The sequence below is a fragment of the Cupriavidus alkaliphilus genome (assembly GCF_014191175.1).
GTDB lineage: Bacteria > Pseudomonadota > Gammaproteobacteria > Burkholderiales > Burkholderiaceae > Cupriavidus > Cupriavidus alkaliphilus.
Window position 1 is genome coordinate 1 of sequence record NZ_JACHWE010000012.1, and the last position, 55,897, is coordinate 55,897.

Consider the following 55,897-nt stretch of genomic DNA (forward strand, 5'->3'; position numbering starts at 1 on the left):
CGAGGCTGCCGTCGGCGCCAAGCTTCTCGGCCTGGCGGATCAGGCCGGTGCGGCGTGACTGGCCGCCGCCGGCGAGCGTGGTCAGCAGTGTGATGTGCTGGCCGAGCAGACTGTCCAGCGCAATATCGGCATTGGCGCTGACCGCAACGATGCGCCATTCGAACACCGCAGAGATGGCCTCGCGGCCAATCCAGGCTTCGACGGCCAGTTCATCCACCGCGCCATCACCTTCCAGGGCATACAGGCGATGGGTAGAGGAAAACAGCTGTTGGTGGAAGCGTGCAGGATCCATTTGCCGATGCGTCAAACCGCCTTGTTGTTCAGACGCGCTATGGCGACCTTGCGCATAGCAATCGGCTATTTGTGCCTTGGCATCTAAAGGAAATCAACGGACAAAATCCCGATACGGAGCACGATATTTATCTCGATCAAATACCGCTCAGATCCCCCCTTCAGCGGGACGAAGTTTCACTTCTAAACGTGCTTTAGGATTTCGGCTATTTGCTGACAGGCCCAGCTGTTTCCGGCCAAGCACGACACCCGTTAAAAGAATGCATGTAGCCAGCCATGGCACTCGGCGCCGCGCCGGCGCCGAGTGCCCGTCAAAGAAACCCAATCGAAAACCAAGGCACCAACATCAACAGCACCAGCGCCACAAACAACGCCGCCATATGCGGCCAGACCCGCGGCATCGCCACGTCTGGCGACACCCGCCCGATCGCGCAGGCTGCATAAAACCCCACGCCAAAGGGCGGCGCGAACAAGCCCAGCCCCATCGCAAAAATCACCACCATGGCGTAGTGCACCTCATGCACGCCGACCAGCTTCGCAATGGGAAACAGCAAGGGCCCGAACAACACAATGGCGGGGATACCTTCCAGCAAGCTGCCGAGGATGACGAACGCCAGCGCCGATACCAGCAGAAAACCGGTCTTGCCGCCGGGAACGGACGACAGAATCCGCACCAGGTCCTGCGCAAAGCCGGACTGCGTCAGCGCCCAGGCCATCGCCGTGGCACAGCCGACGATCAGCAGAATCGCGCCGGACAACGCCGCCGTATCCAACAGCATCGGATAGACCCGCCGCCAGTCGAACTGGCGATACACCAGGACCCCTGCCAGCACGGCATAGAAAATGCCGATGGTAGATACCTCGGTCGCCGTAGCCACCCCCTCCACCACCGCCGTGCGAATGATGACGGGCAGCGCCAGTGCCGGCAGCGCAACCAGTAGCGCTTTCACGATCGCCTGGCGCGACGGCCGCGGCACGCGGCTCATGTCTTCCTTGCGGGTCTGGAACCAGACCACCAGCGCCATCATCACCAGCCCGACCGCCGCAGGCATCAGCCCCCCGATGAACAGCGACGTGATCGATACCCCGGTCACCGATCCCACGGTGATCAGCACAATGCTGGGCGGGATGGTTTCCGACATCGCGCCCGAGGCTGACAGCAGGCCGATCAGGTCGCCGTCCCTGGCGCCACGCCGCTTCATTTCCGGGAACAGGCTCGGCGCCACGGCGGCCATGTCGGCGGCCTTGGCGCCGGAGATGCCGGAAACGATATACATCGCGCCCAGCAGCACATACTGCAATCCGCCGCGCAGATGGCCGATCAGGCTGACCAGGAAGTGGATCATCGCGCGCGCGAGGCCGGTCATCTCGATCAGCGCGCCCAGGAAGACAAAGAGCGGCACCGCCAGCAGGATCAGGTGCGACATGCCCTCCTGCATGCGGTTCGGGATGATGGACAGTGGCGTGGCCGTGGACAGCGACAGGTAGCACAGCGTCGCCAGGCCGAAGGCGAAGGCGATCGGCACGCCGATGGCCACGCACGCGACCAGCATCAGCAGGAAGAAGATCACGAGGTTGGCATTGCCCAGCGTCATCAGCGTCGGCGACAGCAGCCAAAGGATGCTGCCACACAATGCCACCATCAGGCCCGTCGCGATCACCGGCTTCCAGTGCGCCGCGAGCAGGCGCAAGATTGCCGCGACCAGCATCAGCACGATACCGGCCAGCACCGCGCCGGCGCGGTAGCCCTCGCTGATCTCCAGCGTCGGCGTCGAGACTTCCAGGTGCTCGGTCAGGTGTTCCCAGCCGGGCCTCAGCAACAGCGACAGGAACCCCACCACCAGCCACATGCCGAGCGCGTCCACCCATGCTCGCCTTGCCGGCGGCAGGTTCTTGATAAAGGTGGTCAGTTGCATATGCGCGCCGCGGTCCAGCGCAATGATGGCGCCGAGCATCGCCAGCCACAGGAACAGGATGCTGGCCAGTTCATCCGTCCAGGGAACCGGCTGGTGCAGCACGTAGCGCGCGAAGGCGCCGCCGCCCAGCAGCAGGATTTCTGCCAGCGCGATCAGGGCGGCCGGAACCTCCACCATGCAGGCCATCAGGCGGCGCCAGCACGCCTTGGCGGCTGACGGCGCTGAGAGCGCTGGCGCGATGGCTTCAGCGGTGTGCTCCATCGATGTCTCCTTTCCTTTTTTATCGTTCGTGCCAGCCGTCATGCGAGACGGCCTGCGTATTTCTCCAGCCGGGACCATGCTTCGTCGCCGTACTTTTTCTTCCATTCGGCATAGAAGCCGGCGCCTTGCAGCAAGGCACGGAATGGCGCGGGATCGGGCTGGTTGAAGACGATGCCGAGGCGACTCAGCTCGGTTTGCGCATCGGTATTCAGGCGCGCGATGTCCTCGCGCTGCTTCAGCGCCGCCGCGGTGAAGTGTGTCGTGATGGCGGCCTGCACCTCCGCTGGCAGCGCCCGAAATTTCTTCGCATTGCCGAAGATAAAGTGACCATCCCAGGTGTGTCCGGTCAGCGCGCAGAACTTCTGCACTTCATACAGCTTGGCGCTGCGGATCAGCGCCAGCGGGTTCTCCTGCCCGTCGACGACCCGTGTTTGCAGCGCCGAATAGAGCTCGCCGAACGGAATGGCCGTGGGCGACGCGCCCAGTGCCTTGAACATCGAGATCCACAACGGGATGCCGGGCACGCGCACCTTGAAGCCCTTCAGGTCCGCCGGCGTGTTGATCGGCCGGCTCGCCGAGGTGATGTTGCGATAGCCGTTGTCCAGGCATTTGTCGAAGACGTGCAGGTTCACCTTGCCCAGGGCAGCACGGACATAGGCGCCGACGTCGCCATCCATCGCGGCCCAGACCGTGGCGTAGTCCTTGAAGGCAAAGGCCACGCCGTTGATGCCGGCGGTCGGTACCAGCGTTTGCAGGTTGGTGCCGGCCGTGGACATGAAATCCATCGCGCCGGTGCGCACCTGCGCGATCATGTCGGGCTCGCTGCCGAGCTGGCTGTTGGGATAGACCTGCAGGTCAACCTTGCCTCCGGTGTCCTGGTGGATGGCCACCGCCGCCTGCTGGATGCGCAGCGTGCCCGGATGGTCGGCGGGAAAGGCGGTGCCGTACTTCAGGCGGATGGTGCCAGCCTGGGCCAGTACGTGGGCTGCCGGCAGCGTCATCGCCAGCGTGCCGGCGGCTAGCGCGCCAAAGCGGCGTCGGGTTAACAGCATGGCCATGGTGCGGTGGTCTCCTAGTTATCGGGTGGGGATGGCTCAGGACGACAGCAACGCGGCGGCGCCGCCGGCGCGCAGCACCGCCAGGTGGCGGGCCAGGCGGTCAGCCAATGGTGCGGGCCACGGTTCGCTGCCAAAAACAGGGGCGTGCGCGAGTGCCTGTCTGACGGCGTCGGCATCGCTGTGCGCGCCACGCAGGCACGCCGCCAGCGCAGGTGCGCCGGGATCGTCGAAGGCAAGTGCCTGGCCGCCATCGCTGCGTCCGCTGCGCAGGCAATGCAGCCAGGCCGCGAGCGCGCGTTCCAGCCACGGCCGCTCGGTCCCTGCACTGGCACGCAGGGCGGGCAGCCAGCGCACCGGCACTTTCTGCGTGCCGTCGGCTGCAATCTGCACGGTGCGATGGTCGAGCGCGGCATTGCGGAAGCGCTGCAGCAGGGCGTCGGTGTATCCGGCCACGTCATACCCGGGCGGCGCTTGCACGGTGGCGCACAGGTCTGCCATCACGCCGCGCGCGAACGCGCCGACCTGCGGATCGTCCATGGCCTCGGCAACGGTCTGCAGCCCGCACAGTTGTCCGGCGTAGGCGATGGCGGAATGCGTGCCGTTGAGCAGCTGCAGCTTCATCGCCTGGAACGGCCGGACATCGCCGGTCATCAGCGCGCCGCCCGCTTCCCACGCCGGCCTGGGTCCGGCAAAGCGGTCCTCGATCACCCACTGCGTGAAGGCTTCGCAGACGATGGCGGCCTCGTCGCGCAAACCCAGGCGGCGCTGCGCGTCACGGCGCGATGCCGGCGTCGCGGCGGGCACGATGCGGTCCACCATGGTGTTGGGAAACGCCACGTCGTCGCGCACGCGGCGGGCCAGTTTTGGGTCCGTCAGCGCGGCGTACTGCGCCAGCAGCTTGCGCAGCGTCTCGCCATTGGCAGGCATGTTGTCGCAGCAGACGATGCTGAGCGGCGCCCTGGCGGGCCGCCGGCGCAGGCCGGCAGCCAGTACGCCGAGCGTGCTTCTGGGGGTGTCGGGATGGGCCAGGTCGTGGCGGATATCGGCGTGGTCCGTGTCCAGGTCGGCGCTGGACGGGTGCTGGCAGTAGCCCTTCTCTGTCACCGTGCAGGTCACCACGGTGATACCGGGATCGGCCAGCGCGCCGAGCACCTCGCCCAACGCATGCGGCGCATACCAGGCCTGTACCACGGCGCCGACGATGCGGGTGGTAGCCGTCGCGCCTTCGCGCTCGGTCACCGAATACAGGAAGTCCTGCGCCGCCAGCGTCCTGGGCATGCGCGGCTCTCGCAGGCTGACGCCGACAATGCCCCAGCGGCTATCCCCGGCGTGGATCGCGGCTTCCGTGTACAGCGCCTGGTGCGCGCGATGGAACGCGCCCAGACCCAGGTGCAGCACGCCGCGCGACAAGCGGCTGCGATCGTAGCCCGGCTGGCGCACTTCAGCATTGGCGCGGCAACGGTTGCGTTGCTTGAGCCTCATCGGCGGTACCTCGGCAGGTCTGTTGGCAGCAGCATCGTGCGTGCATCCGGCGTTGTCTTCGATGCGAAGAAGTTTGCACGCACCCGTGGTGTCCAACGTGCGGTGCCTTCGCGATTCAACTGCGGCAAACGCTGCATTTGATTGCGGAATCTGCCGTACTCCGCCGCAATCGGCCCGCAGTACTCTGGCTGCATCCACACCGATGCGGGCGTTGCGCAACCAGGCGGCGCCGTCGGGCCACGACAACGACGATCCGGCCGGAGACACCCTTTGAAAATCGAACAGATAAAGACCATCGTCACCTGCCCCGGGCGCAACTTCGTGACGGTCAAGGTGGTCACCGATGCCGGTGTGTACGGGCTGGGCGACGCCACGCTCAATGGCCGCGAACTGGCGGTGCGGACCTATCTGGACGAGCATGTGATTCCGTGCCTGACAGGCCGCGATCCGCGCGGGATCGAGGACATCTGGCAATACCTCTACCGCGGCGCCTACTGGCGGCGCGGGCCGGTGACGATGACCGCCATCGCCGCAATCGATATGGCGCTGTGGGACATCCTGGGCAAGCTGGCCGGCATGCCTGTCTACCAGTTGCTTGGCGGGCGCAGCCGCCATGGCCTGATGGTGTACGGCCACGCCACCGGGCGCGACCACGCCGAAGCCATCGACGCGGTGCACAGCCATATCGAGCAAGGCTACAAGGCGATTCGAGTCCAGTCGGGCGTGCCTGGCTTGTCCAAGGTGTATGGCGTCGGCACCCAACCGGGTCACTATGAACCGGCGCAGAAGGGCCTGCCGCCGGAGGAGCCATGGGACACCTCGCTGTACCTGCGCCACACGCCGGAACTGTTTCGCAAGGTGCGCGAGGCGGTCGGCTTCGGCCCGCATCTGCTGCACGATGCGCACCACCGGCTGACACCGATCGAAGCGGCCAGCCTCGGCAAGGCGCTGGAGCCCTTCAGCCTGTTCTGGCTGGAGGATGCAACGCCGGCCGAGAACCAGGAGGCGTTCCGGCTGATTCGCCAGCACACCACCACGCCGCTCGCGGTGGGCGAAATCTTCAATTCCTTGTGGGACTGCAAGGACCTGATCAGCCATCAGCTGATCGACTACATCCGCACCACCATCGTCCACGCCGGCGGCATCACGCATGTGCGCCGCATCGCGGACTTCGCAGCGATCCATCAGGTCCGCACCGGCTTCCACGGCGCCACCGACTTGTCACCGGTATGCATGGCCGCAGCCGTCAACTTCGGGCTGTGGGCGCCAAACTTCGGCATCCAGGAACTGATGCCGCATGGCTCGTTGATTGACGCGGTGTTTCCACACAACTACCGCCTGGAGGACGGTTACCTGGTGATGGACGACGTGCCCGGTCTTGGCGTCGACATCGACGAGCGGCTGGCGGCCCGGTATCCGTACGAACGCGCCTATCTGCCGGTGGCGCGGCTGCGCGACGGCGCGATGTGGAATTGGTAGCCGCCGCGCCAGTAGACGGAAACAAGGAGCCAGCATGTTGAGCGTAGTCGTCGAGCAAGCGCACCGCATGGCCGTATGCGAGCGCCCCAACCCGGTCCCGGCCGAAGGCGAGGTGCGCGTGCGCGTCCGCCTGGCTGGCGTCTGCGGTTCGGATTTGCACATCTTCCATGGCAAGAATCCGTTCGTGACCTATCCGCGCGTCATCGGCCACGAGTTCGTCGGCCATGTCGATGCGGTCGGCGCTGGCGTCAGCGCCTTGCGCATCGGCGAGCGGGTGGTGGTGGATCCGGTGGTCAGCTGCGGTCAATGCCATGCCTGCCGGATCGGCCGGCACAATGTCTGCCAGCGGCTACAGGTGATCGGCGTGCACCGCGATGGCGGCTTCAGCCAATTCGCATGCGTGCCGGCACGTAACGCCTACGCGGTGCCCGATGGCATGCCGACGGCCAGCGCCGCGGTGATCGAGCCATTTGCCGTGGCCGCCAACGCCACCCACCGCACCGGCGTTCTGCCCTCGGACGTGGCGCTGATCTATGGCGCCGGGCCGGTCGGACTCAACCTGCTGCAGGTGCTCAAGCGCGTATATGGCATACGCACCTTCATCACCGACCATGTCGATGAACGGCTGGCATTGGCGCACGCCTGCGGCGCCGCGGACGACGAAATCATCAACACCGCGCGCGAGCCGCTTGCCCGCGCGCTGGAGTGCCGCGGCGCGGCGGGCGGGCCGACGCTAATCTACGATGCCGTCTGCCATCCCGCCATCCTGGAAGAAGCCGTTGGCCTCGCCGCACCGGCTGGCCGCATCGGCGTGCTCGGGTTTTCCGCCACGCCATCGTCGCTGCCGCAGCAAGCGCTGACCAGCAAGGAATTGACCCTGTACGCCTCGCGCCTGAATTGCGCGATGTTTCCCACCGTCATCGACTGGATCATGCGCGGTCTGGTGGATCCGGGCCGGATCGTCACGCATCAGGTCAATGTCCGCGACGTGGCCTACGCGTTCGACCTCGCCGAAAACCAGCCGCGCGTCAGTTGCAAGGTGTTGCTCGACCTGGGCGAGGACGCCTGACATGCGCGCGCGGTTCGACATCGTCGCGCTGGGCGAGGCCATGGTCGAGTTCAACCACGCCGTCCCGCGCGGTTCGCGCACCTATCTGCAGGGCTTCGGCGGCGATACCTCCAATGCCGTCATCGCCGCGGCGCGCCAGGGTGCCCGGTGCGCCTACGTGACCCGGCTGGGCGACGACGAGTTCGGCCGCATGTGCCGGTGCCTGTTGCGCCGCGAGCACGTCGACACCAGCGGCGTCGTCCTCGATGCGTCGGCGCCTACCGGACTCTACTTCGTCCATCATGGCCCGGATGGCCACGTCTTCACCTATCGGCGCTCGGGGTCCGCCGCGAGCCGGATGCAACCCGGCGACCTGCCGGTCGCATTGCTGGAAAGGGCCACCTGGCTCCACGTCTCGGGCATCAGCCAGGCCATCAGCACGTCAGCCACGCGTACCGTGCGCGAGGCCATCCGCATTGCCCGCCAGGCCGGCACCAGAGTGTCCTACGACCCCAACCTGCGCCTTACGCTCTGGCCATTGGAGCGCGCCCGTGAAGTCATTGTCGCCACGCTTCCCCTGTGCGACCTGTTTCTGCCGAGTCTGGACGACGTGCGCCAGCTTGCGGGCATCGACGATCCCACAGGTATCGTCGACTGGTGCCACCAGATGGGCGCGCCGCATGTGGTATTGAAACTGGGCAGCCAGGGTTGCCTGGTATCCGACGGCGAAGAGTTGACCGCCGTGGCGCCGTTCCGCGTCGACGCGGTCGATGCGACCGGCGCGGGCGACTGCTTCGACGGAACCTATCTCGCGCGGCTGGTGGCCGGAGATGACCCTGTGTCCGCTGCGCGATGGGCGGCGGTGGCGGCCGCGCTGGCCACCACGGGCCACGGCGCCGTCGCGCCGCTGCCAGGCGTGCAAGCCGTCTGGAATGCACTGAAAGCGCAATCATGAAGGTGGCGACGGCGCGACACTCACGCTGACTGCGTGCACGCTCGCGAACGAAATCCGTCGATTCAGCCCATGGGCCTGGAACGGCGCCTGGCGGTGGCCTATACCTGTCGCATGCCAACCTTCCTGATGACGAGGTATCCCATGCACCACGCCTTCCCGCCCAACGACCCCAACGCCATGGCCTACTGGCGCGCGCGCCGCATGGTGCGCGCGCTGCGCGGCTGGTATATCCACCTGCTGGTTTATACCGTGGTCAATGCATGGCTGTGGTTCCGCTTCTTCTACTTCCCGTCGCCGCCCTGGTCGCATTACGCCACCACGGGCTGGCCGTGGCCGCTGACCACCACGCTGGCCTGGGGGCTTGGGCTCACCGTGCACGGGTTACTGGTCTGGATGCGGCTGTCGCGCCGCGGCCGTGACTGGGAACAGCGCAAGATCCAGGAATTCATGGATCGACACTAGCCAGATCACTGGCCGGCGGCGCGCGCGCCAGCCGGCCTACATCTGCCGGAACCGATGCATGTAGGCGCGCGATACCGGCAGTTCGGCATCGCTGTCGCGCAGCCTGACAAAGAGCCGCCCCGACTCGTCGCGCCGCGTGCCGGCCACGTATTCCATATTGACGATGGATGAGCGGTGGATCTGCCAGAACACCTCGGGATCGAGACCGGCAATCAGCTCCGCCAGCGGCGTGCGGATCAGGTGCTCGCCATCCGGGGTATGCACCACCACGTACTTGTCGTCGCTCTGGAAATACATCACGTCCTGGATCGGCACGTGGCTGGTGGTATTGCCCCGGCTAGCCCGGACCCACCGCAGCTGGCTGGAACCTTCCGCGCGCGGCTGGGCACGTGTCAGCTGGTTCAGCAACTGCGCCAGCTCGGGCAGTGGCGCCGCCTCCTGCAACGCCTTGCGCAATCGTTCGATGGTGCGGCCCAGGCGCTCCTCGCTGACCGGCTTCACCAGGTAGTCCACTGCGGCGCGCTCGAACGCATCGAGCGCAAACTCGTCATAGGCTGTGACGAACACCACCCGGGTTTCGGTTTCCAACCCCTGCGCCACTTCCAGCCCCGACAGGCCCGGCATCTTGATATCGAGGAAGGCAACGCTCGGCGACAAGCGCGCGATGGCGTCGGCGGCTTCGATGCCGTTGGTCGCCTCGGCAACGATCTGCAACTCCGGCCACAGGCGCTGCAGCTTGCCGCGCAGGTAAGCACGCAGATGCTCTTCATCGTCGGCAATCAGGGCGGTGGTCGTCATGTGCATCTCCGGTTCAGGATGCCGGTGGCAGCGGAAGATCGATCAGTACGGCGGTGCCGGGCGAGCGCTCCTCAATCCTGACGTGGGCGTCACCGTCATACAGCACGGCGAGCCGTTCGCGCAGGTTAGACAGCCCGACACCAGCGCCGGCCGAGGGCCGAAACCCCATGCCATCGTCCTCGATCGTCGCCAGCATGCGCGCGTCGTGCCGCTCCAGCCGGACCAGCAAGCGCCCGCCTTCGATTTTCGGCTCCAGACCATGCTTGATCGCATTCTCGACCACCGGTTGCAACAGCATTGGCGCCAGCGGCATCGCTTCGAGTTGCGGGTCGACGTCGACCGTGTATTGCAGGCGCTCGCCCATGCGGATGCGGATCAGTGCCAGATAATCGCGCAGCAGCTTTGCCTCCTGCGCCACCGTGCCTTGCGTCGCGCGGCTGGCGGCCAGCGAGGCACGCAGATAGGCGATGAAATGCTCCAGCATCATCGTCGCCTTCTGCGGCGCGGGCTCGATCAGGCTGACCACGTTGGCCAGCGTGTTGAACAGGAAGTGCGGTTCGATCTGCGCCTGCAGCAGCTTCATGCGGGCCTCGACCAGCTGCTTCTCCGTCGACAGCGTGCGCACCTGTTCCTGCGCCATGTACTCGGCAATCTTGCGCTCTTCCCACCGCCGCCCGAGCAGGCCTACACGTCCCCAGGTCATGATGCCATGCACCGCCAGGCCGATCCCCCAACCCATCAGCGGGCCACCCGCCCAGGGCCGATGCGACGAGCCCATCAGATGGAAGCCGATCAGCATCGCGTTCACCACCACGTAGACCATGGCGTGCAGATAGAAGAAGCGCAACGCGCGCACGCGGTGGCGGGCTTCTTCATAGGCGCGTTGCTCGGGGGCCGAGCGCCAGAGGCGGGAGTTGGGGAAAGGCACGGGGGGTGGTTGGGGCAGAAATGGGGGCAGGTTACCACCGGGCCAAGGGGGGCTGATATGCGGGTGCCGGGAATCAACAGGATGGCGGCGTGAAACGACGGAAAAGAGGCGTCGATGCCCGGGTGTCGGTCGGCAGCCCCTGTGACAACGCCTCGGACACGCCAAAAACAAACGGGCCACGCAATGCGTGGCCCGTTTTTCAATTCTGGTGCCGGCTGCAGGACTCGAACCCGCCACCTGATGATTACAAATCAACTGCTCTACCTGATGAGCTAAGCCGGCATGTCTGGTGCAGACCGCGATTCTACTGCATTGCGGTCGGCTTTGGGATGGCTTACTTCACCACTTTCAGTGCAGGCTTCTTGCCGCCGATACGGGTCACCGGGGGCGGCGTGTCGTCGTCGCCGGGGCCGGTGTCGCTGGTGGTTGCCGGGGTTTCGGCTTCGACCGGGGCGAGCTTGGGCGGCGGGTTGTTTTCACGCTCGGTGGCGGCCTGGGTTTCCGGCAGGCTGCGTTCGACCGGGAAGGCCATGCCCTGTCCGTTCTCGCGGGCGTAGATCGCCAGCACGTTCTCTACAGGCACGTCGATCTTGCGCGAGACACCGCCGAAGCGGGCGCTGAAGGTGATCCACTCATTGCCCATGTCCAGGCCGCTGGTGGCGTCGAAGCTGACGTTGAGCACGATCTCGTTGTTCTTGACGAACTCGCGCGGCACGTTGGTGTTGGCGTCGACGAAGACGGCGATGTACGGCGTGAAGCCGTTATCCGTGCACCATTCGTAGATGGCGCGGATCAGGTAGGGCTTGGTGGAGGTTTCAGGCATTGTGCTTCCAATGGCGCCGCGATGGCCCGAGGGCGGATGCCGTCGGGCCGGTGCCGGTTAGCGGCGCATCACCTTTTCGGACGGGGTGAGCGCTTCGATGTACGCAGGGCGGCTGAAAATGCGTTCAGCATACTTCAGCAGCGGCGCGGCGTTTTTCGACAGCTCGATGCCGTAGTGGTCCAGGCGCCACAGCAGCGGCGCGATGGCGACGTCGAGCATCGAAAATTCTTCGCCCAGCATGTACTTGTTCTTGACGAAGATCGGCGCCAGTTGCGTCAGGCGATCGCGGATGGCAGCGCGGGCACGTTCGTGGTTCTTTTCCGCGGCCTTGCCCTTTTCGTTCTCCAGCGTGTAGACGTGGGTGAACAGTTCCTTTTCGAAGTTGAACAGGAACAGACGGGCGCGGGCGCGCTGCACCGGATCGGCCGGCATCAGCTGCGGGTGCGGGAAGCGCTCGTCGATGTATTCGTTGATGATGTTCGACTCATACAGGATGAGGTCGCGCTCGACCAGGATGGGTACCTGGCCGTACGGGTTCATCACCGAAATATCTTCGGGCTTGTTAAAAAGGTCGACGTCGCGGATTTCAAAATCCATGCCCTTTTCGAACAGGACAAGGCGGCAACGTTGGGAAAACGGGCAAGTCGTACCCGAATACAACACCATCATGGTTGGATTCCTTGGGCTTAGCCGGAGCTGGGTCGGACAGTAAGGTCTGCCATTCTGCCAAAGTCGGCTACCGAAAAGCAAATAAGTGGCAAATGCGGCACTTTTCGGGGCCGTGACTAGCAAAAAAGGCCAAGGGCGGCGCTACCCTTTTGGCAGCGACCGCCCCTGGCCTTGTTGGATCCGGGCCCGATCAGGCCCGTCACAGTTTTACTTCACGTCTTTCCAGTACGCCGCGTTCAGGCGCCAGGCGAACACGGTGAATACGCCCAGGAACAGCAGCACCCAGACGCCCAGGCGCTTGCGGTGGTTCTGCGCGGGCTCGGCCATCCAGTCCAGGAAGCTGACGAGGTCGGCAGTCATCTGGTCGTACTCGACCTTGCTCAGCTTGCCCGGGCTCAGTTGCTCGAAGCCGGCGAACTTGTGCACCTTCTCGCCGTGTTCTTCCACTTCGGTGAACTTGGCGGCGCGCTGGCCCTGAAGTTCCCACAGCACGTGCGGCATGCCGACGCTCGGGAACACCAGGTTGTTCCAGCCGGTGGCACGGCTGTCGTCGCGGTAGAAGGTGCGCAGGTAGGTGTAGAGCCAGTCGTCGCCACGGGCGCGGGCGATCACCGACAGGTCCGGCGGCTGCGCGCCGAAGAAGGCCTTGGCTTCCTTCGGCTGCATGGCGATGTTCATGGTCTCGCCCACCTTGTCCGCGGTGAACAGCAGGTTCTCGCGGATCTGGTCGTCGGTCAGGCCGATGTCCTTGAGCCGGTTGTAGCGCATCATCGATGCGCCGTGGCAGTTCAGGCAGTAGTTGACGAACACCTTGGCGCCGCGCTGCAGCGACGACAGATCGGCGGTGTTCACCGGCGCCGGCTCGAGGGGGAAGCCCCCCTCGGATGCCATGGCGGGCGCGCCGGCAATGCAGGCGCCGGCCAGCGCGAGGATCGAAAGCAGCTTTTTCATCTTGTGTCCTTGTGCTCTTGTCGGGGTTCGCTTCGCTCAGTGCGGGTGGAACGTGACACGCTCCGGGACCGGCTTGAACTCGCCGACACGGCTCCACAGCGGCATGGTCAGGAAGAAGGCGAAGTACAGCAGCGTACCGAGCTGCGACACCTTCTCACCAACCGGCGACGGCGGTTGCACGCCGAGATAGCCGAGCACCAGGAACACCACCACGAAGACGATCAGGATGGTCTTGTGGAAAGCGGGACGATAGCGGATGGACTTGACCGGCGAGCAGTCGAGCCACGGCAGGAAGAACAGGATCACCACCGAGCCGCCCATCACCAGCACGCCCCAGAACTTGGCGTCGATGAAGTAGAAGCCCACGGCCAGGATCACCGCGATGGCGACGGCACCGATCTTCACCCGGGCATCCTTGCTGCGCAGGAACACCATGCCCAGCAGCAGCGCGAAGAAGACCCACAGGATCGGCAGGAAGTTCGACGTGGTGGCGCGCAGCATCGAGTAGAACGGCGTGAAGTACCAGACCGGCGCGATATGCGGCGGGGTCTTCAGCGGATCGGCCGGGAAGAAGTTGTTGGCTTCCAGGAAATAGCCGCCCACTTCAGGGAAGAAGAAGATCACGGCCGAGAACAGGATCAGGAAGCCGCCCACGCCGAGCAGGTCGTGCACCGAGTAGTACGGGTGGAACGGGATGCCGTCCAGCGGGACACCGTTTTCGTCCTTCTTGGCCTTGATCTCGACGCCGTCCGGGTTGTTCGAACCCACTTCGTGCAGCGCGATGATGTGGGCGATCACCAGACCCAGCAGCACCAGCGGCACGGCGATGACGTGGAACGAGAAGAAGCGGTTCAGGGTCGCGTCGCTGACCACGTAGTCACCGCGGATAAACAGCGACAGGTCCTGGCCGATCACCGGGATGGCCGAGAACAGGTTCACGATCACCTGGGCGCCCCAGTACGACATCTGGCCCCATGGCAGCAGGTAGCCCATGAAGGCTTCGGCCATCAGGCACAGGAAGATCAGGCAGCCGAAGATCCAGACCAGCTCGCGCGGCTTGCGATACGAACCGTACAGCAGGCCGCGGAACATGTGCAGGTAGACCACGACGAAGAAGGCCGAGGCGCCGGTGGAGTGCATGTAGCGCACCAGCCAGCCCCACGGGACTTCGCGCATGATGTATTCCACGCTGGCAAAGGCCACCGGAATGCCGGCGGCGTTCAGCGTGCCGTCCGGCTTGTAGTTCATCACCAGGAAGATGCCGGTGACGATCTGGATCACCAGCACCAGCAGCGCCAGCGAACCGAAGAAATACCAGAAGTTGAAGTTCTTCGGCGCGTAGTAGCGGGACAGGTGGTCTTCCCACAGCTGCGTCGCGGGAAAGCGGGCGTCGATCCAGCCCATCAGGCCGGTCGTCTTGACTTGTTTTTCGGCCGCCATGATCAGGCTTCTCCTTTCTCGTCCTTGCCGATCACGATCTTGCTTTCGGACAGGAACTGGTAGGGGGGAACATCGAGATTCTGCGGAGCCGGCTTGTTCTTGAAGACGCGCCCGGCCAGGTCGAAGGTCGATCCGTGGCAGGGGCAAAGGAAACCGGGATCAGTGCCGAGCTGAGGATTGGCACCGGGGGCGAAGGGGCCCGAGGGGGAACAGCCAAGATGGGAACAGATGCCCACAACCACCAGCACGTCCTTGTGTTCCGGACGCGAACGGGTTTCGTTCTTGCAGTACTCGGGCGTCTGCATGGTGAACGGAATTTCGGAATTGGGATCGGCCACTTCGCCGTCCGTCTTCTTCAGCGACGCCAGTTGCTCCTCCGTGCGCCGCATGATCCAGACCGGTTTGCCACGCCACTCGACGGTCATCATCTCGCCCGGCTTCAGGGCGCCGATATCCGCCTCGACTGGAGCACCCGCGGCTTTGGCCTTCTCCGATGGTGCAAAGGTACTGACGAAAGGAACCGCTACCGCCACGCCTCCGACGCCGCCAGCGACGGATGTCGCGATCAACCAATTGCGGCGACCTTTATCCACGCTCTTCACGTCTTGCTGGTCACTCATTCCAAACCCCAGGGGAAGTCAATTTAGATTTTGCGTCAACCATAAAGTGTACCTTAGAGACCTGCGCACTAGATAGGCAGAAAATGCCACGGCCTCGCGCGATTATCGGACATGCATCCCGGAAATCCGCCTCCACGCTTGATTTCCGGTGAGTGATGCGGCAGGCTTCCAGCTTGAAACCGTTCACCCATCGCCACAAGAAGGAGAACCCCCCATGGGCATGATCTCGGAATTCAGAACCTTCGCCGTACGCGGCAACGTCATCGACCTGGCGGTCGGTGTGATCATTGGCGCGGCCTTCGGCAAGATCGTGGATTCCGTGGTCAATGACCTGATCATGCCGTTGGTGGGCCGGGTTGTGGGCAAGCTGGACTTCTCCAGCATGTTCATTGTTCTGGCGGATCCCCCTCCGGGGACACCGCTGACGCTCGATGCCCTGAAGAAAGCCGGCGTACCGGTGTTTGCCTATGGCAATTTCCTGACCATCGTCGTCAACTTCACCATCCTGGCCTTCATCATCTTCCTGATGGTGCGTGCCTTCAACCGCATGCGCGCCGCAGAACCGCCGCCGCCGCCCGCCGCTCCGCCCGAAGAAGTCGCGCTGCTGCGAGAAATCCGCGACAGCCTGAAAACCCGCTGATTCGAGTCCCGAACGATAAAACGGCCCCGCTGGGGCCGTTTTGTTTTTTGTCAGATCAGACCGGATTCGGAATATCGATAAAGGTATGGCGCAGGCCGAAGCGTGCGGCCACATGCTCGCCCAGCGAGCGGATGCCATAGCGCTCGGTCGCGTGATGGCCCGCCGCCAGATAGGCCACGCCGCTCTCGCGCGCCAGGTGCGTGGTCTGCTCCGAGACTTCGCCGCTCAGATAGGCGTCGACGCCGGCAGCCACCGCGGCATCGAAATACCCCTGCGCCCCGCCCGTGCACCAGCCAACGGTGCGGATCATCTGCTCCGGCGCGCCGATCGCCAGCGGCTCCCGCCCGAGCACGCCGCCGACATGCGCAGCCAGCGCGGCAAGCGGCATCGGCGCGGGCAGCGTGCCGGTCCAGCCCAGCTGGTCGTCGCTGAAGCGGCCGGTGGGCGTGAAACCGAGCTGCAGGCCAAGTTGCGCGTTATTGCCGAATTCCGGGTGATTATCCAGGGGCAGATGATAGGCGAACAGATTGATATCGGCCCCGAGCAGGCGTTTCAGGCGCGCATGCTTCTGCCCCACCACGCGCGCATCCTCGTTTTTCCAGAAATAGCCGTGATGCACGAGGATGGCGTCGGCGCCCGCCTCGACCGCGGCATCGACCAGCGCCAGGCTTGCCGTCACCCCGGTCACCACATGTGTGATCTCCGAGCGACCTTGCACTTGCAGCCCGTTGGGACAATAGTCCTTGTAGCGGGAAACTTCCAACAGGCCGTTCAAGTACAATTCAAGCTCTTTTGTTTTCATTTTCTGCTCAAAACTCCAATATGTTGCGGCGCTTTTGGCTGTTCTTTGCCCAGGCTGTCACCGTCGTGCTGGCGGTCTGGTTCGTCGTGGCAACGCTCAAGCCTGAATGGCTGCAGAGGGGGCGCGTCGCGGTCCAATCCGGCTCGCCCATCGTGGCGCTCAAGGAGGTCGTGCCCAACGTGTCCGGTCCTGCGGCGGAAGGGTCATACAGCGAAGCCGCCCAGCTCGCCATGCCGGCGGTGGTCAATATCTTTACCAGCAAGAACGGCAACAAGCGCTCGCCCAATCCGCAGGCCGAGGATCCGTGGTTCCGCTTCTTCTTCGGCGACCGCCTGCCTGAGCGGCAGGAGCCGGTTTCGAGCTTGGGGTCGGGCGTCATTGTCAGCGCCGAGGGTTACATTCTAACCAACCACCACGTGGTCGATGGGGCCGACGAGATCGAGATCGCGCTGACCGACGGCCGCAAGGCCAATGCCAAGATGGTCGGGTCCGACCCGGAAACCGACCTGGCCGTGCTGAAGGTGACGCTCAAGGATCTGCCCGCGATCACGCTGGGTCGGCTCGAGAACGTGAAGGTCGGCGATGTGGTGCTGGCCATCGGCAACCCGTTCGGCGTGGGCCAGACCGTGACGATGGGCATCGTGTCCGCGCTGGGCCGCAGCCACCTGGGCATCAACACCTTCGAGAACTTCATCCAGACCGATGCCGCGATCAACCCCGGCAACTCGGGCGGTGCGCTGGTCGATGCGCAGGGCAACCTGCTGGGCATCAACACGGCGATCTATTCGCGCTCGGGCGGCTCGCTGGGTATCGGCTTCGCCATCCCGGTATCGACGGCCAAGCAGGTGATGGAGTCGATTATCTCGACCGGCAGCGTGACGCGCGGCTGGATCGGCGTCGAGCCGCAGGACATGACGCCAGAGATTGCTGAATCGTTCGGACTCGATGCCAAGGAAGGCGCACTGATTGCCGCCGTGGTCCAGGGCGGCCCGGCGGACAAGGCTGGCGTGCGGCCCGGCGATGTGCTGACCAAGGTGGATGGCCTGTCGATCACCGATACCACGGCGCTGCTCAATGCCATTGCGCAGCTCAAGCCCGGCGTGGACATCAAGATGACGGTGATCCGCCGCGGCAAGCCGACGGACCTGACGGTTACCATCGGCAAGCGGCCTCCCCCGCCGCGCCGCTCGCTGCCCTTTGAAGAGGAAGAGTAAAGCTGGCGTTGCCAGTGCCGGAGTAAGCAAAACCCGCCAGCGATGGCGGGTTTTTTTATGGCTGCCCCGGCCTGCCGGCTCTGGGGTGGCGGCAAGACCGGAACGTCGGCTTGCGTCCCGATTCGCCAGCGCGACAGTGCCATGCCTGACGGCACCAGGTGCTACTCAGGAAACCAGGACTCGGCCGTCATAGCGCGGCTGGCGTGCCGCTTGTCGCGGCGGCCTCTATCCGGCTGGAAAGCGTGTGCGGAAGTCGGGGCATCGCAGCAGTCAGGACAACCCCGTGCCGGCTCATATGGCTATGACAGAGGGGATTAGTCGCTCGCGCCTTTCCCAGCCGCCTCATCGCACAAAAGAAAACGCCGGCATCCTTGCGGATACCGGCGTTTTTCAAGCCAACTTGATGCGGGCTTGCACCCGCGTCAAATTAGAACTTGTGACGCAGACCAACCACAGCACCGAACTGGTCCTTGCCTGCTTGCACGGTGTTGAAGCCGTTCACGCCCAGCAGCGAACCGTTGTCGTTCAGAGCGTACGACAGCGAGGTGTACACGTCGGTACGCTTCGACAGCGCGTAGTCGGCGGTCACGACGAATTGCCACGGATCCGCATCGCTCTTGCGGAAGTCTTGGTAGTACGCAGCGCCCGACAGCGAGAACGCCGGGGTCAGCTGGTAACCCAGACCCAGCCAGTACAGGTTGGAGGTACCGTTGATGGCACCCGGGTTGGCGGCAGTGCCGACCTGGCCCGGCAGGCTTGCGCCGTCGGCAGCCTTGGCCCAACGGTAGCCAGCGTAGACCTTGGCCGGGCCGAAGGCATAGTTGGCACCCACGGTGGCGCGGCGGATACGCTGACCGCTCTGGTCAACGGTGACACCACCAACGGTACCCGTGGTACCGTGGGCTTCGTCATAGGCAGCACCAACCGAGAACGGGCCGGCTGCGTAGTTCAGCATGGCGCCGTACTCTTGGCCGCGGCGGAAGGCGCCGGCGACTTCTTGGCCGTTGTTGTTGAAGCTGTAGAAGGCCGAGGCGGTCAGGCCACCGAACTTGCCGATGTACTTGACGGTGTTGTCAGCGCGCGAAGCGAAAGCGGCGTCCTGAGCCAGGATACCGTAGCGCGACGAGATGGCCATCGGGTCATAGATCAGACCGAAGTCATAGAAGGCGGTCTGTTGACGGCCCAGCAGCAGCGAACCGAAGTTGCTTTGCAGACCGACGTAGGCTTGACGACCGAACAGACGACCACCTTGGGCCGAACGACCGTCATCCAGGTCGAAACCGCTTTCCAGGACGAACACGCCCTTCAGACCGCCACCCAGGTCTTCCACGCCACGCAGGCCCCAGCGCGAACCGGACTGGTTACCCGACGACATGCGGAACAGATCGTCGCCGGCAGCGTTGGCCTTGCTGACGTATTCGAGGCCGACGTCAGCCACGCCGTACAGGGTCACGCTCGACTGGGCATACGCGCCACCAGCGGCCAGAGCGGCGACGGCAGCAGCAAACAGTTTCATCTTCATATCGACACTTTCCTTGTCAACTGATTGGGAAATCTTGGTTGCCCAAGTGCTTGGGCGACGCATTTACATTCACGTCTGCTGCGTATTATGTGCCAGCCCCCCCGGCCGTCAGAAGGCTTTTTCGGCGTAAACCATGCTTACTGGCGGTTTTTGTTGTCGGGGAGCAACAGGAATGCGGGTAGAAATCCCCATTTTGGTGCAAACGGACATCCCAGCTTGAGAAAAAGCCTGCCTCAGCGCGATTCGTCCGGCTGAGTTTCTGCGGAAGTGGCCTCCTCGGCTGCCGGTCGGCCGACAAAGCGCGCCAGGATCAGGCCAAGTTCGTAGAGGGCCACGAGAGGAACCGCGAGCAGCAGTTGCGACAGCACGTCCGGCGGCGTGACGATGGCGGCGATGATGAAGGCCCCGACGATCACATAGGGGCGGATCTGCTTGAGCTTTTCCAGTTCCACCACGCCGAACCGAACCAGCACGATCACCACCACCGGCACTTCGAAGGTAATGCCGAAGGCCAGGAAGGTGGTCATGGCGAAGCTGAGGTATTTGTCGATGTCGGTGGACATCTCCGCCCCCAGCGGCGCGTTGTAGTGCGCCATGAAATGGAACACCGTGGGGAACACCAGAAAATAGGCAAACGCCACGCCGCACAGGAACAAGAAATAGCTGCTCGATACCAGCGGCAGGATCAGGCGCTTCTCATGCTGGTACAGGCCGGGCGCGACAAACTGCCAGACCTGGTACAGCACCCATGGCAGCGCGATCAGGAACGCTACCAGCAAGGTCACCTTCATCGGCACAAAGAACGAGCCGGTCACGTCCGTGACGATCATCTTGCCGCCCTTGGGCAGTGATTCCATCAGCGGCGCGGAGAACAGGTTGAAGATGACCGGCGCCCAGTAGACCAGCGAGACGAACACCAGGATGATGCCGGCCACCGCCTTGACCAGTCGCTGGCGCAACTCGATCAGGTGGGAGATGAAGGTTTCCTGCTGCGACTCGTCTTGCGGGTCTTGGGGATCGGAGGACCTGGTGTCGCTCATGGCGTGAACCGCTCAGCCGCGAGGGCTGGCAAGTGGATCGATGAAACCGCAACGTGGCGGCGTGAGGAGGCGGACACAACGACAGCGGCCACGGCGGCCGGCAGGAGTTCGCCGCGCGCCATGCTTATTCGAAGAAGGAACGGGAGGGCCGGCTCGCCGGCCGGTGCCGCTTGACGCGCGCCGCGCCCGACTGCACCCAGACGCGGACATTGTGCTGGCGCTTGAACCACAGCGGACGCGCGCCCTGCTTGACGCGCCAGCTCTTGCGCCCGTTGTGCGCCTTGTGCGCCGCGTCCCAGCTGGGCACGAAGCCGCCGCCGGCATCGCTGCTGCCGCCCGCGCCGGTGGCTGCGCCGGTTTCGGCGCCGCCGAGCGCTTCGTTGAGCGCCTGGGTCTGCTCGCTGACTTCCTTGTGGATGGTGCGCTCGACATCGCGCGCGGCGTCCTCGAATTCCGTGCGCATCTTGCGCAGTTCTTCCAGTTCCACCTCGCGGCTGACTTCGGCCTTGACGTCACTGATATAGCGCTGCGCACGGCCGACCAGCGCGCCGACCGTGCGCGCAACCTTGGGCAGCCGTTCGGGACCGATCACGATCAGTGCCACGGCGCCGATCAGCGCCAGCTTGGAAATGCCGAGATCAATCATGCGGACACATCATGCGGACAACATGCGGAATAGCGCAGGCGCGCAACGACACGCGCAGCGAGGTTTGCGTGGAAGGGAGGGCACACCGCCGGCTTATTGCTGGCGGGTCTTTTCCTTGGCGTCGACGTCGATGGTGGTGGAATCGCGCAGTTCCTTGGACGCGCCCGGCTGGGCCGCCTTGTCCTCGCCGTCCTTCATGCCGTCCTTGAAGCCCTTGACCGCGCCGCCCAGGTCCTGGCCGATATTGCGCAGCTTCTTGGTGCCGAACACCAGCATGACGATCACCAGCACGATCAGCCAGTGCCAAATGCTAAACGAACCCATCTCTTGCTCCTGATGCAGCCGCGGGCGCAATCATTGATGCCCGGACCCGTTGTTCCGTCCCGTGATGGCCGCGCCGGGCGACGGTTGCCGGCGCAGCTTCTGCCCGGGCGTTGCCGCCGCGGACACTCCCCTGCCAAGGCTGCCCGGTCAGGGCAGCGGTCCCTTCCAGGCGTGGCGCGGTCCACCCAGCACATGCAGGTGCAGGTGGTAGACCTCCTGTCCGCCGTCCGGGCCGGTGTTGATCACCGTCCGGAAGCCGTTGGAACAGCCGGCCGCGCGCGCCAGTTCTGGCACCTTCAGCATCATTCTAGCAAGCAGCTCTCCTTCGCCGGCGCCGCAATCGGCAAGCGAGTCGACATGCGCTTTGGGAATGACCAGCAAGTGTACCGGGGCCTTGGGATGGATATCGTGGAAAGCCAGCATGTCGTCGTCTTCATAGACCTTGTTCGACGGCAGCTGGCCAGCCACGATCTTGCAGAAGATGCAATTATCCCGAGCGTTCATGAAAATTTCATTGCGACGGCCGCGGCCCCGATGACCACCTCATGCGCCAGGCTGACCGGCATCCCGGCATCAGAACTGCTGGTCCGGGTACATTGGCTTGCTGTCGTTCAGATACAGCCAGCCCTTGACGATACGATACAGCATCCACAGCGACAGCACGCCCCAGACCGCAAAGGCCAGCGGCATCAGCACGACTGTCGCGAACAGCACCCCGCCCAGCACGCCCCAGGCCACCGACCACCAGAACGAGCGGATCTGCCAGGCGAAGTGCGAGGCATACAGCGACCCGCGAGCGTCATCGCGCTTGACGTAGTCGATCACGATGGCGATCAGCGCGGTGATGCCGCCGGTGAGCCAGAAGATCGCATACAGCGCGTAAAGGATGTGCAGCAGCTTGCGCAGGCTGCTCAGCTGTTGGCCGCTGGGAGTGGTGACCTGCCCGGTGTAGTCGTTCGCCATAATCGCCCTCGGTTGGAAGCCTGCCTCGCGGCAGGCGGGAGACCGGCCGGCACCCGCGCGCCGGTTAGTCCTTGCGCCGGGCCTTTTCTTCCAGGCCGGACAGCCCTTCGCGCCGCGCCAGTTCATTGACCACGTCAGCCGGCGTCAGGCCGAAGTTTGCCAGCAGCACCATGCTATGGAACCACAGGTCGGCGACTTCATAGACCACCTTGCCGGCCGCGGCGCCGCTTTCGCCGGCGGCGCGCGCATCCTTGGCGGCCATCACGGTCTCGGTGGCTTCCTCGCCGATCTTCTTCAGGATGGCGTCGTCGCCCTTGCTGAACAGGCGCGCCACGTAGGATTTGTCGGGATCGCCGCCGTTGGCGGGCTTGCGCGATTCCAGCACCTCGGCCAGGCGCGCCAGGACATCGTTGCTGCTGAGTGCGTTGTCGCTCATGGCTTGGTGTAGATCTGGGCAGGGTCCTTCAGCACCGGCTCGACCGTCTGCCAGTCGCCGGCGTCGGCATCGCCCTCGAATTTCTGAAAGAAGCAGGAATGGCGCCCGGTATGGCAGGCGATGCTGTCGATTTGCGTCACCTTCAGCAGCACCACGTCTTCATCGCAGTCCAGACGGATCTCGTGCACCTTCTGCACGTGGCCCGATTCCTCGCCCTTGTGCCACAGGCGCTTGCGCGAGCGCGACCAGAACACGGCCTCGCCCAGTTCCACGGTGCGCAGCAGCGCCTCGCGGTTCATGAACGCGAACATCAGCACGTCGTTCGAGCCGACTTCCTGCACGATCACCGGCACCAGGCCGTTGTCGTCCCATTTCACCTTGTTGAGCCACTTCTTCGGCATGATCAGATCCGCACGGGAATGCCCTCGCGGGCCATGAATGCCTTGGCTTCGCCCACGGTATGCTGGCCGTAGTGGAAGATGCTGGCGGCCAGCACCGCGTCGGCGCGGCCCTGGGTGATGCCGTCGGCCAGGTCCTGCAGGCCACCGACGCCGCCCGAGGCGATCACCGGCACCGGCACCGCATCGCTGACCGCGCGGGTCAGCTCCAGGTCAAAGCCGCTCTTGGTGCCATCGCGGTCCATGCTGGTAAGCAGGATTTCGCCGGCGCCGCGCGTGGCCATCTCGCGTGCCCATTGCACCGCGTCCAGCCCCGTTGCCTTGCGCCCGCCGTGGGTGAAGACCTCCCAGCGCGGCGCTTCGCCCGGGGCGGAGCTGCGCTTGGCGTCGATCGCCACCACGATGCACTGCGAGCCATAGCGCGCGGTGGCATCCGACACCAGCTGCGGGTTGGCGATCGCCGACGAGTTGACGCTGATCTTGTCGGCGCCGGCATTGAGCAGCCGGCGTACGTCTTCGACGGTGCGCACGCCGCCGCCTACCGTCAGCGGGATGAACACCTGCGAGGCGACGTCCTCGATGATATGCAGCATCAGGTCGCGCCCGTCGCTGGTCGCGGTGATGTCCAGGAATGTGATCTCGTCGGCGCCCTGCTCGTCATAGCGGCGCGCGATCTCCACGGGATCGCCCGCGTCGCGCAGCTCGACAAAGTTGACGCCCTTGACCACCCGCCCGTTGGTCACGTCCAGGCAGGGGATGATACGTTTGGCTAGCATGAGATTCCTTGTCCGCCACCGCTGCCGTGCCGGCAGCGGCCTGGCGGCCGCGCCCCGCGGCGCCGTTGCCTTATTGCCCGTTGCGCAGCTTGTCCGCGCGCGCCTGCGCGTCGGCGAAGTTGAGGTCGCCGGAATAGATCGCACGGCCGCAGATGACGCCTTCCACGCCCTCGCCCTCCACCGCGCACAGGTTATCGATATCGGCCAGGTTGGACAGCCCGCCGCTCGCGATCACCGGGATCGACATCGATTGCGCCAGCTTGACGGTGGCATCGATATTGATCCCCTGCAGCATCCCGTCGCGGCCGATGTCGGTGTAGATGATGGCCTCGACGCCGTAGTCTTCATACTTGCGCGCCAGGTCCGCCACCTCGTGGCCGGTCAGCTTGCTCCAGCCATCGGTGGCCACCTTGCCGTCCTTGGCATCGAGCCCGACGATGATATGGCCGCCGAAGGCCGAGCAGGCGTCCTTCAGGAACCCGGGGTTCTTCACCGCCGCGGTGCCGATGATGACGTACGAGAGCCCGTCGTCCAGCCAGCGCTCGATGGTGTTCAGGTCGCGGATGCCGCCGCCCAGCTGCACCGGGATCTCGTCGCCGACCTCGGCGATGATCGACTTGATGGCGGCCTCGTTGCGGGGCTTGCCCACGAACGCGCCGTTCAGGTCCACCAGGTGCAGGCGGCGGGCGCCCTGCTCCACCCAGTGGCGTGCCATGGCGGCGGGATCTTCGGAAAAGACGGTGGCCTGGTCCATGTCGCCTTGTTTGAGGCGTACACACTGACCGTCCTTCAGGTCGATGGCCGGAATGAGCAACATATGCGTGACGAGCGTGGTTGAGTGAGTGAGATTGAGCGAGACCGGCGCATGCCGGTCAGGTCGGGTCGATAGTCGATCGGAAACGGGTGAGGTGCCGGGTCGGTCAGCGGTCGAGCATCGGGTCAACAAGCGAAAACAAGCGAATCGCGAATCGGCAAGCTGCGCTTCAGGGATTCCAGTGGACGAAGTTCCGGTACAGCTGCAGGCCCATGGCCGCGCTTTTTTCGGGGTGGAACTGCGTCGCGAAAATATTATCGCGCGCTACCGCGCTGGTAAACACGACTCCGTATTCCGTTTCGCCGGCAATATGGGCCGGATCCTGCGCCTGCACATAGTAGCTGTGGACGAAATAGAACCAGCTGTCGTCCGGGATACCGTCCCACAGCGGGTGCGGCCTGGCCTGGCGCACCCGGTTCCAGCCCATCTGCGGCACCTTGAAACGCGAGCCGTCGGGTTGCGTCATGCCATCCAGCGCAAACCGTACGACCTGCCCGGGCATCAGCGCCAGCGCCGGGGTGCGATCCGTGCCGGCCCGGCTTTCGGTGCTGAACTCGAACAGCATCTGCTCGCCCACGCACACGCCCAGCATCGGCTTGCTCGCGGCGGCCTCGACCACCGCCTGCTGCAGTCCCGACGCCCCCAGCGCCGACATGCAGTCGGGCATCGCGCCCTGGCCCGGCAGCACCACGCGGTCCGCCGAGCGGATGCCTTCGGGCGCATCCACCACCCGGACATCGGCTTCCGGCGCCGCGGCACGCAGCGCCTGCGCCACCGAGCGCAGGTTGCCCATGCCGTAATCCACAATTGCTATGGTAGTCATGATTTCAAAACAGGCAACAATGTCTTCAGCCCGTCCACGATGAATTCCACGGCCAGCGCCGACAGGATCAAGCCCATCAGGCGCGTGCCGATATTGATGCCGGTGCGCCCGATGACCCGGGCGATCGGGTCCGCCGCGCGGAATACCAGGTACACCACCGAACCCAGCAGCGCGCCGATGCCGACCAGAATCAGCAACTGATACCAGTGCTGGGTCTTGCCCGCATAGACGATCACCGTGCTGATCGAACCCGGCCCGGTCAGCAGCGGCAGCGCCAGCGGCACCACCGCGATACTGGACTTGACTCCGGCCTCGTCCTCTTCTTCCGGCGTGGCCTTGGTGCGGCTGGTCTGCGCATTCAGCATGTTCATGGCCATCATGATCATGATGAGTCCGCCGCCCACCTGCAGCGATGCCACCGAGATATTGAAGAACTCGATGATCTGCTGCCCCAGCAACGCCGACACCGCCACCACGATCGCCACCGAGATCGACGCGATCTTGATGGTATGCCGCTTTTCCGCTTCGGTCTGCTGCGTGGTCAGGCTGATGAAGAACGGGATCGCCCCGATCGGGTTGATCAGCGCCAGCAGCGAGATAAACGACTTGAGCGTGTCCATTGGTTGCGGGTCGCCAGCATTCGCTGGCCGGATTCGGGCTGGGAAGGTCAGCGGGCGCCGCAACCAGCCGGCACGCCTACGGTTTCAGCAAGCTCAGAGCGTGCCCTTGGTCGACGGGATCGTGTTGGCCGCGCGCGGATCCAGCTCCACCGCCATGCGCAGCGCCCGGCCAAAGGCCTTGAACACGGTTTCGCACTGATGGTGGGCATTGATGCCGCGCAGGTTGTCGATATGCAGGGTCACCCCGGCATGGTTGACGAAGCCGCGGAAGAACTCGATGGTCAGGTCCACGTCGAAGCTGCCCACGCGCGCACGCGTGAACGGAACGTGGAACTCCAGGCCCGGGCGGCCGGAGAAATCGATCACCACGCGCGACAGGCATTCATCCAGCGGCACGTAGCTGTGGCCGTAGCGGGTGATGCCCTTCTTGTCGCCGATGGCCCTGGCCACCGCCTGGCCGAGCGTGATGCCGACGTCTTCCACCGTATGGTGGTCGTCGATATGCGTGTCGCCGGTGGCTTCGACCTCCAGGTCGAACATGCCATGCCGGGCGATCTGGTCCAGCATGTGGTCGAGGAACGGCACGCCCGACGCCAGTTTCTGGCGGCCGCTGCCGTCGAGATTCAGGGAAACGCGAATCTGCGTTTCCGAAGTATTGCGGGTGACCTCTGCAACACGCATGGTGTTAATCCTGCAGCGACGCTGCGAATGCCTCAAGGAACTGCGCGTTTTCTTCGGGCGTGCTGACCGTGACGCGCAGACAATTGGCCAGCAACGGGTGCATTTTACTCACGTTCTTGATCAATACCTTCCGCGCCAGCAGGCGCTCGAAGGTCTGTGCGGCATCCGGCACGCGTACCAGCAGGAAATTGGCGGCGCTGGGGAACACGGTAACGCCGGGCTGCGCGGCCATGCCATCGGCCACGCGCGTGCGTTCGGCACGCAGTTGCGCGGCCTGTTCGTCCAGCACCGCCACATGCTCGAGCGCGAACAGTGCGGCGGCCTCGGTCAGCACGTTGACGTTATAGGGCGGGCGCACCTTGTCCAGCTGCGCCAGCCATTCGGGCGCGCCGGCCAGGTAGCCCAGGCGGATGCCGGCCAGGCCGAGCTTCGATACGGTGCGCATCACCAGCAGGTTGCCGAAGTCCGTCAGCCGTGGCATCCAGCTGTGCTGGGCGAACGGCTGGTAGGCCTCGTCGACCACCACCAGGCTGTTGCAGACCTCCCCCTGGGCGGCGCGGACGATGGCCTCCATGTCGGCGGCGTCGAACAGGTTGCCGGTGGGGTTGTTCGGGTAGGCCAGGTAGATGATGGCGGGCTGCTGCGCGGCCATCGCCGCCAGCATCGCGGCGCGGTCCAGCGTGAAGTCGTCGCGCAGCGGCACGCCCACGAACTGCAGGCCGGCAAACTGCGCCGACATCGCGTACATGACAAAGCCCGGCACCGGCGCCATCACCTTCGCACCCGGCCTGGCCGCGGCCAGCGCCAGCATGCTGATGATCTCGTCCGAGCCGTTGCCCAGCAGCACGTCCATGCCGGCCGGCACCTGCATCACGGTCTTCAGCTTCGCGCGCAGCGCCTCGCTGCTCGGCACCGGGTAGCGGTTCAGTGCGACCTCGCCGAGCCGCGCGGCCAGCTGCTCGCGCAGTTCGGCCGGCAAGCGGTAGGGATTTTCCATCGCGTCGAGCTTGACCAGACCGTGCGAATCCGGCACGTGGTAGGCGCCCATGGCGCGCACGTCGTCACGGATGATGCGTTCGATCAGGGAGGGCTCTACGGCTGACATGGAAGCTCCAGTGTGGGTTGGGTCAGGGTTCAGCTACGCTTGAAACGGTATTCCGCGCTGCGGGCGTGGGCCTGCAGCCCTTCGCCATAGGCCAGCTCGGCGGCGATCTGGCCGAGCATCTGCGCGCCGCCCTCGCTCACCTCGATCAGGCTCGAGCGCTTCTGGAAGTCATAGACGCCCAGCGGCGACGAGAAGCGCGCGGTGCGCGAGGTCGGCAGCACGTGGTTGGGGCCGGCGCAGTAGTCTCCCAGCGACTCGCTGGTATAGCGGCCCAGGAAGATGGCGCCGGCGTGGCGGATCTTCTCGCTCCACTGGCGCGGGTTCTCGGCCGAGATCTCCAGGTGTTCCGGCGCGATCGCGTTGGCGATCTCGCAGGCCTCCTCCATGTCGCGCACCTTGACCAGCGCGCCCCGGCCGGAGATCGACGCGGCAATCACGTCGCGGCGCGGCATGGTGCCAAGCTGGCGCTGGATGCTGGCTTCCACGCGGGCGATATAGTCCGCGTCCGGGCACAGCAGGATCGACTGCGCCAGTTCGTCGTGCTCGGCCTGCGAGAACAGATCCATCGCCACCCAGTCGGGGTCGGTGGTGCCGTCGCAGATCACCAGGATCTCGGACGGGCCGGCGATCATGTCGATGCCGACGGTGCCGAACACGCGGCGCTTGGCCGCGGCCACGTAGGCGTTGCCGGGGCCGACGATCTTGTCGACCTGCGGCAGCGTCGCGGTGCCGTAGGCGAGCGCGCCGACCGCCTGGGCGCCGCCGATGGTGAACACGCGGTCGACGCCGGCGATCTGCGCCGCGGCCAGCACCAGTTCATTGCGCACGCCGCCGGGCGTGGGCACGACCATGATGATTTCCTTGACGCCCGCCACCCGCGCCGGGATCGCGTTCATCAGCACCGACGACGGGTAGGCGGCCTTGCCGCCCGGCACGTAGATGCCGACGCGGTCCAGCGGTGTCACCTTCTGGCCCAGCATGGTGCCGTCGGCCTCGGTGTATTCCCAGCTGTGGCTGCCGCATTCGATCTTCTGCTTCTCGTGGTAGGCGCGCACGCGCGCGGCGGCCGCCTCCAGCGCTGCACGGCGCTTGGGCTCGAGGTCTTCGAGCGCGGCTTCGAGCTGTTGCTGCGATACCTCGAGCGCGCCCATCGACGCCGCCTCGACGCGGTCAAAGCGGCGCGTGTATTCCAGCACCGCGGCATCACCGCGCGATTTCACGTCGGCCAGGATCTGCGCGGCGGCGCGATCGATGGCCTCGTCCTCGCCGGCCTCGAAGGCCAGCACCTGGCGCAGCGCCTCGGCAAAGCCCGGCTCGCTGGAATCGAGCCGGCGGATCGGCAGGCTTTCCATTTCGGTTGGGTTCATGACTTCTGTTCCTGTCAGGCGGCGACCCGGCCTCAGGCCAGCGCCGCTGAAGCGCGTTCGAAGGCGTCGAGGATCGGTGCCAGCCGCTCGCGCTTGAGTTTGAGCGCGGCCTGGTTCACCACCAGCCGCGACGAGATCTGCACGATCTCTTCCACTTCCACAAGATTGTTGGCGCGCAGCGTGCTGCCGGTGCTGACCAGGTCGACGATGGCATCGGACAGGCCCACCAGCGGGCCCAGCTCCATCGAACCGTACAGCTTGATCAGGTCGACGTGAACGCCCTTTTTCGCAAAATGCTCGCGCGCGGTCTGCACGTACTTGGTGGCCACGGCCAGGCGCGCGCCCTGGCGCACGGCCTTGGCGTAGTCAAACCCGGCCGGCACCGCCACCGACATGCGGCAGCGCGCGATGTTGAGATCGATCGGCGCGTACAGGCCGGCCATGCCGCTTTCCATCAGCACGTCCTTGCCAGCCACGCCGAAGTCGGCCGCGCCGTACTGCACGTAGGTCGGCACGTCCGAGGCGCGCACGATCACCACGCGCACCGCCGGATCGGAAGTCGGCAGGATCAGCTTGCGCGAGGTCTCGGGATCCTCGGTGACGCGGATGCCGGCCGCCTCCAGCAGCGGCAGCGTCTCGGTGAAGATGCGGCCCTTGGACAAAGCCAGCGTCAGCTGGTTGGGCGATGCGTTGAAAGCGGGGCTCATCGGGCTTCAGTCCTTGGTGCTCAGGCAATGCGGCGGATCTTCGCGCCCACTGCCGACAGCTTGTCTTCCATGCGGTCGTAGCCGCGGTCCAGGTGGTAGATGCGGTCGATCACGGTTTCGCCCTCGGCCACCAGGCCGGCGATCACCAGGCTGGCCGAGGCGCGCAGGTCGGTCGCCATCACGTTGGCGCCCGACAGGCGCGGCACGCCGTTGACCACCGCGGTGTTGCCTTCGACGGTGATGTCGGCGCCCAGGCGGTTCAGTTCCTGCACGTGCATGAAGCGGTTTTCGAAGATGGTCTCGGTCACGCGCGCGGTGCCTTCGGCGACGGCGTTCAGGGCCATGAACTGGGCCTGCATGTCGGTCGGGAAGGCAGGGTATTCAGAGGTGCGGAAGCTCACCGCGCGGGCGCGGTGCGGCATCGCCAGTCGGATCCAGTCGGCGCCGGTCTCGATGCTGGCACCGGCTTCGCGCAGCTTGTCGAGCACGGTGTCGAGGATCTCGGGCTGCACGCCGCGCAGCACCAGGTCGCCCAGCGTCGCGGCCGCCGCACACAGGAAGGTGCCGGCCTCGATGCGGTCGGCGATGACGCTGTGGCTGGCGCCGTGCAGGCGCTCGACGCCGTGCACCACCAGGCGGTCGGTGCCGATGCCGTCGATCTTCGCGCCCATCTTGACCAGCAGCTGGGCCAGGTCGGTCACCTCGGGCTCGCGTGCGGCGTTTTCCAGCACGGTCTCGCCTTCAGCCAGGGTGGCGGCCATCAGCAGGTTCTCGGTGCCGGTCACGGTGATCATGTCGGTGACCACGCGCGCGCCCTTCAGGCGCTTGGCGCGGGCATGGATAAAGCCGTGCTCGATCGTGATCTCGGCGCCCATCGCCTGCAGGCCCTTGATGTGCTGGTCGACCGGGCGCGCGCCGATGCCGCAGCCGCCCGGCAGCGACACGCGGGCCTCGCCGAAGCGCGCCACCAGCGGGCCCAGCACCAGGATCGAGGCGCGCATGGTCTTGACCAGCTCGTACGGGGCCTCGAGCACATTGACGTCGGCACCGTTCAGGGTCACGCGCGCGCCGTCGAACTCGGCCTGCATCCCCATCAGGCGCAGCAGCTTGAGCGTGGTGCGCACGTCCTGCAGGTTGGGCACGTTGTCCAGCGCGACGGTGTCGGCCGTCAGCAGGCCCGCGCACAGGATCGGCAGGGCGGCGTTCTTGGCGCCCGAGACGCGGATTTCACCCTTGAGCGGGCCGTTGCCGTGGATCTGGAATTTGTCCATGTTCTATGGTTTGTTCCGGGCACGCGCCCGGCATCATTGTTCTGGAGCCGCGCAGGCGCGCGGCGCATAGTGCCTTACTTGCCTGCGTCCGCCTGCCACTCCGCGGGGGTCAGGGTCTTCATCGACAGCGCATGGATCTCGGCGCGCATGCGGTCGCCCAGCGCCGCGTAGACACGCTGGTGGCGCTGGATCAGCCGCTTGCCTTCAAATTCGTTGCTGACGATGGTGGCAAAGAAATGCTGGCCATCGCCCTCGACTTGCAGATGTTCGCAGGGCAGTCCCTGGGCAATGTAGTCCCTGACTTGTTCCGGTGTAGGCAGCATGGGGTTCTCTTCAGCGTGATTCAGCTTGATTCAACAGGGCCGGCCGCCGCTCAGTGGCGCAGCTTGTACCCGGACTTCAACAGACGCAGCGCCAGCGCGGCCAGCACCACGAACGCCGATCCGACCACCGCCAGGCTGAACAGCGGCGACACGTCCGAGACGCCGAAGAAGCCATAGCGGAAGCCGTCGATCATGTAGAAGAACGGATTGGCATGGGACACCGCCTGCCAGAAGGCCGGCAGCGAATGGATCGAATAGAACACGCCGGACAGGAAGGTCGCCGGCATGATCAGGAAGTTCTGGAACGCGGCCAGCTGGTCGAACTTCTCGGCCCAGATGCCGGCGATCACGCCAAGCGTGCCCAGGATGCCCGCGCCCAGCAGCGCGAACACCAGGATCCAGCCCACGTTGGCGAAATGCAGGTTGGCGAACCACGCCGTCACCAGCAGCACGCCAAGGCCGACGGTCAGCCCGCGGATCACCGAGGCCACCACGTAGGCGCCGAACATTTCCCAGTGCGACAGCGGCGGCAGCAGCACGAACACCAGGTTGCCGGTGATCTTCGACTGGATCAGCGACGAAGAACTGTTGGCAAACGCGTTCTGCAGCACGCTCATCATCACCAGCCCGGGCACCAGGAAGGCGGTGTAGCTGATCTGGTCATAGACCTTGACCCGGTCTTCCAGCACATGGCCGAAGATCAGCAGGTACAGCACCGCGGTCAGCACCGGCGCGGCCACGGTCTGGAAGCTCACCTTCCAGAAGCGCAGCACTTCCTTGTAAAGCAGCGTGCGGAAGCCCACCAGGCCGCCGACCGCCATCGGGCCGAGGCGGCTGTCGTCGAGGATTTCGATGTCGCCAGGCTGCTTCATGCCGCGGCCTCCATCGCCGGATCGGGCAGCGCGCCGGGCATATGCCCCTCGCGGCGCATGATCTGCACGAATACGTCTTCGAGGTCGGCCTTGTTGATTTCCATGTCTTCGATGTCACAGCCCGCTTCGCGGCAGGCGGCCAGGATCGGTTCGACCGCCTGGTAGCCCGACAGCCGCAGCCGCACCGCGCGCTCGCCGGGGTTGGCCGGCATGCGCAGCGGCTCCAGCGCGGGCGGCAGGCCGCCGCGCGCGAAGGTCAGCACCAGTTGCAGGCCGGCAAACTGCGTCAGCAGGTTGCTGGTGCGGTCCAGCGCCACCACTTCGCCGAACTTGAGCATGGCGATGCGGTCGCACAGGGCCTCGGCCTCTTCGAGGTAATGCGTGGTCAGGATGATGGTGTGCCCTTCGCGGTTCAGGCGCGAGATGAACTTCCACAGCGTTTGCCGCAACTCAACATCGACGCCGGCGGTGGGCTCGTCGAGCACGATCACCGGCGGGCGGTGCACCAGTGCCTGCGCCACCAGCACGCGCCGCTTCATGCCGCCGGACAGCTGGCGCATATTGGCATCGGCTTTCCCGGTCAGATCCAGGTTGGCCATGATTTCGTCGATCCAGTCGTCGTTGCGGGTCAGGCCGAAATAGCCTGACTGCAGCCGCAGCGTCTCGCGCACCGTGAAGAACGGATCGAACACCAACTCCTGCGGCACCACGCCCAGCATACGCCGCGCCATCCGGTAATCGGCGACGACATCGTGACCCAGCACACTGACGCGGCCGGAATCGGCGCGATTCAAACCGGCGAGGATCGAGATCAGCGTGGTCTTGCCGGCGCCGTTGGGCCCGAGCAGGCCGAAGAATTCGCCGCGTTCGACGGTGAAGCTGACGCCCTTGAGCGCCTGCAGGTTGCGGTAGCGCTTGCGAACGTCGTGGATTTCAATGGCTTTCATGGCCGATTGTTTGTGGCGGGTCCGGCTCTTTCGGGGCCGGCCGCCAGGAAATGGGGAGCAACTGCGTGCCCGGATATCCTGCTCCGGCATGGATTGGGCCGGCAACAGGCGGGGGATGGGCGAACAACCCGGAATTATAGGGGATGCGGGGTCGGTCCCGCTTGATCCCCGCCGGATCCGCCCCGGGGGCTCGGCGGCCGCGCCAGCGGTCGCCGCGGCATCGCGTGCGGCCGCCAGGGTGGCGACCGGCGATGCCGGATCAATGTCGGTGGTGGTGTCGTGGTGGGGTGGCGGCGGGCGCGGCTGCGCTCGCCAGGCCGAGCAGGCCGTCGACGCCGTACAGGCTGGCCAGTTGCGCCAGCTGCGCCGGCACGCTGCGCAGCACCAGCGCCTGGCCGCGCGCCACGGCGGCCCGGTGCCATGCCAGCAGCACGGCGACGGCGGAGGAATCCACCTGAGCCAGGCCCGTGCAGTCCACCTCGACGTCGCCCTGCGCCACGCGTGCCAGCCCGTCGCGCAGCACCGCGGCGGCATTCTGGTTGGTCAGCGAGTTACCCGGCGAAAGCATGGCGTCAGTGGCCTGGATGCGGAAAGAAGAAAAGGGGCTGAAACGAAGACTCCCGCGCGGAGCGGGAGCCTGTGTCGCGAACGGCCATTGTAGTGCAACTTGGGCGCGCCGTGCTGCATCGCAGCGAGTACCGCACGGCACTGCACGCACGGCACCGCGCAAGCGCCGGTCAGCTCTTGGCGTTGGCGAGCTGGCGGTTGCGGTCCTGCAGCGTCTTGATCACGCCCTCGACGCCCTGCTGGCCGACGATGGTGTTGAAGCTGCCCTTGTAGGCCTCGGTCAGCCATGCGCCCAGCACGTTGATGTCATAGACCTTCCAGCCCTGCGCGGTCTTTTCCAGGCGGTAGTCCATCTGGATCGGCTCACCCTTGTTGATCACCTGGGTGCGGATGGTGGCATCGGTATCCTCGGCGGTGCCGCGGTACGGACGGTATTGCACGGTCTGGTCGCGGATCTGCGCGATGGCGCCGGCGTAGGTGCGGATCAGCAGGGTCTTGAATTCCTCGGTGATCTGCTTCTGCTGCTCGGGCGTGGCCTTGGACCAGTTGCGGCCCATGGCGATCTGCGTGGTCTTCTGGAAGTTGGCGTTGGGAATGATCTTCTGTTCGACCAGCGTGGTGATCTTGCCGATATTGCCGGCCTGCATGTCCTTGTCGGCCTTCACGGTCGACATCACGTCATTGACCACGGCCTTGACCAGTCCGTCCGGAGTGGCCGCGTCCTGAGCCGATACCTGGGCCTGCGCGGTCCCCGCGAAGGCAACCGCCGTCAGGAGGGGGAGCAACAGTCGCTTGAGCATGTGAGATTTCCTTCTTTATCAAAGAGGTCGTGACCCGCGCGCCGGCGCCTCGATACGCGGCTGGAAGGCCACGGGTCCTTGCAGATTGGAACATAGCGGCGTGGCGCGCGTTGCCATCAAAAGCGCACCGGACGCCACCTACAAACAATTTGTTTCAGCGGTCACAGCGCATTCACAGCGCCAGTGACGTTTGCTTCGCCTCAACGGAAGCGCACACCGGGCAGGCCGCCCGGCAGGCCCGGTGGCACCGGCATGCTCTGGCCCTCGGGCTGGGTCTCGCCCGCGGCGCCAGGCTTGGGCGGCTCGGCGGCAGGAGCCGAAGCCCCCTCCACCGGCGGGACCGGTGCCGGCGCGGCACCGGCGTCAGTCGCGGCCGGCGCAGCGCCTTCGGTCTCGGCGTCGTCGTCGGCGCCCGGCGGGTTGCCGTCGTAGATCAGGTACTGGCGCCGCTGCAGATAGGAGTCACGCAGGAACGAATACTTGTCCAGCGCCGCCTGCTCCAGCAGGTTGCTCGCCCCCAGCAGCTGGGCGCGGCCGGCGACGATGCGCGCGCCAGCCAGCGAATTGCGCAGCGAAACCGGGTAGAAGTACGCCGACGGATCGGCCTGGCGGTCGACCAGCATGCCGGCGGTGTCGCGGAAGGTGCTCGGGCCGAACAGCGGCAGCACCAGGTACGGCCCGGCCGGCACGCCCCACACTCCCAGCGTCTGGCCGAAGTCTTCCTTGTACTTGGGCAGGCCGGCCGGGGTGGCGATGTCGATCAGGCCGCCGATGCCCAGCACCGTGTTCATCGCCACGCGCATGGTGTCCTCGGCCGCGCGCGTCGGCTTGCCTTGCAGCAGGTTGTTCGCCGCCGAATAGACATCGCTGACATTGGAGAAGAAATTCTCCACCGCGCGCTGCACCGGCGTCGGCATGTAGTCGGCATAGAGTTCGGCCACCGGGCGCAGGATGCCCTTGTCGAAGTCCTCGTTGATCTTCGAGACTTCGCGGTTGAACGGCTCCAGCGGGTCCTTCGGGTTGGCGGTGGGGCCGGTGGCGCAACCGGCAAGCGCGGCGGCGGCCGCGGCCGTGGCCAGGAGGTTGCGGATGGGGCGCGCGGCGTTCACTTGAGATCTCCAGCCGGGGCCGGCGCACTGGCGCCGGGGGACGAGCCGCCGCCGGCATCGGCGGCCTTGTTGTACAGGAACTGCCCGATCAGGTTCTCGAGCACCACCGCGGATTGCGTCATGGTGATGCGCGCGCCGTTGGCCAGCATGGCGGTGTCGCCGCCGGCTTCCAGGCCGATGTACTGCTCGCCCAGCAGGCCCGAGGTCAGGATCTTGGCCGAGGTGTCCTTGGGGAACTGGTAGCGCGTCTCGAGGCTCATCTCGACGGTGGCCTGGTAGGTCTTGTCATCGAAGCGGATCGCCGCGACCCGGCCGACCACCACGCCCGCGCTCTTGACCGGCGCGCGCGGCTTGAGCCCGCCGATATTGTCGAAGCGGGCCTGCACGCTATAGGTGTCCTGGAAGCTGAAGGCGCTCATGTTTCCCGCCTTGAGGGCAAGGAAGAGCAAGGCGACGAAGCCTGCCGCCACAAACAGCCCCACCCAGAAATCGAGTGTGTTCTTTTTCATTGGAATCTCTTTCTTCAACCCCGTAGTGTCTGTCGCTGCCTTGTAGACGCTGTTTGTTATCGCCGTCTTGTTATCGTACTTCCCGCATGATTGTCGCGGGCGCCCGCCTCAGTTGCTGAACATCAGCGCCGTCAGCAGGAAATCCAGCCCCAGCACCGCCAGCGACGCGATCACCACGGTACGGGTGGTCGCACGCGAGACGCCTTCCGGCGTGGGCTTGGCCTCGAACCCCTGGTACAGCGCAATGAACGTCACCGCGATGCCAAAGATAAAGCTCTTGATGACGCCATTGAGCACGTCGGCGCGCACATCGACGCCGCCCTGCATCTGCGACCAGAAGGCACCGGCGTCGACGCCGATCAGCTGCACCCCGACCACGTAGCCGCCCAGGATGCCCACCGCGCTGAAGATCGCGGCCAGCACCGGCATGGCGATCACACCCGCCCAGAAGCGTGGCGCTACCACGCGCTGCAGCGGATTGACCGCCATCATTTCCATCGCCGTGAGCTGCTCGCCCGCCTTCATCAGCCCGATCTCGGCGGTCAGCGACGTGCCGGCGCGGCCGGCGAACAGCAGCGCGGTCACCACCGGGCCCAGTTCACGCACCAGCGACAGCGCCACCAGCAGCCCCAGCGCCTGCTCGGAGCCGTAGCGGTTGAGCGTGTAGTAGCCCTGCAGCCCGAGCACGAAGCCGACGAACAGGCCCGAGACCGCGATGATCACCAGCGACAAATTGCCGACAAAGAAGACCTGGTCGGTCACCAGCCGGAAGCGGCGCAGCAGTGCCGGCGACAGCGCCAGCACGGTCAGGAACATGCGCGTGGCGTGGCCCAGCCCGGAAATGCTGCGGCGCACGGCTGCGCCGATGGCGCTGAAAAAACCTGCCAGGAAGCCGGTCATCGCGCGCCCCCGACGAAATCCTCGGCCAGCGACGGTCCGGCGTAGTGGAACGGCACCGGGCCATCGGCCTCGGCATGGACAAATTGATGCACGAACGGATCGGTGGAGGCGCGCAGGGCCTCGGGCGTGCCTTCGGCTGCGATGCGCCCGTCGGCAATGAAATAGACGTAGTCGGCGATCTGGAAGGTCTCGTGCACGTCGTGCGACACGATGATGGTGGTGGCGCCGAGCGCGTCGTTGAGGCTGCGGATCAGCCGCGCGGTCAGGCCCAGCGAGATCGGATCCAGGCCGGCGAAGGGCTCGTCATACATCAGCAGCGCCGGATCCAGCGCGATCGCGCGCGCCAGCGCCACGCGCCGCGCCATGCCGCCGGAGATCTGCGACGGCATCAGGTCGCGCGCGCCGCGCAGGCCGACCGCGTTGAGCTTCATCAGCACCAGGTCGCGGATCATGGACTCGGGCAGGTCGGTGTGCTCGCGCAGCGGGAACGCGACATTGTCGAACACCGACAGGTCGGTAAACAGTGCCCCGAACTGGAACAGCATGCCCATCTGGCGACGCACGGCGTACAGGCCGGTGGTGTCGAGCTGGTGGATGTCCGTGCCGGCGAAGCGCACCGCGCCCGCCTGCGGCCGCACCTGACCGCCGATCAGCCGCAGCACCGTGGTCTTGCCGCAGCCCGAGCCGCCCATCACCGCGATCACCTTCCCGCGCGGGAATTGCATGGTCAGGCCGGACAGGATCGGCTTGCCGTGGTCCGCGTAGGCGAAATCCACCGCAGTCAGTTCGACAAGGTTTTGAGGAGAATCGGTCACGTTGGCACCGGTCGGGACAGGGGCGCATTATAAGGTGTACTACCTAGCCCTGCTGGCACCCGTGTGTCCCGCGCCACATGAAGCGTGCCTGTGGTGCCTCAGGATTCGCCTGGCCGCCAGGCCAGCTGGCCGGTTTCCGCTGGAAACCGGCCAGTGTCCCGCCACGCCGCAGTGCCGCTCAGGGCTCCTGCGCGATCGGCACGTCCTTCAGGATGACCTGCCATTGGATCGATTCCGAGCGGATCGCGGTGGCAAACGCCTCCGGCGAGTCGCGCAGCGGCGTCAGGCCGGCGGCCTGCAGGCGCGAGCGCACCTCGCGCTCGGCCATCACGCCGTCGAGCTCGCCGGCCAGCCGCGCCACGATGGCGCGCGGCGTCTTGGCCGGCGCCATCACGCCAAACCAGGCCGCCGCGGCATAGCCGTCCTGCCCGGATTCCTGCAGCGTCGGCACCAGCGGCGCCAGCGGGGAACGCGCCACGCCGGTCACGCCGACCAGCCGCAGCCCGCCGCCCTTGACCTGGCTCTGGACCGCCGCGAACGAACAGAAGCAGGCGCTGATGCGGCCGGCCAGCATCTCCTGCACTACCGCGGCCTCGCCCTTGCCGGTGACCAGCGGCACGCCGCCGCGCAGGCCGCGCACCGCGTATTCGGCGTACAGGTGCGAAGGGCTGCCGGGCTGGCCGTAGCCGTAGCTGTAGGAACCGGGACTCGACCTGACCGCCGTCATCCATTGCTCCGGCGTGCGCATCGGCAGCCGGGCGTCGATCACCAGGAACAGCGGCGTGGTGGCCACGCGCGCCACCGGCGTGAAATCGCGCACGACGTCGTAGGGCACCGGCTCCAGCCCCGGCTGGATCAGCATGTTGGCCTGGTGGAACAGCAGCGTGTGGCCGTCGGAGCTGGCCTTGGCGACGACATCGCCGGCGATGGTGCCGGCGCTGCCGGGACGGTTGTCGACCTCGACCGGCACGCCGAGCCTGGCCGACAGGCGCTCGGCCAGCATCCGCGCCACGGCGTCGGCGACGCCGCCGGCCGGGAACGGCACGATCAGGCGCATCGGGCGATCCGGGAACGACATGCTGCGCGCAAGCGGCTGGGTGCCGGCAAGCGCGGGCCTGGCCGGCACGGCGAACGCCAGCGTGGCGCATCCCAGGGCGACCAGGCACAGCGCGGGCGGGAGCCAGCGCCGGGCAGCGGCCGCGGGCAGGCGCGGCGCGATTTTCGCTTTACCTCGCCAAAGCCGCGACAAATTGCGCACTTCGGACATCGTTTTCCTCCGGCCCGTCTCCTGAGGAGACGGCAAACTGGTTCTGGGGAAAAAGGATTGGCGAGGCAGTTTCCGTTATTTGTTTTTGAAAATTGTAAGGACTATGCCCGGGCCGCCACAGGCACGTAAACCATAGCCGGGAGAACCCTGAAGGCCTTGCTGCGCCTTGCCAAATGCGCCCTGGCGAGGGGCGCCGTGAGGGGCGACGAGGGGCGCGACTATAATCCGCCGATGACGAATTTCACCGTGCGGCCCATGGTCTTGTCCGACCTGCCGGCCGTGCTGGCGGTGCAGGCCAGCTGCTATTCCGAGGGTCTGCTCGAAGGCGAGTCAGCGCTGGCCAGCCGGCTGGCGCTGTCGCCGAGCACCTGCTGGGTCGCGCACGAGCCCGCGCAGCGCGGCACCCTCGCCGCCTACCTGTTCACCCACGCCTGGCCCGAAGACAGCCTGCCGCCGCTGGATGGTGTGCTCGACGATGGCTGGCGCCAGCATGCCGCCCCGGACACCCTGACCTGGTTCGTGCACGACATGGCCGTGGCGCCCGCCGGCCGCGGCGCCGGGCTGGCGCCGCGCCTGTACGCGGTGGCGCGGGCGGCGGCGCACGCCGCCGGGCTGCGCCGCTCGCGGCTGATCGCGGTGCAGTCCGCGGCGCCGTGGTGGCGCAGGCTCGGGTACGCCCCGGCGCCGGCGCAAACGGCCGCGCGGCACGCCGGCAAGCTGGCCGCATACGGCGCCAGCGCGGTGCTGATGGAGCGAACGCTGGCCGGCTGAACGCCGCCCTCGCACAGACAAAAAAAGCCCGCCGGCTTGCGCCAGGCGGGCTTTTTATCGCGGCGCGGACGCCGGATCAGCGCGGCAGGTCGCTATGCCCCATCAGGAACGCATCGACCGAGCGCGCGGCCTGGCGGCCTTCGCGGATCGCCCACACCACCAGCGACTGGCCGCGGCGCACGTCGCCGGCGGCGAACACCTTGGGCACGTTGGTGTGATAGGCACGCTCGCCTTCGGTCGAGGCCTTGGCGTTCTTGCGCGCGTCGGTATCGACGCCGAAGGCCTCCAGCATCGAGCCCACCGGGTTGGTAAAGCCCATTGCCAGCAGCACCAGGTCGGCCGGCAGGATGAACTCGCTGCCTTCGACTTCCTGCATGCGGCCGTCCTTCCATTCGACGCGGCAGGCCTTCAGTGCGGTGACCTTGCCGTTCTCGCCGATGAATTCCTTGGTGGCGACCGACCAGTCGCGCTCGCAGCCTTCGTCGTGCGACGACGAGGTGCGCAGCTTGATCGGCCAGTACGGCCACACCAGCGGCTTGTTCTCTTCTTCCGGCGGCTGCGGCAGCAGCTCGAACTGGGTCACCGAGGTGGCGCCGTGACGGTTGGACGTGCCCACGCAGTCGGAGCCGGTATCGCCGCCACCGATCACGATCACGTTCTTGCCCTCGGCGCGGATCTCGTTGGCGCCGTCGCCGGCCACTTCCTTGTTCTGCGGGATCAGGAATTCCAGCGCGAAGTGGATGCCGGCCAGGTCGCGGCCCGGCACCGGCAGGTCGCGCGGCACTTCCGAGCCGCCGGCCAGCACCACCGCGTCGAACTGCTCCATCAGAGCCTGGGCCGAGATGGTTTCGCGCGCATAGTTCTTGATGCCGGCCGGCAGTTCGCCGTCGGTCACCATCACGCCGGCGCGGAAGGTCACGCCTTCGGCCTGCATCTGTTCCATGCGGCGGTCGATCAGCGACTTCTCCATCTTGAAGTCGGGGATGCCGTAGCGCAGCAGGCCGCCGATGCGGTCGTTCTTCTCGAACACGGTCACGTCATGACCGGCGCGTGCCAGCTGCTGCGCTGCCGCCATGCCGGCGGGACCGGAGCCGACCACGGCGACGGTCTTGCCGGTCTTGTGGCGCGGCAGCTGCGGCTTGACCCAGCCCTCTTCCCAGGCCTTGTCGATGATGGCGTGCTCGAGCGACTTGATGCCCACCGGCAGTTCGTTGATGCCCAGCGTGCACGCGGCCTCGCACGGTGCCGGGCAGATGCGGCCGGTGAACTCGGGGAAGTTGTTGGTCTGGTGCAGCACCTCGATCGCCGACTTCCAGTCCTGGCGGTACACCAGGTCGTTGAAGTCGGGGATGATGTTGTTGACCGGGCAGCCGTTGTTGCAGAACGGGATGCCGCAGTCCATGCAGCGCGCACCCTGGAGCTTCGCTTCGCTGTCGGACAGCGCGAACACGAATTCCTTGTAGTGCTTCACGCGCTTGACTACCGGTTCGTAGCCCTCATTCTGGCGCGGAAATTCGAGAAAGCCAGTCGCCTTACCCATGTTGCGTCCTTGGTCATGCTGCGCGGGACCGGCGGCGTCGCCGGCCCTGCGGTGGGGTCAGTATCTTGTCGGGGCCGTGGCGGCTTGCCGCGGCCCTTCGCTACGTTGGTTTGCTGCGCTCGTCTCGCTCAGGCCGCGATAGCTTCGCGGTCGCTGTCGCGGGCGGCCTGTTCCTTGGCGTACATCTCGCCCAGCGCGCGCTTGTACTCGGTCGGGAAGACCTTGACGAACTTGCGGCGTGCCGTGGTCCAGTCGGCCAGCAGCGCCTTGGCGCGCTCGGAACCGGTGTAGCGGAAGTGCTGCTCGATCAGGTTGCGCAGGATGACTTCATCCAGCACGCGCTTGCCGTCGACCTTGTGCCACGAAGCCTGGGGCTGGCCCTTCTCCTGGTCGGCCGAGGCCAGCACCGCTTCCAGCGCCACCATCGAGGTGTTGCAGCGCTTGTCGAACAGGCCGTCCTCGTCGTAGACGTAGGCCACGCCGCCCGACATGCCGGCCGCGAAGTTGCGCCCGGTGCCGCCCAGCACTACCACCGTGCCGCCGGTCATGTATTCGCAACCGTGGTCGCCGGTACCTTCCACCACTGCCACGGCGCCCGAGTTGCGCACCGCGAAGCGCTCGCCGGCCACGCCGTTGAAGAACGCTTCGCCGGCGATGGCGCCGTACAGCACGGTGTTGCCGACGATGATGTTGCGGGTCGGATCGCCGCGGAACTCATGCGGGGCGCGCACGATCACGCGGCCGCCCGACAGGCCCTTGCCGACGTAATCGTTGCCGTCGCCGACCAGGTCCAGCGTGATGCCGTGCGCCAGGAACGCGCCGAACGACTGGCCGGCGGTGCCTTGCAGCTGGATGTGGATGGTGTCGTCGGGCAGGCCTTCGTGGCCATACTGCTTGGCCACCACGCCCGACAGCATCGCGCCGACGGTACGGTTGACGTTCTTGACCGGCTGGATGAACGACACGCGCTCGCCCTTCTCGATCGCCGGACGGGCCTTGGCGATCAGCACGTGGTCGAGCGCCTTGCCAGCCTCGGCCGACAGGCCGTGGTCCTGCACGTCGGTGTGGTACAGCGGCACGTCCGCGCCCAGCGACACCTGGTGGAAGATGCGGCTGAAGTCCAGGCCGCGCGCCTTCCAGTGTTCGATGCCGGCCTTGGTGTCGAGCAGGTCGGCGCGGCCGATCAGCTCGTCGAAGGTGCGGATGCCCAGCTGGGCCATGATCTCGCGCGCTTCTTCGGCAACGAAGAAGAAGAAGTTGACCACGTGCTCCGGCTTGCCCTGGAACTTCTTGCGCAGCTGCGGATCCTGCGTGGCCACGCCCACCGGGCAGGTGTTCAGGTGGCACTTGCGCATCATGATGCAGCCCTCGGCAACCAGCGGCGCCGTGGCGAAACCGAACTCGTCGGCGCCAAGCAGCGCGCCGATGACGACGTCGCGTCCGGTCTTCATCTGGCCGTCGGCCTGCACGCGGATGCGGTTGCGCAGGCCGTTGAGCAGCAGCGTCTGCTGGGTCTCGGCCAGGCCCAGCTCCCACGGCGTGCCGGCATGCTTGATCGACGACCACGGCGAGGCGCCGGTGCCGCCGTCATGGCCGGCGATCACGACGTGGTCGGCCTTGGCCTTGGACACGCCCGCGGCCACGGTGCCGACGCCCACTTCGGACACCAGCTTGACCGAGATATCCGACGACGGGTTGACGTTCTTCAGGTCGTGGATCAGCTGCGCCAGATCCTCGATCGAGTAGATGTCGTGGTGCGGGGGCGGCGAGATCAGGCCGACGCCCGGCACCGAGTAACGCAGCTTGCCGATGTAGTCCGAGACCTTGTGGCCCGGCAGCTGGCCGCCTTCGCCCGGCTTGGCGCCCTGCGCCATCTTGATCTGGATCTGGTCGGCCGAGGCCAGGTATTCGGCGGTCACGCCGAAACGGCCCGACGCCACCTGCTTGATCTTCGAGCGCAGCGAGTCGCCGGCCTGCAGTTCCAGGTCCTTCTCGATCACGCCGTCGCCCAGCACGCCCTTCAGGGTGTCGCCCTGCTTGATGGGGATGCCGCGCAGTTCGTTGCGGTAGCGCTTCTCGTCCTCGCCGCCTTCGCCGGTGTTGGACTTGCCGCCGATGCGGTTCATCGCCAGCGCCAGCGTGGTATGGGCCTCGGTCGAGATCGAGCCGAGCGACATCGCGCCGGTGGCGAAGCGCTTGACGATCTCCTTGGCGGGCTCGACTTCTTCCAGCGGAATCGCCTTGGCCGGATCGACCTTGAACTCGAACAGGCCGCGCAGCGTCATGTGGCGCTTGCTCTGGTCGTTGATGATGTTGGCGTATTCCTTGTACGTCTGATAGGCGCCCTTGCCGTCGTCGGCGCGCACCGAGTGCTGCAGCTTGGCGATCGAGTCCGGGGTCCACATGTGCTCTTCGCCGCGGATGCGGAAGGCGTACTCGCCGCCGGCGTCGAGCATGTTCTCCAGCACCGGGCTGTTGCCGAACGCGTCCGTGTGCAGGCGCAGCGCTTCCTCGGCGACCTCGAAGATGCCGATGCCCTCGACGTTCGACGGCGTGCCGTGGAAGTACTTCTGCACCAGCTCGCGCGACAGGCCGATAGCCTCGAAGATCTGCGCGCCGGTGTACGACATGTAGGTGGAGATGCCCATCTTGGACATCACCTTGAACAGGCCCTTGCCGATCGCCTTGACGAAGTTCTTGACCGCCTTTTCCGGCGACAGGTCGCCCGACAGGCCGCTGGCCATGTCGGCCAGGGTTTCCATCGCCAGGTACGGGTGCACGGCTTCGGCGCCGTAGCCGGCCAGCAGCGCGAAGTGGTGCACTTCACGCGCGGTGCCGGTCTCGACCACCAGGCCGGTCGACGTGCGCAGCCCCTTCTCCACCAGGTGGTGGTGGATGGCAGACGTGGCCAGCAGCGCCGGGATGGCGACATGGTCGGCATCGACCGGGCGGTCGGTCACGATCAGGATGTTGTAGCCCGAACGCACCGCGTCCACGGCTTCGGCGCACAGCGAGGCCAGGCGCGCTTCGATGCCTTCCTTGCCCCATGCGGTCGGGTAGCAGATGTTCAGTTCGTACGAACGGAACTTGCCGCCGGTGTAGTGCTCGATGTTGCGGATCTTGGCGATGTCCTTGAAGTCCAGCACGGGCTGGGACACTTCAAGACGCATCGGCGGGTTGATGTTGTTCAGCTCGAGCAGGTTCGGCTTCGGGCCGATGAACGACACCAGCGACATCACCATGTTCTCGCGGATCGGGTCGATCGGCGGGTTGGTGACCTGTGCGAACAGCTGCTTGAAGTAGTGGTACAGCGTCTTGTTCTTCGACGACAGGATCGCCAGCGGCGAGTCGTTGCCCATCGAGCCGGTGGCTTCCTCGCCGGCCAGCGCCATCGGCGCCATCAGGAACTTGACGTCTTCCTGGGTATAGCCGAACGCCTGCTGGCGGTCCAGCAGCTTGGCCACGGGCTTCTTCTCGGCGGCGACGTCTTCCGGCTTGGCATCGATCTCGTCCAGCTTGATGCGCACGGCATCGATCCAGCTCTTGTACGGCTTGGCGTTGGCCAGGTTGTCCTTGAGCTCCTTGTCGTCGATGATGCGGCCCTGCTCCATGTCGATCAGGAACATCTTGCCCGGCTGCAGGCGCCACTTCTGCACCACGCGCGACTCGGGGAACGGCAGCACGCCGGCTTCCGAGGCCAGCACCACGACGTCGTCCTCGGTCACGTAGAAACGTGCCGGGCGCAGGCCGTTGCGGTCCAGCGTGGCGCCGATCTGGCGGCCATCGGTAAAGCAGATCGCGGCCGGGCCGTCCCACGGCTCCATCATGGCGGCGTGGTATTCGTAGAAGGCGCGACGGTTGTCGTCCATCAGCGTGTGCTGTTCCCACGCTTCCGGGATCATCATCATCATCGCGTGGACCAGCGGGTAGCCCGCCATCGTCAGCAGTTCGAGGCAGTTGTCGAACGATGCCGTATCGGACTGGCCCGGGTAGATCAGCGGCCACAGCTTGGGCAGGTCGTCGCCCAGCACCGGCGACGAGATCGCGCCGGTACGCGCGTTGATCCAGTTGACGTTGCCCTTGACCGTGTTGATTTCGCCGTTGTGGGCGACCATGCGGTACGGGTGGGCCAGTTCCCAGGCCGGGAAGGTGTTGGTCGAGAAGCGCTGGTGCACCAGGGCCAGCGCCGACACGGCGCGCTGGTCCTGCAGGTCCAGGTAGTACTCGCCGACCTGGTTGGCCAGCAGCAGGCCCTTGTACACCACGGTACGGGCCGACATCGACGGCACGAAGTATTCCTTGCCGTGCTTGAGCTTGAGCGCCTGGATGGCGTGGCTGGCGGTCTTGCGGATGACGTAGAGCTTACGTTCCAGCGCGTCCGTGGTCATGATGTCGCGGCCCCGCCCGATGAAGATCTGGCGGATCACCGGCTCGGTCTTGCGCACCGTGGGGGACATCGGCATGGCGGCGTCGACCGGCACGTCGCGCCAGCCCAGCACGACCTGGCCTTCCAGGCGGACCGTGCGCTCCAGTTCCTGCTCGCAGGCCAGGCGCGAAGCGTGTTCCTTGGGCAGGAAGATCATGCCCACGCCGTATTCGCCGGCGGGCGGCAGGCTCACGCCCTGCGCCGCCATTTCCTCGCGGTAGAACTGGTCCGGGATCTGGATCAGGATGCCGGCACCGTCGCCCATCAGCGGGTCGGCGCCGACGGCGCCGCGGTGGTCCAGGTTCTCCAGGATCTTCAGGCCCTGTGAAATGATCTCGTGCGACTTCTTGCCCTTGATATGCGCGACCATGCCGACGCCGCAGGCGTCATGCTCGTTGCTCGGGTCGTACATGCCTTGCGCCTGCGGGCGCAGGTCGAGGGCGGAGGAAGACTCGCTGATTTGCTCGCTGGTCTGCGCTTGGGCCGAAAGGTTCTTCATTTGGTCCACGGGCTGATTTCCGGTGAAGGCTGCGCGGACTGCTGGACTACCGGAACGGGGACCGCGCGCTTTCTGTAAATCCACCCAGACCGGTGGACCGGCGGGAAGGGAAATGGGGACGAAGCTGTCAGCGGGCCGCAGCGGCGTACACGAGCGTGACGCGCCGCACAATGACTGTGGGTGGAGCAACTATATGGGAATCGCCTGCGCCTCGCAAAAAAATTAAATGGGGTCGGAATACATTTAAACACGCACCGTTTCGGTGAATGATTTAAATGGGGACACATAAATTTTATGGCGCTTTCGCCGCATTTACGAGTTGCTTTTGCACCTTTTTGGGGCGCCCCTTCGGCAAAGGCTGGACGCGCCGTGAGCCATGTCTCTCCAGCTGCGCCAGGAACGCGTCGCCGCCTAGCGGCCAGCCGCTATGCGCATGGGTGCGCAAGGTGTCCAGGGTCTTGCCGGACAGCCCTTCGGCGCTGAGCATGCGGTAGTTCGATTGCCGCTCGAACGGGGTATTGCCCAGCTCCCAGTAGGCGGCGTGGTCGCTGACAAAGGGACTGGCCTCGATGCCGGCGTGGTGGCGGTAGCTGCTCCAGCGGTCGGCTTCGGGGGTATTGACCTCGCCCGCGCGCACCGCGTTGCCCTCCACGTAGAGCATGGCCGGCAGCAGCCACTGGGCTGGATCAAACACGGCGGAGCGGAAGCGTCCCTCCCACAGGGTGCCGGTGCGGCCCGCCACGCGATTGAAGTAGCGCGCGTAGCGGCGCCCGACCGCCTGCATGGTCAGGCTAAGCGCGTCCTCACTTTTCGGCGTTGCCACCAGGTGCACGTGGTTGGGCCGCAGCGCATAGGCATGGATGGCGAGGTCGTGCTCGCGCGCCGCCATGCGCAGGCAATCCAGGTAATGCAGGTAGTCGTCGGTGCCCAGGAACACGGGCTGGCGGTTGTTACCGCGCTGCAACACCAGCGCGGGCAGTCCGGTGGGGGAAAAACGGGGAAGGCGGGCCATGACAGGGTCGTGCGGGCTGCGATGCCCGCATCATAGCCTGATCCGTCCCTAATTTTCAGGGGGCGGTACCCTCGCTGACAGCGAAGATGCGGCGGTGCTCGCGGATGGCGTAGCGGTCGGTCATGCCGGCAATGTAATGGGCGATCAGCCGCGACTGGTCGCCGCCATGGCTGGCCTGGTACTGCGGCGGCAGCAGGCGCGGATCGGACATGAAGGCCTGGAACAGGTCGCCGACGATGCGCTGGGCCTTGGCGGACATCCGCATCACCAGGTAGTGCCGGTACAGATGCCGGAACAGGAAGCGCTTGAGCGCGGCCGCTTCCTCGTGGATCTGCGCGCTGAAGCCGACCAGCGGCCCGGCGGCCCTCACCGCGTCGATATTGCGCGGGTTGGTGTCGGCGATATTGCGGCTGGTGGTTTCGATCAGGTCGACGATCAGCGTGTTGATCATGCGCCGGACCGTCTCGTTGATGGCGCGCCGGCCATTGATGCCGGGGAAGGCCTCGGCCACCTCGGCCCGGTGGCGGCCCCACATCGGCACCTCGTCGAGCTGCTCCAGCGTCAGCAGACCGGAGCGCAGGCCGTCGTCGATATCGTGGTTGTTGTAGGCGATCTCGTCGGCAAGGTTGGCCAGCTGGGCCTCCAGCGACGGTTGCGTGCCTTCCAGGAAGCGCCGGCCCAGTTCGCCCAGCGCCGAGGCGTTGACGCGCGAGCAATGCTTGAGGATGCCCTCGCGCGTCTCGAAGGTCAGGTTCAGGCCATTGAAGCCGCCGTAGCGCTCTTCCAGCTCGTCCACCACCAGCAGGCTCTGCAGGTTGTGCTCGAAGCCGCCGTGGTTCTTCATGCACTGGTTCAGCGCGTCCTGCCCGGCGTGGCCGAAGGGTGTGTGGCCCAGGTCGTGCGCCAGCGAGATCGCCTCGACCAGGTCCTCGTTCAGGCGCAGGTTGCGCGCGATCGAGCGGGCGATCTGCGCCACCTCCAGGCTGTGCGTCAGGCGCGTGCGGAACAGGTCGCCCTCGTGGTTGACGAAGACCTGGGTCTTGTACTCGAGCCGCCGGAACGCCGTGCTGTGGATCACGCGGTCGCGGTCGCGCTGGAATTCGCTGCGCGACAGCGACGCGGGTTCGGCGTGCACGCGCCCGCGCGTCTGCGCGGAGCGGGCGGCGTACGGGGCGAGGTGGCTTTCAAAGTCGGTCATGCAGCGCGTCCGGTGGCTGGGTCGGGGTGGCGAGGCATAACCGATCGGTCAGGCGACCGGCGCCTCGGTGGGAGGTTTCAGGACGGCGTGGGCCAGCGTCGCGCGCAGATCCGCGTCCGGCACGCTGGTGATGAACGCCTCGCCGAGCTTCTTCAGCAGGATGAACTTGATGCTGCCGGCCTCGGCCTTCTTGTCGACCTTCATCAGTTCGATATAGCGGTCGGCGCCCAGTTCCGGCGCCACCACCGGCAGCATCGCCGCCTGCGTGAGGGTGCGCACGCGCGCCAGCGTCTCGATATCGATAAAGCCGAGCCGGTGCGACAGGTCCGCGGCCATCACCATGCCGCATCCCACCGCTTCGCCGTGCAGCCAGGCGCCGTAGCCCATGCCGGCCTCGATCGCATGGCCGAAGGTATGGCCGAAATTGAGGATGGCACGCAGTCCGCCCTCGCGCTCGTCCTGCGCCACCACGCCCGCCTTGATCTCGCACGAGCGCTGCACGGCAACCGCCATCAGCTCCGGGTCGCAGGCGTTCAGCGCCTGGATGTTGCGCTCGATCCAGCCAAAGTAATCGGCGTCCGCAATGGCGCCGTGCTTGATCACCTCGGCCATGCCGGCGGCCAGTTCGCGCGGCGGCAGCGTGCGCAGCGTGTCGATGTCGGCGATCACCGCGTTGGGCTGATGGAACGCGCCGATCATGTTCTTGCCGAGCGGGTGGTTGATGCCGGTCTTGCCGCCTACCGACGAATCCACCTGCGCCAGCAGCGTGGTCGGCATCTGGATGAACGGCACGCCGCGCATGTAGCAGGCGGCGGCAAACCCGGTCATGTCGCCGACCACGCCGCCGCCCAGCGCCACCAGCGTGGTCTTGCGGTCGGCGCCGGCCTGCAGCAGCGCGTCGAAGATGCGGTTCAGCGTTTCCCAGTGCTTGAAGGCCTCGCCGTCGGGCAGCGTGACGGTGCGCACGGTCTTGCCCAGCGCCGCCAGCGCGGCCTCGACGCGCGCCGCATAGAGCGGCCCGACGGTTTCGTTGGTGACGATGACGGCGTGCTGGCCGCGCACGTGCGGGCGCAGCAGCTCGGCGTTGTCGAGCAGGCCGGTGCCGATATGGATGGGGTAGCTGCGCTCGCCCAGGTCGACTTCAAGGGTAATCATGGATTGGGGTCCTGCGCCGGCGGCCCGGCATCGCCCGCGGGCGGGGACGCCGGCTGCGGGGGATCGATCCGGAAACCGGCCATTTCAAGTTGCATCAACACCATATTAGCAAGCTGCGCCACCGAGGGCTTGCCGGTTTCGATGATGAAGTCGGCGACTTCGCGGTACAGCGGATCGCGCTCGGCATACAGGGCCTCGAGCTTGCCCTTGGGGTCGTCGGTCTGCAGCAGCGGCCGGTTGCGGTCGTGCCGGGTGCGCAGCCACAGGTCGTGCGGGCTGGCGCGCAGGTACACGACCGTGCCGCGGGCCTTCAGCACCTCGCGGTTCTCGGCGCGCAGCACCGCGCCGCCGCCGGTGGCCAGCACGATGCCCTGGCGCTGCGCCAGCTCGCGGATCATCGCGGCCTCGCGATCGCGGAAGCCGGCCTCGCCCTCGAGTTCGAAGATCACCGGGATGCGCACGCCGCAGTGCGCTTCCAGCTCATGGTCGGAATCGAAAAACGGATAGTGCAGGCGCCGCGCCACCGTGCGGCCCACGGTGGTCTTGCCGGCGCCCATCAGGCCGACGAAAAAGAGGTTGGGTCGATCGGATTCCGGGCGGTCGGCACCGGATCGTTCGGCTTCGCGCCGATCCGGCGCCTGGCGCTGCGCCGCCGGCCCTGTCGCTGAGGCTGTCACGGGACTGTGGTTCGGGAGCGCGGCATGCGGGCCGTCCTCCCCGGTTGGGAACTGCATCATCTTCTTATGTTGTGGCGCGGCCGGCAAGTGCCGAATGCGGCATAGACCGCATTTCTTGCCGTCGCGCAGGCATTCGTGGCCCGGCGGTTCGCGGCGCGCGGCGCAAAAAAAGGCCGCATCGGTCGATGCGGCCTGCCAGTCTACTGTATCCGGCGCCCCGGCCCTACTTGAGCGATACGCTTTCGTTCAGGATGCGCGGGGTCAGGAACACCAGCAGCTCGGTCCGGTTGCGGACCTTGGCGTTGTTCTTGAACAGGTAGCCCAGCACCGGGATATCGCCCAGCAGCGGCACCTTGTCGACATCGGTGGACTCGGTCTGGGTGTAGATGCCGCCGATCACCACGGTGCCGCCGTTCTCGACCAGCACCTGGGTCTGCACGTGCTTGGTGTCGATGGCAAAGCCGGAGGTGGTCTGGATGCCCACGCTGTCCTTGTTCACGTCGACGTCGAGCAGCACATTGCCTTCGGGCGTGATCTGCGGCGTCACCTCGAGCTTCAGGTTGGCCTTGCGGAACTGCACCGAGGTGGCGCCGCTGGACGTGGCCGCCTGGTAAGGCAGCTCGGTGCCCTGCTCGATCAGCGCCTTGATGTTGTTGGCGGTGACCACGCGCGGGCTGGAGATGATCTTGCCCTTGCCGTCCGCCTCCAGCGCCGACAGCTCCAGCGCCAGGAAGCGCGTGGCGGCGCTGTTGAACAGGCTCACCGCAATATTGGCCGGATTGGTGCCGTTGATGGATCCGGCCGGCAGGCTCAGGAACGGGCCGTTGTCGGAGGTCGAGCCCGGCAGCACGTTGTTGTAGGTGTTGCCGACGCGGGCGTTGTTGTACTGCCCCGCAAAGCCCAGCTTGACCCCCAGGTTCCGGCTGAAGGTATCGGTGGCCTCGACGATGCGCGCCTCGATGATGACCTGGCGCACGGGGATGTCGATCTTGCCGATAAAGATCTGCACCTCTTCCAGCTTGGAAGCGATATCCGAGACAAAGAGCTGGTTGGTGCGCGCATCGGCGGTCAGCGAACCGCGCTTGGACAGCATGCGCGTGCTGGCGCCCGCTGCCCCCGCGCTGCCGATCGAGGCGCTTGCGCCACCACCGGCGCCCATGCCCAGCAGCATCCTGCGCACGTCCTCGGCGCGCTGGTAATTGAGCTGGAACACCTGGCTGCGGATCGGCTCGAGGTCGTTGATCTGCTGCTGCGACTCGAGCTCGAGCTTCTCCTTGGTCTGCAGCTCGGCCTTGGGCGCCACCCACAGCACATTGCCGTTGCGGCGCGAGGCCAGCCCCTTCGCATCCATCACGATCTGCAGCGCCTGGTCCCACGGCACGTCCTTGAGCCGCAGGGTCAGGTTGCCCTGCACGCTTTCGCTGGTGATGATGTTCAGGTTGGTGAAGTCGGCGAACACCTGCAGCAGCGAGCGGATGTCGATGTTCTGGAAGTTCAGCGACAGGCGCTCGCCGCGGTAGCCCGGGCCGCTGATCAGCTTGGTCGGGTCTTCCTTGACGGGACGGACCTCGACCACGAACTGGGTGTCGGTCTGGTACGAGCTGTATTCCCAGTTGCCGCGCGGTTCGATGGTCAGGCGCGCGTTGCCGTTGGCGTCGGAAGCGCGCATGCCCTGCACCGGCGAGCCATAGTCGCTGACGTCGAAGTGCCGCCGCAGGTTCTCCGGCAGCGTGGTGCCGAGGAAATCGACCACCACGTTCTTGCCCTGTTGCGCGATATTGATGCCCAACTCGCGCGAGGACAGGTCGACCACCACGCGTCCCGCACCGTCGGCCCCGCGGCGGAAGTCGATATTGCGCACCGAGGGCCGCCCCGCGGCGGCGCCGGGCGGCGTCGCGGCCGGCGCGAAGGTCGGCGCCGCGCTCTTGGCCGCCGGCGCCACGTTGTCGAGCGACACCACGAAGACATTGCCGCGCTGGTCGGTCCGATAGGTGGCGTTGCGCGTCAGGTCGAGGATCAGGCGCGTACGGTCGCCGATCTGCATCACATTGGCGGCCTTGACCAGCTTGCCGCCGTATTCATATTGCGCGCGCCGCTCGGCAAAGCCGGTATCGAAGAAATCGATTGCGAGCCGGGCCGGGTTCTGCGTGGTGAAGTCCGCCGGCTTCTGCGTCAGCGGCCGTTCCAGTTCGACCACGAGCACGGTCTGCTCCCCGGTCGTGCTGACGTCCACCGACTTGATCCGGTTGCTCTGAGCCAGGGCCGCCGGTGCGGCCAGCGCCAGCCATAGCGCCAGCGCCGTGGCCATGGTCCTCATCACGGCGCCCGCGCGCGCACGATACCAGCGCGCGGGGGTCATGCCGCCGCGTCCAGCTTCAGGCTGGTCATTTTCTCTTTCCACTCGGATACCCCCTCCCGGACCAATTCGCGCAGCACGATCTCCTGATCGGTGATGCGGACCACCCGGCCATAGCTCTGGCCGAGATACTGACCCACCTTCACATGGTGGATCTTGTTATCAACACGGACGATGCCGAAGGTTTCCCCCTGCTTCTTCATCATCCCGAGCATCTTGAAGTTCTCTAGCGGATAGTCCTCCAGCGGCTCGCGGCGCCGGCCGGCTTCGGGAGAATCCGCCAGCGTCTTGTTCAGTTCGCCGATCTTGGCCTGCGCGAACGGCTCGGGCGCACTGGCCGCGGCATATTCGCGCGGCACGTAGGGCCGGGCATCGGGCACGGGCTCGGGCGGCTTGGCACGCGCGCTGCGGGTAGCTTCCATCCACTGGCGCAGCGCGTCCTCATCGCTGGCGCCGCAGGCGCCCAGCAGGCCGATTGCCAGCGCCGCCGCCAGCGTGCGCCGCGACGCGGCCCATGCCTGGGCGCGGGATCGAACGATGCGGCTCATTTCGCGCCTCCTGCCTTGGCGGCCGCTGCGGCCGCGGCGGCCTTGCGTTGCGCCGCCTGTTCTTCAGCGTCGAGCGCGCGGTAGGCCATCGCCACCGCCTCCATCGACAGCCCGCCGTCCTTGGTATTGGACAGTTGCAGGTTCTGCATCGACACGATCCGCGACAGCGCCGCGACGTCGGCGTTGAACTGCGCCACCTCGTGATAGCGCCCGGTCACGCGCAGGTTCACCGGGATCTCGGCAAAGTAGGGCTTGATCACCGCCGCCTGCGGCTTGAACAGCTCGAACTGCAGCCCGCGCGCCACGCCGGCATGGTTGACGTCGGCCAGCAGCGCGTCCATTTCCGTCTTGTTGGGCAGCTGCCGCTCCAGCAGCGCCACGCGCTGCTCGACCTGCTTCTTCTGCTCGCGCAGCGCCTCGAGGTTGGCCACCTGCGCCACCTTGGACTGGTACGCCTGCTTCAGGCTTTCCTGCTCCTGGCGCTGGCGCTCGAGTTCGTCGAACTTTGCGCTCCAGTAGAACTGCCAGCCCAGCAGCAGCACCACCGCCGCCGCCAGGACCGCGAACAGCACGCGCGGCGCGGCCGGCCAGGTCTCCGGCTCGTTCAGGTTGAGCCCGCGGAACTGGCTGGTCAGGTCGGCCAGGTTGATTTCGGTATTGAGCGCCATGGTCAGGCCTTTCCGGCCGCGGGGGCGGGTGCAGGTGCGGGGGCGGCGGATGGCGCCGAAGCGCCCGCGGCAGCCTTCTTGCCGTCGGCCGGCGCCTCCGGCGCGCGGTACGCAAAGCGCATCGAGAAATCAAACAGCCGGCGCTGCTCGCGCAGGTTGTTGGTCATGGTGACCGCCTTGGATTCGACCAGTTCGGCCTTGTCGAGCCAGGCCACTCCGCCCAGGTTGCGCAGCAGCTCCGAAATACGTTCGTTGGACTGCGCCACGCCGGCGATGGTGAAGGCCTCGCCGGCCTGCTTCAGGCTGGTCAGGTAGACGCCTTCGGGCACCTGCCGCACCAGTTCCTCGAGCAGCTGCACCGGGCGGTTGCGCTCGGTCTGCAGGCTTTCGACGGCCTTCTGGCGCTGCAGCAGCGCGTCGATGTCTTTCTTCAGCGTGTTGACTTCGCGGATCTGCCCGTCGAGCCGGGCGTTTTCCGCACTCAGCACCTGGTTGAGCGCCACCACGGACGCGATGCGCCCGTCGATATAGACTCCGCCCAGCAGCACCACGGCCGCGCCCGCGCCAGCCGCTGCGCCCAGCATGGTGTAGACCTTCTTGCGCCGCGCCGCCTTGCGGGCTTCATGGTAGGGCAGCAGGTTGACCGAAGGCAGTGTGTTCGTTGACATCTCGTGCCTCCGGTGCGTTATTGCAGGCCGCGCAGGGCGAGGCCGGCACTGACGATATACGCAGGCAGGTCGCGCTGCAGGTAGCGCTCATTGACCTTGGCGTTGGTCGCCATGTTGGCGAACGGGTTCGCCAGCGTGGTGGTGATCCTGGTCTGGTGCTGGATCGCCGCCTGCACGCCGAACAGCGAGGCATGCCCGCCGGACAGCAGGATCTCGTCGACCCGGCCCAGGCTGGAGCTGGCGATGAAGTTGCCGATCGCGGACTGCACCTCCATGGCAAGGGCATCTAGCGACGGCTTGAGCAACTGCGCGCGCCAGGCTTCGGGCAGCGTGTTCTTGCGCTTCTTGATCTCGGCCTTGAGCGCATCGAGCGTGAACATGCGCGCCGCGCTTTGCGTGAGCTGGTCGCCGTAGCTGTTGAGCGGCTGTTCGTAGAGTTCTTTCCAGCCCTGGTAGAAGATGGCCTTGGAGCGGCTGCCGCCGAGGTGCACCACCGCCACCACCGGCAACGCGCGCGCGTCGGCCTCGGACATCTCCTGCGGCACGCCCAGCATCTGCACGATCGAGCGCTGCACCGCGTATTCCTCGACGTCCATCACCTGCGGCTTGAGGCCGGCCATTTCGGCCGCGGTCACGCGTTCCTGCACGCGGTCGCTGTTGGCCGCGGTGACGCGCACGCCGATGCCGCCCTCGGTCTCGCTGGGGCCGATCACGGCGAAGTCGAAGTTGACCGCCTGCGACGGCGGATAAAGGCGGTGCGCCTCGGATTCGACCTGGGAATAGAGTTCGTCTTCGGACAGGTTGTCCGGCAGGCTGACCGTCTGCGATTCGGTCAGCATGGAGGGAACGCCCAGCACCACGTCCTTGGAGCGGATGCCGGCCTTGCCGAGCGCGCGCCGAAGCGCAATCCCGACTGCCTCGATGTTGATGACGTTGCCAT

Annotated in this window: 57 protein-coding genes and 1 tRNA gene (1 of these 58 cut by a window edge); 7 read left to right on the forward strand and 51 right to left on the reverse strand. The window is 66.0% G+C overall.

Going from position 1 to position 55,897, the window contains the following annotated elements; translation table 11 throughout:
- The 4 genes from FHX60_RS26210 to FHX60_RS26225 all read right to left on the reverse strand — a co-directional run.
- The coding region (locus FHX60_RS26210; RefSeq protein WP_260164776.1) for a contractile injection system protein, VgrG/Pvc8 family at positions 1–292 on the reverse strand (292 nt) is incomplete at its 3' end.
- Positions 293–602: 310 nt separating this feature from the next.
- Positions 603–2,468: a TRAP transporter large permease gene (locus FHX60_RS26215; protein ID WP_183285081.1), complete on the reverse strand. Its 1,866-nt coding sequence runs from the start codon at positions 2,466–2,468 to the stop codon at positions 603–605.
- 38 nt (positions 2,469–2,506) lie between these two features.
- Complete coding sequence (locus FHX60_RS26220) at positions 2,507–3,526, reverse strand: TRAP transporter substrate-binding protein (RefSeq protein WP_183285082.1); 1,020 nt, start codon at positions 3,524–3,526, stop codon at positions 2,507–2,509.
- Positions 3,527–3,562: 36 nt separating this feature from the next.
- Complete coding sequence (locus tag FHX60_RS26225) at positions 3,563–5,008, reverse strand: mannitol dehydrogenase family protein (RefSeq protein ID WP_183285083.1); 1,446 nt, start codon at positions 5,006–5,008, stop codon at positions 3,563–3,565.
- Positions 5,009–5,278: 270 nt separating this feature from the next.
- Here FHX60_RS26225 and manD point away from each other — a divergent pair, with 270 nt between their 5' ends.
- The 4 genes from manD to FHX60_RS26245 all read left to right on the forward strand — a co-directional run bounded on the left by manD (position 5,279) and on the right by FHX60_RS26245 (position 8,952).
- Positions 5,279–6,487, forward strand: a complete 1,209-nt coding sequence (gene manD / locus FHX60_RS26230) for a D-mannonate dehydratase ManD (protein WP_183285084.1) — start codon at positions 5,279–5,281, stop codon at positions 6,485–6,487.
- Positions 6,488–6,521: 34 nt separating this feature from the next.
- Positions 6,522–7,556, forward strand: coding sequence for a Zn-dependent oxidoreductase (locus FHX60_RS26235; RefSeq protein ID WP_183285085.1), 1,035 nt, complete (start codon positions 6,522–6,524; stop codon positions 7,554–7,556).
- A 1-nt stretch (position 7,557) separates the two neighbouring features.
- Positions 7,558–8,490, forward strand: coding sequence for a sugar kinase (locus tag FHX60_RS26240; protein ID WP_183285086.1), 933 nt, complete (start codon positions 7,558–7,560; stop codon positions 8,488–8,490).
- A 141-nt stretch (positions 8,491–8,631) separates the two neighbouring features.
- On the forward strand, positions 8,632–8,952 hold the full coding sequence (locus tag FHX60_RS26245) for a 2TM domain-containing protein (RefSeq protein ID WP_112776786.1): 321 nt from the start codon (positions 8,632–8,634) through the stop codon (positions 8,950–8,952).
- A 36-nt stretch (positions 8,953–8,988) separates the two neighbouring features.
- Here FHX60_RS26245 and FHX60_RS26250 read toward each other — a convergent pair whose 3' ends face one another.
- The 8 genes from FHX60_RS26250 to petA form a co-directional block, all read right to left on the reverse strand.
- Positions 8,989–9,750: a LytR/AlgR family response regulator transcription factor gene (locus FHX60_RS26250; protein WP_183285087.1), complete on the reverse strand. Its 762-nt coding sequence runs from the start codon at positions 9,748–9,750 to the stop codon at positions 8,989–8,991.
- 13 nt (positions 9,751–9,763) lie between these two features.
- Entirely contained in the window at positions 9,764–10,915 is a 1,152-nt protein-coding gene (locus FHX60_RS26255) for a sensor histidine kinase (RefSeq protein WP_311730980.1), read from the reverse strand.
- Positions 10,885–10,960 (reverse strand) — tRNA-Thr (locus tag FHX60_RS26260). The genes FHX60_RS26255 and FHX60_RS26260 overlap by 31 nt, the downstream gene beginning before the upstream one ends.
- A gap of 52 nt (positions 10,961–11,012) precedes the next feature.
- A complete protein-coding gene (locus FHX60_RS26265) occupies positions 11,013–11,501 on the reverse strand; it encodes a ClpXP protease specificity-enhancing factor (RefSeq protein WP_112776719.1) in 489 nt (162 codons plus the stop codon).
- A gap of 57 nt (positions 11,502–11,558) precedes the next feature.
- A complete protein-coding gene (locus FHX60_RS26270; RefSeq protein WP_010812311.1) occupies positions 11,559–12,170 on the reverse strand; it encodes a glutathione S-transferase N-terminal domain-containing protein in 612 nt (203 codons plus the stop codon).
- 207 nt (positions 12,171–12,377) lie between these two features.
- Positions 12,378–13,121 (reverse strand): cytochrome c1, encoded by a 744-nt coding sequence (locus FHX60_RS26275; protein ID WP_012354072.1) that lies wholly within the window; start codon positions 13,119–13,121, stop codon positions 12,378–12,380.
- Positions 13,122–13,157: 36 nt separating this feature from the next.
- Positions 13,158–14,561 (reverse strand): cytochrome b, encoded by a 1,404-nt coding sequence (locus tag FHX60_RS26280; protein ID WP_092317477.1) that lies wholly within the window; start codon positions 14,559–14,561, stop codon positions 13,158–13,160.
- A gap of 2 nt (positions 14,562–14,563) precedes the next feature.
- On the reverse strand, positions 14,564–15,181 hold the full coding sequence (gene petA, locus FHX60_RS26285; protein ID WP_116296280.1) for a ubiquinol-cytochrome c reductase iron-sulfur subunit: 618 nt from the start codon (positions 15,179–15,181) through the stop codon (positions 14,564–14,566).
- Positions 15,182–15,395: 214 nt separating this feature from the next.
- Here petA and mscL point away from each other — a divergent pair, with 214 nt between their 5' ends.
- Positions 15,396–15,821 carry a large conductance mechanosensitive channel protein MscL gene (gene mscL, locus FHX60_RS26290; protein WP_112776717.1) on the forward strand — a complete coding sequence of 142 codons (426 nt, stop codon included), beginning with the start codon at positions 15,396–15,398 and terminating at the stop codon, positions 15,819–15,821.
- Between the two features lie 55 nt (positions 15,822–15,876).
- On the opposite strand, the gene FHX60_RS26295 is transcribed toward mscL, so the two are convergent.
- Entirely contained in the window at positions 15,877–16,623 is a 747-nt protein-coding gene (locus FHX60_RS26295) for a Nif3-like dinuclear metal center hexameric protein (protein ID WP_183285089.1), read from the reverse strand.
- Positions 16,624–16,643: 20 nt separating this feature from the next.
- Here FHX60_RS26295 and FHX60_RS26300 point away from each other — a divergent pair, with 20 nt between their 5' ends.
- Positions 16,644–17,837, forward strand: a complete 1,194-nt coding sequence (locus tag FHX60_RS26300) for a Do family serine endopeptidase (protein ID WP_112776715.1) — start codon at positions 16,644–16,646, stop codon at positions 17,835–17,837.
- Positions 17,838–18,264: 427 nt separating this feature from the next.
- On the opposite strand, the gene FHX60_RS26305 is transcribed toward FHX60_RS26300, so the two are convergent.
- From FHX60_RS26305 to FHX60_RS26435, 27 genes are all read right to left on the reverse strand, one after another.
- Entirely contained in the window at positions 18,265–19,359 is a 1,095-nt protein-coding gene (locus FHX60_RS26305; RefSeq protein WP_183285090.1) for a porin, read from the reverse strand.
- A gap of 233 nt (positions 19,360–19,592) precedes the next feature.
- Complete coding sequence (gene tatC / locus FHX60_RS26310) at positions 19,593–20,399, reverse strand: twin-arginine translocase subunit TatC (RefSeq protein ID WP_092317489.1); 807 nt, start codon at positions 20,397–20,399, stop codon at positions 19,593–19,595.
- A 124-nt stretch (positions 20,400–20,523) separates the two neighbouring features.
- The gene (tatB, locus tag FHX60_RS26315; protein WP_112776713.1) at positions 20,524–21,045 is read right to left on the reverse strand and encodes a Sec-independent protein translocase protein TatB; all 522 of its coding nucleotides are present in this window, start codon (positions 21,043–21,045) and stop codon (positions 20,524–20,526) included.
- A gap of 93 nt (positions 21,046–21,138) precedes the next feature.
- Positions 21,139–21,369: a Sec-independent protein translocase subunit TatA gene (gene tatA / locus FHX60_RS26320; RefSeq protein ID WP_092317495.1), complete on the reverse strand. Its 231-nt coding sequence runs from the start codon at positions 21,367–21,369 to the stop codon at positions 21,139–21,141.
- A gap of 147 nt (positions 21,370–21,516) precedes the next feature.
- The gene (locus FHX60_RS26325; RefSeq protein WP_092317498.1) at positions 21,517–21,873 is read right to left on the reverse strand and encodes a histidine triad nucleotide-binding protein; all 357 of its coding nucleotides are present in this window, start codon (positions 21,871–21,873) and stop codon (positions 21,517–21,519) included.
- 69 nt (positions 21,874–21,942) lie between these two features.
- Complete coding sequence (locus FHX60_RS26330; RefSeq protein ID WP_181487078.1) at positions 21,943–22,332, reverse strand: DUF4870 family protein; 390 nt, start codon at positions 22,330–22,332, stop codon at positions 21,943–21,945.
- A 64-nt stretch (positions 22,333–22,396) separates the two neighbouring features.
- On the reverse strand, positions 22,397–22,768 hold the full coding sequence (locus FHX60_RS26335) for a phosphoribosyl-ATP diphosphatase (protein WP_012354084.1): 372 nt from the start codon (positions 22,766–22,768) through the stop codon (positions 22,397–22,399).
- Complete coding sequence (gene hisI / locus FHX60_RS26340; protein WP_092317504.1) at positions 22,765–23,169, reverse strand: phosphoribosyl-AMP cyclohydrolase; 405 nt, start codon at positions 23,167–23,169, stop codon at positions 22,765–22,767. The genes FHX60_RS26335 and hisI overlap by 4 nt, the downstream gene beginning before the upstream one ends.
- 2 nt (positions 23,170–23,171) lie before the next feature.
- A complete protein-coding gene (gene hisF, locus FHX60_RS26345; RefSeq protein ID WP_062801924.1) occupies positions 23,172–23,942 on the reverse strand; it encodes an imidazole glycerol phosphate synthase subunit HisF in 771 nt (256 codons plus the stop codon).
- Between the two features lie 70 nt (positions 23,943–24,012).
- The gene (gene hisA / locus FHX60_RS26350; protein ID WP_112776712.1) at positions 24,013–24,759 is read right to left on the reverse strand and encodes a 1-(5-phosphoribosyl)-5-[(5-phosphoribosylamino)methylideneamino]imidazole-4-carboxamide isomerase; all 747 of its coding nucleotides are present in this window, start codon (positions 24,757–24,759) and stop codon (positions 24,013–24,015) included.
- Between the two features lie 166 nt (positions 24,760–24,925).
- Positions 24,926–25,579 carry an imidazole glycerol phosphate synthase subunit HisH gene (gene hisH / locus FHX60_RS26355; protein ID WP_018004935.1) on the reverse strand — a complete coding sequence of 218 codons (654 nt, stop codon included), beginning with the start codon at positions 25,577–25,579 and terminating at the stop codon, positions 24,926–24,928.
- Positions 25,576–26,199 (reverse strand): YchE family NAAT transporter, encoded by a 624-nt coding sequence (locus FHX60_RS26360; RefSeq protein ID WP_092317510.1) that lies wholly within the window; start codon positions 26,197–26,199, stop codon positions 25,576–25,578. The genes hisH and FHX60_RS26360 overlap by 4 nt, the downstream gene beginning before the upstream one ends.
- A 93-nt stretch (positions 26,200–26,292) precedes the next feature.
- Positions 26,293–26,880 (reverse strand): imidazoleglycerol-phosphate dehydratase HisB, encoded by a 588-nt coding sequence (gene hisB, locus FHX60_RS26365; RefSeq protein ID WP_010812330.1) that lies wholly within the window; start codon positions 26,878–26,880, stop codon positions 26,293–26,295.
- Between the two features lie 4 nt (positions 26,881–26,884).
- Positions 26,885–27,985, reverse strand: a complete 1,101-nt coding sequence (gene hisC / locus FHX60_RS26370) for a histidinol-phosphate transaminase (protein ID WP_183285091.1) — start codon at positions 27,983–27,985, stop codon at positions 26,885–26,887.
- 29 nt (positions 27,986–28,014) lie between these two features.
- Positions 28,015–29,352 (reverse strand): histidinol dehydrogenase, encoded by a 1,338-nt coding sequence (gene hisD, locus FHX60_RS26375; RefSeq protein WP_062801928.1) that lies wholly within the window; start codon positions 29,350–29,352, stop codon positions 28,015–28,017.
- A gap of 32 nt (positions 29,353–29,384) precedes the next feature.
- Positions 29,385–30,059, reverse strand: a complete 675-nt coding sequence (hisG, locus tag FHX60_RS26380; RefSeq protein WP_062801929.1) for an ATP phosphoribosyltransferase — start codon at positions 30,057–30,059, stop codon at positions 29,385–29,387.
- A 20-nt stretch (positions 30,060–30,079) separates the two neighbouring features.
- Positions 30,080–31,330: a UDP-N-acetylglucosamine 1-carboxyvinyltransferase gene (murA, locus tag FHX60_RS26385; protein WP_092317519.1), complete on the reverse strand. Its 1,251-nt coding sequence runs from the start codon at positions 31,328–31,330 to the stop codon at positions 30,080–30,082.
- Between the two features lie 74 nt (positions 31,331–31,404).
- Positions 31,405–31,653: a BolA family protein gene (locus FHX60_RS26390; RefSeq protein WP_018004929.1), complete on the reverse strand. Its 249-nt coding sequence runs from the start codon at positions 31,651–31,653 to the stop codon at positions 31,405–31,407.
- A gap of 50 nt (positions 31,654–31,703) precedes the next feature.
- Positions 31,704–32,525 carry an ABC transporter permease gene (locus FHX60_RS26395; protein ID WP_112776709.1) on the reverse strand — a complete coding sequence of 274 codons (822 nt, stop codon included), beginning with the start codon at positions 32,523–32,525 and terminating at the stop codon, positions 31,704–31,706.
- Positions 32,522–33,472, reverse strand: a complete 951-nt coding sequence (locus FHX60_RS26400; RefSeq protein WP_112776708.1) for an ABC transporter ATP-binding protein — start codon at positions 33,470–33,472, stop codon at positions 32,522–32,524. Before FHX60_RS26400 ends, FHX60_RS26395 begins: the two co-directional genes overlap by 4 nt.
- Positions 33,473–33,731: 259 nt before the next feature.
- On the reverse strand, positions 33,732–34,058 hold the full coding sequence (locus FHX60_RS26405; protein WP_512698856.1) for an STAS domain-containing protein: 327 nt from the start codon (positions 34,056–34,058) through the stop codon (positions 33,732–33,734).
- A gap of 151 nt (positions 34,059–34,209) precedes the next feature.
- Positions 34,210–34,839, reverse strand: coding sequence for an MlaC/ttg2D family ABC transporter substrate-binding protein (locus FHX60_RS26410; protein ID WP_183285092.1), 630 nt, complete (start codon positions 34,837–34,839; stop codon positions 34,210–34,212).
- 200 nt (positions 34,840–35,039) lie between these two features.
- Positions 35,040–35,948, reverse strand: coding sequence for an MlaA family lipoprotein (locus tag FHX60_RS26415; protein WP_112776706.1), 909 nt, complete (start codon positions 35,946–35,948; stop codon positions 35,040–35,042).
- On the reverse strand, positions 35,945–36,457 hold the full coding sequence (mlaD, locus tag FHX60_RS26420) for an outer membrane lipid asymmetry maintenance protein MlaD (protein WP_092317537.1): 513 nt from the start codon (positions 36,455–36,457) through the stop codon (positions 35,945–35,947). Before mlaD ends, FHX60_RS26415 begins: the two co-directional genes overlap by 4 nt.
- A 108-nt stretch (positions 36,458–36,565) precedes the next feature.
- Positions 36,566–37,345 carry a lipid asymmetry maintenance ABC transporter permease subunit MlaE gene (gene mlaE / locus FHX60_RS26425; RefSeq protein ID WP_112776784.1) on the reverse strand — a complete coding sequence of 260 codons (780 nt, stop codon included), beginning with the start codon at positions 37,343–37,345 and terminating at the stop codon, positions 36,566–36,568.
- Between the two features lie 8 nt (positions 37,346–37,353).
- On the reverse strand, positions 37,354–38,172 hold the full coding sequence (locus tag FHX60_RS26430) for an ABC transporter ATP-binding protein (RefSeq protein WP_092317540.1): 819 nt from the start codon (positions 38,170–38,172) through the stop codon (positions 37,354–37,356).
- A gap of 178 nt (positions 38,173–38,350) precedes the next feature.
- Complete coding sequence (locus FHX60_RS26435; RefSeq protein ID WP_183285093.1) at positions 38,351–39,439, reverse strand: tripartite tricarboxylate transporter substrate binding protein; 1,089 nt, start codon at positions 39,437–39,439, stop codon at positions 38,351–38,353.
- 231 nt (positions 39,440–39,670) lie between these two features.
- On the opposite strand from FHX60_RS26435, the gene FHX60_RS26440 reads away from it, so the two are divergent.
- Positions 39,671–40,210: a GNAT family N-acetyltransferase gene (locus tag FHX60_RS26440; RefSeq protein WP_183285094.1), complete on the forward strand. Its 540-nt coding sequence runs from the start codon at positions 39,671–39,673 to the stop codon at positions 40,208–40,210.
- 76 nt (positions 40,211–40,286) lie between these two features.
- On the opposite strand, the gene FHX60_RS26445 is transcribed toward FHX60_RS26440, so the two are convergent.
- The 11 genes from FHX60_RS26445 to pilM form a co-directional block, all read right to left on the reverse strand.
- Entirely contained in the window at positions 40,287–41,750 is a 1,464-nt protein-coding gene (locus FHX60_RS26445) for a glutamate synthase subunit beta (RefSeq protein ID WP_092317546.1), read from the reverse strand.
- 128 nt (positions 41,751–41,878) lie between these two features.
- On the reverse strand, positions 41,879–46,675 hold the full coding sequence (locus FHX60_RS26450; protein ID WP_181487077.1) for a glutamate synthase-related protein: 4,797 nt from the start codon (positions 46,673–46,675) through the stop codon (positions 41,879–41,881).
- A 292-nt stretch (positions 46,676–46,967) separates the two neighbouring features.
- Positions 46,968–47,687 (reverse strand): transposase, encoded by a 720-nt coding sequence (locus FHX60_RS26455; RefSeq protein ID WP_183285095.1) that lies wholly within the window; start codon positions 47,685–47,687, stop codon positions 46,968–46,970.
- 55 nt (positions 47,688–47,742) lie between these two features.
- Positions 47,743–48,885, reverse strand: a complete 1,143-nt coding sequence (locus FHX60_RS26460) for a deoxyguanosinetriphosphate triphosphohydrolase (RefSeq protein ID WP_092317552.1) — start codon at positions 48,883–48,885, stop codon at positions 47,743–47,745.
- 48 nt (positions 48,886–48,933) lie between these two features.
- On the reverse strand, positions 48,934–50,040 hold the full coding sequence (gene aroB, locus FHX60_RS26465; protein WP_112776701.1) for a 3-dehydroquinate synthase: 1,107 nt from the start codon (positions 50,038–50,040) through the stop codon (positions 48,934–48,936).
- Complete coding sequence (locus FHX60_RS26470) at positions 50,037–50,717, reverse strand: shikimate kinase (protein WP_375790552.1); 681 nt, start codon at positions 50,715–50,717, stop codon at positions 50,037–50,039. Before FHX60_RS26470 ends, aroB begins: the two co-directional genes overlap by 4 nt.
- Positions 50,718–50,940: 223 nt before the next feature.
- Entirely contained in the window at positions 50,941–53,076 is a 2,136-nt protein-coding gene (locus FHX60_RS26475; RefSeq protein WP_183285096.1) for a type IV pilus secretin PilQ, read from the reverse strand.
- Positions 53,073–53,621, reverse strand: a complete 549-nt coding sequence (locus FHX60_RS26480) for a pilus assembly protein PilP (RefSeq protein ID WP_092317564.1) — start codon at positions 53,619–53,621, stop codon at positions 53,073–53,075. The genes FHX60_RS26475 and FHX60_RS26480 overlap by 4 nt, the downstream gene beginning before the upstream one ends.
- On the reverse strand, positions 53,618–54,289 hold the full coding sequence (locus FHX60_RS26485) for a type IV pilus inner membrane component PilO (RefSeq protein WP_112776698.1): 672 nt from the start codon (positions 54,287–54,289) through the stop codon (positions 53,618–53,620). The genes FHX60_RS26480 and FHX60_RS26485 overlap by 4 nt, the downstream gene beginning before the upstream one ends.
- A 2-nt stretch (positions 54,290–54,291) precedes the next feature.
- Positions 54,292–54,957 (reverse strand): PilN domain-containing protein, encoded by a 666-nt coding sequence (locus tag FHX60_RS26490; protein WP_116296300.1) that lies wholly within the window; start codon positions 54,955–54,957, stop codon positions 54,292–54,294.
- Between the two features lie 17 nt (positions 54,958–54,974).
- Positions 54,975–55,897, reverse strand: the 3' portion of a protein-coding gene (gene pilM, locus FHX60_RS26495; RefSeq protein ID WP_181487080.1) for a type IV pilus assembly protein PilM. It continues 148 nt past the right edge of the window; the window shows 923 of its 1,071 coding nt (coding positions 149–1,071); its start codon lies off the right edge, out of view; it ends in the stop codon at positions 54,975–54,977.

Excerpts from the sequence above, each read along its gene's own strand:
- petA (WP_116296280.1), bottom strand. The coding sequence starts at position 15,181 with ATGAGTGACCAGCAAGACGTGAAGAGCGTGGATAAAGGTCGCCGCAAT.
- FHX60_RS26410 (WP_183285092.1), bottom strand. The coding sequence starts at position 34,839 with ATGCTCAAGCGACTGTTGCTCCCCCTCCTGACGGCGGTTGCCTTCGCG.
- FHX60_RS26265 (WP_112776719.1), bottom strand. The coding sequence starts at position 11,501 with ATGCCTGAAACCTCCACCAAGCCCTACCTGATCCGCGCCATCTACGAA.
- FHX60_RS26295 (WP_183285089.1), bottom strand. The coding sequence starts at position 16,623 with ATGAAAACAAAAGAGCTTGAATTGTACTTGAACGGCCTGTTGGAAGTT.
- hisF (WP_062801924.1), bottom strand. The coding sequence starts at position 23,942 with ATGCTAGCCAAACGTATCATCCCCTGCCTGGACGTGACCAACGGGCGG.
- FHX60_RS26455 (WP_183285095.1), bottom strand. The coding sequence starts at position 47,687 with ATGGCCCGCCTTCCCCGTTTTTCCCCCACCGGACTGCCCGCGCTGGTG.
- FHX60_RS26275 (WP_012354072.1), bottom strand. The coding sequence starts at position 13,121 with ATGAAAAAGCTGCTTTCGATCCTCGCGCTGGCCGGCGCCTGCATTGCC.
- murA (WP_092317519.1), bottom strand. The coding sequence starts at position 31,330 with ATGGACAAATTCCAGATCCACGGCAACGGCCCGCTCAAGGGTGAAATC.
- FHX60_RS26475 (WP_183285096.1), bottom strand. The coding sequence starts at position 53,076 with ATGACCCCCGCGCGCTGGTATCGTGCGCGCGCGGGCGCCGTGATGAGG.
- FHX60_RS26225 (WP_183285083.1), bottom strand. The coding sequence starts at position 5,008 with ATGAGGCTCAAGCAACGCAACCGTTGCCGCGCCAATGCTGAAGTGCGC.
- FHX60_RS26480 (WP_092317564.1), bottom strand. The coding sequence starts at position 53,621 with ATGAGCCGCATCGTTCGATCCCGCGCCCAGGCATGGGCCGCGTCGCGG.
- FHX60_RS26400 (WP_112776708.1), bottom strand. The coding sequence starts at position 33,472 with ATGAAAGCCATTGAAATCCACGACGTTCGCAAGCGCTACCGCAACCTG.
- FHX60_RS26450 (WP_181487077.1), bottom strand. The coding sequence starts at position 46,675 with ATGAAGAACCTTTCGGCCCAAGCGCAGACCAGCGAGCAAATCAGCGAG.
- hisG (WP_062801929.1), bottom strand. The coding sequence starts at position 30,059 with ATGAGCCCCGCTTTCAACGCATCGCCCAACCAGCTGACGCTGGCTTTG.
- aroB (WP_112776701.1), bottom strand. The coding sequence starts at position 50,040 with ATGATTACCCTTGAAGTCGACCTGGGCGAGCGCAGCTACCCCATCCAT.
- hisC (WP_183285091.1), bottom strand. The coding sequence starts at position 27,985 with ATGTCAGCCGTAGAGCCCTCCCTGATCGAACGCATCATCCGTGACGAC.
- FHX60_RS26280 (WP_092317477.1), bottom strand. The coding sequence starts at position 14,561 with ATGGCGGCCGAAAAACAAGTCAAGACGACCGGCCTGATGGGCTGGATC.
- FHX60_RS26335 (WP_012354084.1), bottom strand. The coding sequence starts at position 22,768 with ATGAGCGACAACGCACTCAGCAGCAACGATGTCCTGGCGCGCCTGGCC.
- FHX60_RS26245 (WP_112776786.1), top strand. The coding sequence starts at position 8,632 with ATGCACCACGCCTTCCCGCCCAACGACCCCAACGCCATGGCCTACTGG.
- FHX60_RS26325 (WP_092317498.1), bottom strand. The coding sequence starts at position 21,873 with ATGAACGCTCGGGATAATTGCATCTTCTGCAAGATCGTGGCTGGCCAG.
- tatA (WP_092317495.1), bottom strand. The coding sequence starts at position 21,369 with ATGGGTTCGTTTAGCATTTGGCACTGGCTGATCGTGCTGGTGATCGTC.
- FHX60_RS26395 (WP_112776709.1), bottom strand. The coding sequence starts at position 32,525 with ATGAAGCAGCCTGGCGACATCGAAATCCTCGACGACAGCCGCCTCGGC.
- FHX60_RS26360 (WP_092317510.1), bottom strand. The coding sequence starts at position 26,199 with ATGGACACGCTCAAGTCGTTTATCTCGCTGCTGGCGCTGATCAACCCG.
- FHX60_RS26215 (WP_183285081.1), bottom strand. The coding sequence starts at position 2,468 with ATGGAGCACACCGCTGAAGCCATCGCGCCAGCGCTCTCAGCGCCGTCA.
- FHX60_RS26235 (WP_183285085.1), top strand. The coding sequence starts at position 6,522 with ATGTTGAGCGTAGTCGTCGAGCAAGCGCACCGCATGGCCGTATGCGAG.
- FHX60_RS26435 (WP_183285093.1), bottom strand. The coding sequence starts at position 39,439 with ATGTCCGAAGTGCGCAATTTGTCGCGGCTTTGGCGAGGTAAAGCGAAA.
- FHX60_RS26445 (WP_092317546.1), bottom strand. The coding sequence starts at position 41,750 with ATGGGTAAGGCGACTGGCTTTCTCGAATTTCCGCGCCAGAATGAGGGC.
- tatC (WP_092317489.1), bottom strand. The coding sequence starts at position 20,399 with ATGAGCGACACCAGGTCCTCCGATCCCCAAGACCCGCAAGACGAGTCG.
- hisA (WP_112776712.1), bottom strand. The coding sequence starts at position 24,759 with ATGTTGCTCATTCCGGCCATCGACCTGAAGGACGGTCAGTGTGTACGC.
- mlaD (WP_092317537.1), bottom strand. The coding sequence starts at position 36,457 with ATGAAAAAGAACACACTCGATTTCTGGGTGGGGCTGTTTGTGGCGGCA.
- FHX60_RS26330 (WP_181487078.1), bottom strand. The coding sequence starts at position 22,332 with ATGGCGAACGACTACACCGGGCAGGTCACCACTCCCAGCGGCCAACAG.
- FHX60_RS26440 (WP_183285094.1), top strand. The coding sequence starts at position 39,671 with ATGACGAATTTCACCGTGCGGCCCATGGTCTTGTCCGACCTGCCGGCC.
- FHX60_RS26460 (WP_092317552.1), bottom strand. The coding sequence starts at position 48,885 with ATGACCGACTTTGAAAGCCACCTCGCCCCGTACGCCGCCCGCTCCGCG.
- FHX60_RS26270 (WP_010812311.1), bottom strand. The coding sequence starts at position 12,170 with ATGATGGTGTTGTATTCGGGTACGACTTGCCCGTTTTCCCAACGTTGC.
- FHX60_RS26250 (WP_183285087.1), bottom strand. The coding sequence starts at position 9,750 with ATGACGACCACCGCCCTGATTGCCGACGATGAAGAGCATCTGCGTGCT.
- tatB (WP_112776713.1), bottom strand. The coding sequence starts at position 21,045 with ATGATTGATCTCGGCATTTCCAAGCTGGCGCTGATCGGCGCCGTGGCA.
- hisH (WP_018004935.1), bottom strand. The coding sequence starts at position 25,579 with ATGACTACCATAGCAATTGTGGATTACGGCATGGGCAACCTGCGCTCG.
- FHX60_RS26305 (WP_183285090.1), bottom strand. The coding sequence starts at position 19,359 with ATGAAGATGAAACTGTTTGCTGCTGCCGTCGCCGCTCTGGCCGCTGGT.
- FHX60_RS26300 (WP_112776715.1), top strand. The coding sequence starts at position 16,644 with ATGTTGCGGCGCTTTTGGCTGTTCTTTGCCCAGGCTGTCACCGTCGTG.
- FHX60_RS26490 (WP_116296300.1), bottom strand. The coding sequence starts at position 54,957 with ATGTCAACGAACACACTGCCTTCGGTCAACCTGCTGCCCTACCATGAA.
- hisI (WP_092317504.1), bottom strand. The coding sequence starts at position 23,169 with ATGCCGAAGAAGTGGCTCAACAAGGTGAAATGGGACGACAACGGCCTG.
- hisB (WP_010812330.1), bottom strand. The coding sequence starts at position 26,880 with ATGCGTGTTGCAGAGGTCACCCGCAATACTTCGGAAACGCAGATTCGC.
- FHX60_RS26220 (WP_183285082.1), bottom strand. The coding sequence starts at position 3,526 with ATGGCCATGCTGTTAACCCGACGCCGCTTTGGCGCGCTAGCCGCCGGC.
- FHX60_RS26485 (WP_112776698.1), bottom strand. The coding sequence starts at position 54,289 with ATGGCGCTCAATACCGAAATCAACCTGGCCGACCTGACCAGCCAGTTC.
- hisD (WP_062801928.1), bottom strand. The coding sequence starts at position 29,352 with ATGAACCCAACCGAAATGGAAAGCCTGCCGATCCGCCGGCTCGATTCC.
- mscL (WP_112776717.1), top strand. The coding sequence starts at position 15,396 with ATGGGCATGATCTCGGAATTCAGAACCTTCGCCGTACGCGGCAACGTC.
- FHX60_RS26390 (WP_018004929.1), bottom strand. The coding sequence starts at position 31,653 with ATGCTGCCTACACCGGAACAAGTCAGGGACTACATTGCCCAGGGACTG.
- FHX60_RS26240 (WP_183285086.1), top strand. The coding sequence starts at position 7,558 with ATGCGCGCGCGGTTCGACATCGTCGCGCTGGGCGAGGCCATGGTCGAG.